General features: G+C 47.5%; 53 protein-coding genes, 1 riboswitch and 1 other annotated feature (1 of these 55 running past the window's edge). Of the genes, 34 read left to right on the top strand and 19 right to left on the bottom strand.

Translation table 11 applies throughout. The features are described from left to right. The 12 genes from rpoE to ACK5NH_RS14760 all read left to right on the top strand — a co-directional run. Positions 1 to 523, top strand: the 3' portion of a protein-coding gene (gene rpoE / locus ACK5NH_RS14815; protein ID WP_011623604.1) for an RNA polymerase sigma factor RpoE. The gene continues 56 nt to the left of window position 1, outside the view; only the last 523 of its 579 coding nucleotides appear in the window; its start codon lies off the left edge, out of view; its stop codon occupies positions 521 to 523. A gap of 26 nt (positions 524 to 549) precedes the next feature. After that, the gene (locus ACK5NH_RS14810) at positions 550 to 1170 is read left to right on the top strand and encodes a sigma-E factor negative regulatory protein (protein ID WP_416921258.1); all 621 of its coding nucleotides are present in this window, start codon (positions 550 to 552) and stop codon (positions 1168 to 1170) included. 12 nt (positions 1171 to 1182) lie between these two features. Continuing rightward, positions 1183 to 2115 (top strand): MucB/RseB C-terminal domain-containing protein, encoded by a 933-nt coding sequence (locus ACK5NH_RS14805; protein ID WP_416921256.1) that lies wholly within the window; start codon positions 1183 to 1185, stop codon positions 2113 to 2115. 11 nt (positions 2116 to 2126) lie between these two features. After that, positions 2127 to 2600, top strand: coding sequence for a SoxR reducing system RseC family protein (locus tag ACK5NH_RS14800; protein WP_416921254.1), 474 nt, complete (start codon positions 2127 to 2129; stop codon positions 2598 to 2600). A 167-nt stretch (positions 2601 to 2767) separates the two neighbouring features. Further along, a complete protein-coding gene (gene lepA / locus ACK5NH_RS14795) occupies positions 2768 to 4558 on the top strand; it encodes a translation elongation factor 4 (RefSeq protein ID WP_416921252.1) in 1791 nt (596 codons plus the stop codon). Positions 4559 to 4737: 179 nt separating this feature from the next. Beyond that, entirely contained in the window at positions 4738 to 5655 is a 918-nt protein-coding gene (lepB, locus tag ACK5NH_RS14790; RefSeq protein ID WP_416921250.1) for a signal peptidase I, read from the top strand. A 1-nt stretch (position 5656) separates the two neighbouring features. Further along, complete coding sequence (rnc, locus tag ACK5NH_RS14785; protein ID WP_011717872.1) at positions 5657 to 6337, top strand: ribonuclease III; 681 nt, start codon at positions 5657 to 5659, stop codon at positions 6335 to 6337. Then, positions 6334 to 7365 carry a GTPase Era gene (gene era / locus ACK5NH_RS14780; protein ID WP_416921247.1) on the top strand — a complete coding sequence of 344 codons (1032 nt, stop codon included), beginning with the start codon at positions 6334 to 6336 and terminating at the stop codon, positions 7363 to 7365. The genes rnc and era overlap by 4 nt, the downstream gene beginning before the upstream one ends. A gap of 49 nt (positions 7366 to 7414) precedes the next feature. Then, entirely contained in the window at positions 7415 to 8116 is a 702-nt protein-coding gene (recO, locus tag ACK5NH_RS14775; RefSeq protein ID WP_416921245.1) for a DNA repair protein RecO, read from the top strand. Positions 8117 to 8205: 89 nt separating this feature from the next. After that, entirely contained in the window at positions 8206 to 8943 is a 738-nt protein-coding gene (gene pdxJ, locus ACK5NH_RS14770; RefSeq protein WP_133178708.1) for a pyridoxine 5'-phosphate synthase, read from the top strand. Then, positions 8943 to 9326 carry a holo-ACP synthase gene (gene acpS, locus ACK5NH_RS14765; RefSeq protein WP_416921243.1) on the top strand — a complete coding sequence of 128 codons (384 nt, stop codon included), beginning with the start codon at positions 8943 to 8945 and terminating at the stop codon, positions 9324 to 9326. The genes pdxJ and acpS overlap by 1 nt, the downstream gene beginning before the upstream one ends. A 170-nt stretch (positions 9327 to 9496) precedes the next feature. Further along, positions 9497 to 10018, top strand: coding sequence for a DUF962 domain-containing protein (locus ACK5NH_RS14760; protein WP_249555985.1), 522 nt, complete (start codon positions 9497 to 9499; stop codon positions 10016 to 10018). A 47-nt stretch (positions 10019 to 10065) separates the two neighbouring features. Here the strand turns inward: ACK5NH_RS14760 and ACK5NH_RS14755 are convergent, their stop codons facing one another. From ACK5NH_RS14755 to ACK5NH_RS14745, 3 genes are all read right to left on the bottom strand, one after another. After that, entirely contained in the window at positions 10066 to 11484 is a 1419-nt protein-coding gene (locus ACK5NH_RS14755; RefSeq protein ID WP_416921241.1) for a hypothetical protein, read from the bottom strand. A 363-nt stretch (positions 11485 to 11847) separates the two neighbouring features. Next, on the bottom strand, positions 11848 to 13119 hold the full coding sequence (locus ACK5NH_RS14750) for an HlyC/CorC family transporter (protein ID WP_416921239.1): 1272 nt from the start codon (positions 13117 to 13119) through the stop codon (positions 11848 to 11850). 101 nt (positions 13120 to 13220) lie between these two features. Beyond that, complete coding sequence (locus ACK5NH_RS14745) at positions 13221 to 14009, bottom strand: cytochrome C assembly family protein (protein ID WP_416921237.1); 789 nt, start codon at positions 14007 to 14009, stop codon at positions 13221 to 13223. Between the two features lie 289 nt (positions 14010 to 14298). On the opposite strand from ACK5NH_RS14745, the gene ffh reads away from it, so the two are divergent. The 11 genes from ffh to ACK5NH_RS14690 all read left to right on the top strand — a co-directional run bounded on the left by ffh (position 14299) and on the right by ACK5NH_RS14690 (position 25344). After that, positions 14299 to 15672 carry a signal recognition particle protein gene (gene ffh / locus ACK5NH_RS14740; protein WP_416921235.1) on the top strand — a complete coding sequence of 458 codons (1374 nt, stop codon included), beginning with the start codon at positions 14299 to 14301 and terminating at the stop codon, positions 15670 to 15672. A gap of 218 nt (positions 15673 to 15890) precedes the next feature. Continuing rightward, positions 15891 to 16139, top strand: a complete 249-nt coding sequence (rpsP, locus tag ACK5NH_RS14735; protein ID WP_011071566.1) for a 30S ribosomal protein S16 — start codon at positions 15891 to 15893, stop codon at positions 16137 to 16139. Between the two features lie 20 nt (positions 16140 to 16159). After that, entirely contained in the window at positions 16160 to 16690 is a 531-nt protein-coding gene (gene rimM / locus ACK5NH_RS14730) for a ribosome maturation factor RimM (protein WP_011717865.1), read from the top strand. Positions 16691 to 16705: 15 nt separating this feature from the next. Then, the gene (gene trmD / locus ACK5NH_RS14725) at positions 16706 to 17452 is read left to right on the top strand and encodes a tRNA (guanosine(37)-N1)-methyltransferase TrmD (RefSeq protein WP_416921232.1); all 747 of its coding nucleotides are present in this window, start codon (positions 16706 to 16708) and stop codon (positions 17450 to 17452) included. A gap of 34 nt (positions 17453 to 17486) precedes the next feature. Further along, positions 17487 to 17840 (top strand): 50S ribosomal protein L19, encoded by a 354-nt coding sequence (gene rplS / locus ACK5NH_RS14720; RefSeq protein ID WP_006080791.1) that lies wholly within the window; start codon positions 17487 to 17489, stop codon positions 17838 to 17840. A 298-nt stretch (positions 17841 to 18138) separates the two neighbouring features. Further along, positions 18139 to 19230, top strand: a complete 1092-nt coding sequence (locus ACK5NH_RS14715) for a 3-deoxy-7-phosphoheptulonate synthase (RefSeq protein ID WP_416921229.1) — start codon at positions 18139 to 18141, stop codon at positions 19228 to 19230. Positions 19231 to 19291: 61 nt separating this feature from the next. Then, positions 19292 to 20431, top strand: a complete 1140-nt coding sequence (gene tyrA / locus ACK5NH_RS14710) for a bifunctional chorismate mutase/prephenate dehydrogenase (protein WP_416921227.1) — start codon at positions 19292 to 19294, stop codon at positions 20429 to 20431. A gap of 216 nt (positions 20432 to 20647) precedes the next feature. After that, complete coding sequence (gene hcp / locus ACK5NH_RS14705) at positions 20648 to 22312, top strand: hydroxylamine reductase (protein ID WP_416921225.1); 1665 nt, start codon at positions 20648 to 20650, stop codon at positions 22310 to 22312. 66 nt (positions 22313 to 22378) lie between these two features. Then, positions 22379 to 23494, top strand: a complete 1116-nt coding sequence (locus tag ACK5NH_RS14700; protein WP_416921222.1) for an FAD-binding oxidoreductase — start codon at positions 22379 to 22381, stop codon at positions 23492 to 23494. A 164-nt stretch (positions 23495 to 23658) separates the two neighbouring features. Further along, a complete protein-coding gene (locus ACK5NH_RS14695; protein ID WP_416921220.1) occupies positions 23659 to 23994 on the top strand; it encodes a hypothetical protein in 336 nt (111 codons plus the stop codon). Positions 23995 to 24039: 45 nt separating this feature from the next. Further along, positions 24040 to 25344, top strand: a complete 1305-nt coding sequence (locus ACK5NH_RS14690; RefSeq protein WP_416921218.1) for a cation:proton antiporter — start codon at positions 24040 to 24042, stop codon at positions 25342 to 25344. A 99-nt stretch (positions 25345 to 25443) separates the two neighbouring features. Here the strand turns inward: ACK5NH_RS14690 and ACK5NH_RS14685 are convergent, their stop codons facing one another. Together ACK5NH_RS14685 and pepA are read right to left on the bottom strand one after the other, a co-directional pair. Next, entirely contained in the window at positions 25444 to 27447 is a 2004-nt protein-coding gene (locus ACK5NH_RS14685) for a chorismate mutase (RefSeq protein WP_416921216.1), read from the bottom strand. A gap of 37 nt (positions 27448 to 27484) precedes the next feature. After that, positions 27485 to 27603: a sequence feature (Phe leader region), on the bottom strand. Between the two features lie 176 nt (positions 27604 to 27779). Next, a complete protein-coding gene (gene pepA / locus ACK5NH_RS14680) occupies positions 27780 to 29288 on the bottom strand; it encodes a leucyl aminopeptidase (RefSeq protein ID WP_416921214.1) in 1509 nt (502 codons plus the stop codon). Positions 29289 to 29543: 255 nt separating this feature from the next. Between pepA and lptF the strand changes: the two genes are divergently transcribed. Then, positions 29544 to 30656 (top strand): LPS export ABC transporter permease LptF, encoded by a 1113-nt coding sequence (lptF, locus tag ACK5NH_RS14675; protein WP_416921212.1) that lies wholly within the window; start codon positions 29544 to 29546, stop codon positions 30654 to 30656. After that, the gene (gene lptG / locus ACK5NH_RS14670) at positions 30653 to 31711 is read left to right on the top strand and encodes an LPS export ABC transporter permease LptG (RefSeq protein WP_011626866.1); all 1059 of its coding nucleotides are present in this window, start codon (positions 30653 to 30655) and stop codon (positions 31709 to 31711) included. The genes lptF and lptG overlap by 4 nt, the downstream gene beginning before the upstream one ends. Positions 31712 to 31802: 91 nt before the next feature. On the opposite strand, the gene ACK5NH_RS14665 is transcribed toward lptG, so the two are convergent. The 5 genes from ACK5NH_RS14665 to ACK5NH_RS14645 all read right to left on the bottom strand — a co-directional run bounded on the left by ACK5NH_RS14665 (position 31803) and on the right by ACK5NH_RS14645 (position 35104). After that, positions 31803 to 32312 (bottom strand): RDD family protein, encoded by a 510-nt coding sequence (locus ACK5NH_RS14665; RefSeq protein ID WP_416921210.1) that lies wholly within the window; start codon positions 32310 to 32312, stop codon positions 31803 to 31805. A 39-nt stretch (positions 32313 to 32351) separates the two neighbouring features. After that, entirely contained in the window at positions 32352 to 32609 is a 258-nt protein-coding gene (locus tag ACK5NH_RS14660; RefSeq protein WP_416921208.1) for a DUF2960 domain-containing protein, read from the bottom strand. A gap of 38 nt (positions 32610 to 32647) precedes the next feature. Next, positions 32648 to 32998 carry a DMT family protein gene (locus ACK5NH_RS14655; RefSeq protein ID WP_416921290.1) on the bottom strand — a complete coding sequence of 117 codons (351 nt, stop codon included), beginning with the start codon at positions 32996 to 32998 and terminating at the stop codon, positions 32648 to 32650. Continuing rightward, positions 32998 to 33492, bottom strand: coding sequence for a GNAT family N-acetyltransferase (locus tag ACK5NH_RS14650; protein WP_416921206.1), 495 nt, complete (start codon positions 33490 to 33492; stop codon positions 32998 to 33000). Before ACK5NH_RS14650 ends, ACK5NH_RS14655 begins: the two co-directional genes overlap by 1 nt. A 118-nt stretch (positions 33493 to 33610) precedes the next feature. After that, a complete protein-coding gene (locus ACK5NH_RS14645; protein WP_416921204.1) occupies positions 33611 to 35104 on the bottom strand; it encodes a carboxypeptidase M32 in 1494 nt (497 codons plus the stop codon). 81 nt (positions 35105 to 35185) lie between these two features. On the opposite strand from ACK5NH_RS14645, the gene ACK5NH_RS14640 reads away from it, so the two are divergent. From ACK5NH_RS14640 to ACK5NH_RS14630, 3 genes are all read left to right on the top strand, one after another. Beyond that, a complete protein-coding gene (locus tag ACK5NH_RS14640; RefSeq protein ID WP_416921202.1) occupies positions 35186 to 35752 on the top strand; it encodes a DsrE family protein in 567 nt (188 codons plus the stop codon). A gap of 106 nt (positions 35753 to 35858) precedes the next feature. Continuing rightward, positions 35859 to 36494, top strand: a complete 636-nt coding sequence (locus ACK5NH_RS14635; protein ID WP_416921200.1) for a YqiJ family protein — start codon at positions 35859 to 35861, stop codon at positions 36492 to 36494. Between the two features lie 33 nt (positions 36495 to 36527). Beyond that, positions 36528 to 38294: a flotillin family protein gene (locus tag ACK5NH_RS14630; RefSeq protein WP_416921198.1), complete on the top strand. Its 1767-nt coding sequence runs from the start codon at positions 36528 to 36530 to the stop codon at positions 38292 to 38294. A gap of 185 nt (positions 38295 to 38479) precedes the next feature. On the opposite strand, the gene ACK5NH_RS14625 is transcribed toward ACK5NH_RS14630, so the two are convergent. Continuing rightward, complete coding sequence (locus ACK5NH_RS14625) at positions 38480 to 39520, bottom strand: IS481 family transposase (RefSeq protein ID WP_416921196.1); 1041 nt, start codon at positions 39518 to 39520, stop codon at positions 38480 to 38482. A 393-nt stretch (positions 39521 to 39913) separates the two neighbouring features. Here ACK5NH_RS14625 and ACK5NH_RS14620 point away from each other — a divergent pair, with 393 nt between their 5' ends. Then, a complete protein-coding gene (locus tag ACK5NH_RS14620) occupies positions 39914 to 40846 on the top strand; it encodes a diguanylate cyclase (RefSeq protein WP_416921194.1) in 933 nt (310 codons plus the stop codon). Positions 40847 to 40967: 121 nt separating this feature from the next. Here ACK5NH_RS14620 and ACK5NH_RS14615 read toward each other — a convergent pair whose 3' ends face one another. Together ACK5NH_RS14615 and ACK5NH_RS14610 are read right to left on the bottom strand one after the other, a co-directional pair. After that, positions 40968 to 41603 carry a DUF2913 family protein gene (locus ACK5NH_RS14615; protein ID WP_416921192.1) on the bottom strand — a complete coding sequence of 212 codons (636 nt, stop codon included), beginning with the start codon at positions 41601 to 41603 and terminating at the stop codon, positions 40968 to 40970. 128 nt (positions 41604 to 41731) lie between these two features. Next, entirely contained in the window at positions 41732 to 42379 is a 648-nt protein-coding gene (locus ACK5NH_RS14610; RefSeq protein ID WP_416921190.1) for a peroxiredoxin-like family protein, read from the bottom strand. A gap of 310 nt (positions 42380 to 42689) precedes the next feature. On the opposite strand from ACK5NH_RS14610, the gene ACK5NH_RS14605 reads away from it, so the two are divergent. Next, on the top strand, positions 42690 to 43580 hold the full coding sequence (locus ACK5NH_RS14605; protein ID WP_416921188.1) for a hypothetical protein: 891 nt from the start codon (positions 42690 to 42692) through the stop codon (positions 43578 to 43580). 113 nt (positions 43581 to 43693) lie between these two features. On the opposite strand, the gene ACK5NH_RS14600 is transcribed toward ACK5NH_RS14605, so the two are convergent. The 3 genes from ACK5NH_RS14600 to ACK5NH_RS14590 all read right to left on the bottom strand — a co-directional run bounded on the left by ACK5NH_RS14600 (position 43694) and on the right by ACK5NH_RS14590 (position 49182). Then, a complete protein-coding gene (locus ACK5NH_RS14600) occupies positions 43694 to 44995 on the bottom strand; it encodes a DEAD/DEAH box helicase (RefSeq protein ID WP_416921186.1) in 1302 nt (433 codons plus the stop codon). 324 nt (positions 44996 to 45319) lie between these two features. Continuing rightward, on the bottom strand, positions 45320 to 46888 hold the full coding sequence (locus ACK5NH_RS14595; protein ID WP_416921184.1) for a methyl-accepting chemotaxis protein: 1569 nt from the start codon (positions 46886 to 46888) through the stop codon (positions 45320 to 45322). 476 nt (positions 46889 to 47364) lie between these two features. Then, a complete protein-coding gene (locus ACK5NH_RS14590; RefSeq protein ID WP_416921182.1) occupies positions 47365 to 49182 on the bottom strand; it encodes an aminopeptidase P family protein in 1818 nt (605 codons plus the stop codon). Positions 49183 to 49543: 361 nt separating this feature from the next. Between ACK5NH_RS14590 and ACK5NH_RS14585 the strand changes: the two genes are divergently transcribed. Continuing rightward, on the top strand, positions 49544 to 50344 hold the full coding sequence (locus tag ACK5NH_RS14585) for an ROK family protein (RefSeq protein ID WP_416921180.1): 801 nt from the start codon (positions 49544 to 49546) through the stop codon (positions 50342 to 50344). Between the two features lie 462 nt (positions 50345 to 50806). Beyond that, a riboswitch (cyclic di-GMP riboswitch) is annotated at positions 50807 to 50895 on the top strand. A 108-nt stretch (positions 50896 to 51003) separates the two neighbouring features. Then, positions 51004 to 53610: a glycosyl hydrolase family 18 protein gene (locus ACK5NH_RS14580; RefSeq protein WP_416921178.1), complete on the top strand. Its 2607-nt coding sequence runs from the start codon at positions 51004 to 51006 to the stop codon at positions 53608 to 53610. Positions 53611 to 53680: 70 nt separating this feature from the next. On the opposite strand, the gene ACK5NH_RS14575 is transcribed toward ACK5NH_RS14580, so the two are convergent. Then, positions 53681 to 54151 (bottom strand): FKBP-type peptidyl-prolyl cis-trans isomerase, encoded by a 471-nt coding sequence (locus ACK5NH_RS14575; protein WP_374896848.1) that lies wholly within the window; start codon positions 54149 to 54151, stop codon positions 53681 to 53683. 221 nt (positions 54152 to 54372) lie between these two features. Here ACK5NH_RS14575 and ACK5NH_RS14570 point away from each other — a divergent pair, with 221 nt between their 5' ends. Beyond that, positions 54373 to 55701, top strand: a complete 1329-nt coding sequence (locus ACK5NH_RS14570) for a short-chain fatty acid transporter (RefSeq protein ID WP_416921175.1) — start codon at positions 54373 to 54375, stop codon at positions 55699 to 55701. Between the two features lie 119 nt (positions 55702 to 55820). Here ACK5NH_RS14570 and ACK5NH_RS14565 read toward each other — a convergent pair whose 3' ends face one another. After that, positions 55821 to 56300: an HPP family protein gene (locus ACK5NH_RS14565; protein WP_416921173.1), complete on the bottom strand. Its 480-nt coding sequence runs from the start codon at positions 56298 to 56300 to the stop codon at positions 55821 to 55823. Positions 56301 to 56548: 248 nt separating this feature from the next. On the opposite strand from ACK5NH_RS14565, the gene ACK5NH_RS14560 reads away from it, so the two are divergent. Next, positions 56549 to 57157: a TetR/AcrR family transcriptional regulator gene (locus tag ACK5NH_RS14560; protein ID WP_416921171.1), complete on the top strand. Its 609-nt coding sequence runs from the start codon at positions 56549 to 56551 to the stop codon at positions 57155 to 57157. Between the two features lie 8 nt (positions 57158 to 57165). Here the strand turns inward: ACK5NH_RS14560 and ACK5NH_RS14555 are convergent. Further along, a partial coding sequence (locus tag ACK5NH_RS14555) for a DUF1294 domain-containing protein (RefSeq protein WP_416921169.1) occupies positions 57166 to 57671 on the bottom strand: 506 nt, incomplete at its 5' end.

The following is a 57671-nucleotide window of genomic DNA, read 5'->3' as shown; positions in this document are numbered from 1 at the left end:
AAACGCTTTTAACCTGTTGGTGCTTAAATATCAGAGTAAAGTAGTGAGCTTGATTTCACGCTATGTGCGTAACCAAGCCGACGTTACCGATGTGGCACAGGAAGCGTTTATCAAAGCTTATCGAGCTTTGCCAAACTTTCGCGGAGAAAGTGCGTTTTATACCTGGTTGTACCGCATAGCCGTAAACACGGCTAAGAATTACCTCGTGTCACAGGGGCGCAGAGCGCCTGCAAATGATGTGGATGCAGAGGATGCCGAATACTATGAAGGTAGTGACGCGCTAAAGGAGTTTGCCTCCCCAGAGCGACTAATGTTATCTGACGAAATCAAAAAAGTGGTTTTCGAGACATTAGAGACCTTGCCAGAAGAATTACGTATGGCGATTTCGTTGCGTGAACTCGATGGGATGAGTTACGAAGATATTGCCATCATCATGGATTGCCCTGTGGGTACCGTTAGATCTCGTATCTTTCGTGCCCGTGAAGCAATTGATAAAAAACTTCAGCCATTGCTGGAAGAGTAACACCCTTAAATTTAGACAGGTGAACAATGGATAAATTAGGTCAAGAATGGGTATCTGCCGCTGTCGATGGAGAGACAGATTTGCAGACTATGGCAGAACTTGCTGCCGATACGCATTCACATAATAAGTGGCGTAACTATCATTTGATAGGCGATGCTATGCGGGGCGAGTTACCCCAGACTATGGCGTTAGACCTTTCCGCCAGTATTGCGGCTGCAATAGAACTTGAGCCTGCCATTGTCTCGCCTCAAGTTACCGCGCCTGAAGTCACAACAGCGCCGCAGCAAGTGGTTAACGCTGAAAAAAGCCGTGTTGTGCCTTTATTCAAGCAGTTTGGTCAGTACGCGATTGCAGCGACTGTAGCAATGTTCGCCATCGTAGGCGTACAGAACTTCAACCAAACCGTCGATGATGCCGCGTCGCCATCGCCAGTACTCATTACTCGTCCACTGATTGGTAGTGCTTCTCCGGTGAGCTTACAGACTGGCCCTGTGCAGCAAAATCAGAGCTACACTAATGATCAAATGAACGAGCAACGTCGTCGAATTAATACATATATTCAGGATCATATGTTGCAACAACGATTGAATACGGGTGCCGTTGTAGAAGACAATAGCGAGGTTATCCCCGTTCCTGTCAATCAGTAGTAAGGAGTTAGCTTGCGTCTAATCCTGTTGGCTTTATTAGCCTTGGTATTCCCTGCAGTGGCGCAGGAAGATATGCCTGCCAAAGTCTGGCTTGAGAAAATGAGCCAGGCTTTAAAAGAAAAAGAATTTAAAGCATCTATTATACAACTTCAGGCCGATCACATTCGGCCTTTGGTTTATCTTCACGGTAAGGTAAATAATCAGGAAGTTGCCTTTCTTGAGTACCTCAATGGCCCACCGAAAAATGCGGTCAGAGTGGGAAACAGAGTCACCTTTATCGAGCACGATCAACCTGCCTACAGCATCTTTTCTAATCATATTCAGGGCGTTTGGCCTGCGGCTTTCTCGTCAAAGATGAGTGATTTAGAAGTGGGTTATCAGTTTGTACTCGGTGGTCGTACGCGCATTGCGGGTCGTCCAGGGCAAATGATCCGTTTACTGCCCAATGACGAATACCGTTATGGTTTCCAAATTTGGCTGGATATGGACACCTATCTGCCGCTGAGATACGACATGCTGACTCAAGATAAACAATTACTTGAACAGCTGATGGTGATTGAGCTGATTGAGTTAAATGAGCCGCCATCGATTCTGCAGGAAGCCTACAAGCAGGAATGGCCAGCTGTCATCGATCAGGCTGAGCGCCAGGATGGGCAGAATTGGCAATTTTCTTGGCTGCCGGCAGGATTTAGCGTGGTAGTGCGTGATCACCACCGCTTAATTGGCAGCCATGAAGCGGTTGAATATATTGCGTTAACCGACGGCTTAGCCAATATTTCTGTCTATGTCGCACGAGCAGGCTCGGCTCCACTTCCTGAGGAGTTAATCACTCGCAATGGCCTGTCTTTGGTGGCTGAAAAAGTCGGTAATGCCGAAGTAGTTGCTGTGGGTAAAGTGCCGACAGAAACTTTAGCCCGTATCGCCAAAAGTCTGATGTTAGAATAAGGCCTCTTATCATGATGGAAGAAGTGGCGCGGGTTGTCGCCTGCGATAATCAAGGTTGGCTGACCGTTGAGGTAGAGCTTAAAAGTACCTGTAAGAGCTGCAGTAGCAGCGAGTCTTGCGGTACTTCGGCGGTTGCTCAGGCTTTTTCGGCAAAGACACAACAATTCTCTATTCAAAGTGAACGCGCCTGCGAGGTTGGTGAACTGCTAAAACTCGGTCTGCCAGAGAGTGTGGTCCTTAAAGCGGCAGCATTGGTTTATTTGATGCCGCTCCTCGGATTATTTGCGGGCGCCGTATTCGGTCAGTTTTTCGCAGGTTTGTTGGAAATTAATTCGGATCTCAGTGTGATAGCGTTTGCCGCTTTAGGGGCGATAGTTGCTTGGTTGTTTGGAAAACACAAGGCAAAACAACTCGAAGTAGATTCCCAACCTGTGATTTTGGCTTATTTAGGTTCAGAGATCAGTTTAGAAAAATTACCCGTTTAATTTCATGTTGTTATTGATTTTAATCTGGCAAAAAACTCTCGCTGAAGGCTGCATTTTTCGACTTAAAGAGAACTATGAGTGAATCTGATTGGTATTGAAACCGCAATCAGGTACAATTTCGCACCTTTGAACCGTATCCATTTTTCAGTATTAGTCATAGCAGCATAATGAAACACATTAGAAACTTCTCAATTATTGCCCATATCGACCATGGTAAATCGACGCTATCAGATCGTCTTATTCAGGTTTGCGGCGGGTTAAGCGATCGTGAAATGGATGCGCAAGTTCTTGATTCTATGGATCTAGAGCGTGAGCGCGGTATCACGATCAAGGCGCAGAGCGTGACGTTGGAATACAAAGCCAAAAATGGCGAAACCTACCAACTTAACTTTATTGATACCCCAGGTCACGTTGACTTTTCCTATGAAGTATCTCGTTCATTAGCCGCCTGTGAGGGCGCGCTGCTCGTGGTTGATGCGGGTCAAGGCGTTGAAGCTCAGACGCTCGCTAACTGTTACACCGCGTTGGATATGAATCTGGACGTAGTGCCTATCCTGAACAAAATCGATTTACCCCAAGCCGATCCTGAGCGCGTAGCCGCTGAGATTGAAGACATAGTGGGTATTGATGCAATGAACGCAGTGCGTTGTTCGGCAAAAACAGGTGTGGGCATTGACGATGTATTAGAAGTCATCGTTGAGCAAATTCCGCCGCCAGAGGGCGATCCAGACGCGCCACTGCAGGCGCTGATTATCGACTCTTGGTTTGACAGCTACTTAGGCGTTGTTTCTTTAGTGCGTATCAAAAATGGCGTGTTGAAGAAAGGCGACAAGTTCAAGGTAATGTCTACCGGCCAAAACCACACTGCAGACCGCGTCGGTATCTTCACGCCAAAACAAACCGATAAAACTGAGCTGAAAACCGGTGAAGTAGGTTTCGTTATCGCGGGTATTAAAGAAATTCACGGTGCACCAGTGGGTGATACCTTGACGCTAGCTAAGCATGGCGCTGAAAAGCCATTACCTGGCTTTAAGAAAGTGAAGCCTCAGGTTTACGCTGGTGTGTTCCCGATTTCGACCGACGAATATGAAAACTTCCGTGATGCGCTGAACAAACTCAGCCTCAACGATGCGTCATTGTTCTTCGAACCTGAAAGTTCATCAGCCCTGGGTTTTGGTTTCCGTATTGGCTATTTAGGCCTGCTCCACATGGAAATCATTCAAGAGCGTTTAGAGCGTGAATACGATCTTGACCTTATCACGACGGCACCAACCGTAGTGTATGAGGTGCTGTTGACCAGTGGTGAAACCGTCTATGTTGATAACCCAGCAGACTTGCCGGCGATTAACAACATCGAAGAGAAGCGTGAGCCAATCGTTGAAGCTAACATTCTGGTGCCAAAAGAATACTTAGGTAACGTGATTACATTGTGTATCGAAAAACGTGGTACCCAAGTGAACATGGTTTACCACGGTAATCAAGTGGCCGTGACTTACCATCTGCCGATGGCTGAAGTGGTAATGGACTTCTTCGACCGCTTAAAATCGACCAGCCGTGGTTATGCATCGTTAGAATATAACTTCATCCGCTTCGATCCTGCGGACATGGTGCGCTTAGACATTCTGATCAACGGCGACCGCGTAGACGCATTGGCGATGATTATTCACCGTTCAAACATTCGTCACCGTGGTTTAGCGCTGGTTGAGAAGATGAAAGAACTGATCCCACGTCAGATGTTTGATATCGCGATTCAAGCCGCTGTCGGCAGCCAAATTATTGCCCGTTCTACCGTAAAAGCCCTACGTAAAGACGTAACGGCTAAATGTTACGGTGGTGACGTTTCCCGTAAGAAGAAACTCTTGAATAAACAAAAAGAGGGTAAGAAACGGATGAAACAAGTGGGTAACGTTGAGGTGCCGCAAGAGGCGTTCTTAGCGGTACTTAAGTTAAACGAGTAACACTCGAGATAACACAATTTAGCTATTATTGCGCCGCAGTTTGCGGCGCTTTACTTAGCTTATCGTATGTTTTGTGGTGTTTTTTTAGAAATACGGTAAGTTAACTAAAGTTCGCGAGTCGAAATACAATAGTCGCTGAGTTTGGATCTTTACATTTCAAGGCAGGAGTTCAATAAGCAATGGCAGCCTATTTTTCCATTATTTTAGTGCTAGTCACCCTGATTTCAGGGTTGATCTGGTTAATCGATGTGCTGGTATTTGCGCCTAAACGCCGCGAAAGCTTAGCCTTAGCCAAGGCTTCGCAGGCTAATTTAACTGAGGAAGCTGAATACAACATCATCCGCGAGCCCACTGTGGTTGAAACCGCGCATTCTATCTTCCCTGTGATAGCCTTCGTGTTGATCCTGCGCTCGTTTATTTATGAGCCATTCCAAATTCCCTCAGGCTCTATGATGCCAACCCTGTTAGTGGGTGACTTTATTCTGGTGGAAAAGTTTAGCTATGGCCTAAAAGATCCCGTATGGCGCACTAAACTGATTGAAACGGGCGAGCCAAAACGTGGCGATGTGATTGTGTTTAAATACCCTGAGAACCCTCAGATTGACTACATCAAGCGCGTTGTGGGTTTACCTGGCGATCGGATTATCTACCGTAACAAGCAGTTAATGATCCAAAAAGCCTGTGGCGTAGAGCAAACCAATTGCCTTGAGCCAGAACTGGTGGCGCGTACCGAAATCAGCCGCGGTGATTTCAGCCAAGATGGTGTGCCATTAATCCGTTTTAAAGAGCAACTTGGTGAAGTTGCCCACGATATTTTAATCAATCCAAGCCGCCCCGATATGCTGGGATACTTCAAGCGTGAAGGGAATTTACCAGCGGGTGAGTTCCTGGTGCCAGAAGGCCATTATTTTGCGATGGGTGACAACCGCGATAACAGTACCGACAGCCGTTTCTGGGGCTTTGTCCCTGAAGAGAATCTTGTGGGTAAAGCGGTCGCTATCTGGATCAGTTTTGAGTTTGACCGTTCTAAAGCCGACTTCCTGCCAACTTGGGTGCCAAGTGGAGTACGTTTTGAACGAGTAGGTGGAATTCACTAGTATGGAACCGATTAAAAATTTGCCACGTTTGTGTCGTACTTTGGGCTATGAGTTCAAGAATATTGATCTCCTCACCCAAGCATTGACCCACAGAAGTGCGGCAAATAAGCACAACGAGCGTTTAGAGTTTTTAGGCGATTCGATTTTATCGATTGTGATTTCTGACGCCTTATACCATCAGTTTCCTAAGGCGACTGAGGGTGACCTGAGCCGGATGCGCGCCACCTTAGTGCGTGGTGATACGCTCACCTTGATTGCTAAGGCTTTCAAGCTTGGGGATTATTTATTCTTAGGCCCTGGTGAGTTAAAGAGCGGTGGTTTTAGACGTGAATCCATCTTGGCCGATGCGGTCGAGGCGATTATCGGCGCAATCTACTTAGATTCCGATCTCGAAGTGTGCCGTAAGTTATTACTGCATTGGTACGCCGAGCGTTTGGCCGAGATCCAACCCGGTGTGAATCAAAAAGACGCTAAAACCTTACTGCAAGAATATTTACAAGGGTTAAAGAAGCCGCTACCCGATTACCAAGTAATCAACATAGAAGGCGATGCTCACGATCAAACATTCACTGTTGAATGTCGTATAGATGACTTGAGCGAAAGCGTGATTGGCGTAGCGAGTTCGCGCCGCAAAGCCGAACAGATTGCTGCGGCTCAAGTATTGGAGTTACTGAAGAAATGACCAAAAAAACAGACTTGCCAGCTGTCGATGCCGCTAACGCTAACGCTAACGCGAGCAATGAGCCGAGCTTAGATGAATTACTGGCAAGGATGAATGCAGCGAGCGCGGCGGCGCCGTCTGTTCACTATGATGTGACCTACTGTGGCATGGTGGCCATTATTGGCCGCCCTAACGTGGGTAAATCGACTCTGCTGAACCGATTGCTTGGGCAAAAGATCAGTATTACCTCGAAAAAGCCGCAAACGACGCGTCATCGCATCATGGGTATCCATACCGATGGTCCACGCCAAATCGTGTTTATCGACACGCCTGGCCTGCATATTGAAGAGCAGCGCGCGATTAACCGTTTGATGAACCGCGCGGCGGCGAGTTCGCTTGCCGATGTGTCTATGGTGATTTTTGTGGTCGATGGTATGACATGGACCGCCGATGATGAGATGGTATTAAGTAAACTTCGCCGTGGCGGTGAAGAGCGTAAAACCGTTTTAGCCATCAACAAAGTCGATAATATCAAAGACAAAGAAGCCCTTTTCCCTTATCTGGAAGAAGTGGCCAAGAAGTACCCCTTCGATGAAATTCTGCCGATTTCGGCCAGCAAAGGCACCAACGTTAAGCGCATTTTAGATATGGCGGCAGAGTCGCTGCCCGAGAATCCGTTCTTCTTTCCTGAAGATTATGTGACCGACCGTTCGCAGCGTTTTATGGCATCTGAAATTGTCCGTGAAAAACTGATGCGCTTTTTAGGTGATGAATTACCCTACGATGCGACGGTTGAAATCGAGCAGTTTAAGATGATGGAAAACGGCGTTTATCAAATCAACGCCCTGATCTTGGTTGAGCGCGAAGGCCAAAAGCGGATGGTGATTGGTAGCAAAGGTGAGCGCATTCGTACCATCGCCACGCAAGCGCGCCTCGATATGGAAACCTTGTTTGATAACAAAGTGTTCCTCGAAGTGTGGGTGAAGGTCAAATCCGGTTGGGCCGATGATGAACGCGCCCTGCGAAGCTTAGGCTACGGTGACGATTAATCGTTACTGATGATAGGCCGAGCCTGATTATGAACGAGCGCGCTGACCGATGAAACGGGGGTATGTTTTGCATCATCGGCCTTACCGGGAGTCTAGCGCGCTGGTCAATCTCTTGGTTGACGGTATTGGTCGTGTCGATGCCGTCGCGCGAGTCGGGAGCGGTAAACGCTCCATCAAAAGTATTCTCCAACCCTTTCAGCCGCTGATTTTTGAATTTAGCGGCAAGTCTGAACTCAAAAACATCAGCCAAATTGAAGCGGCCGCGCCAGCCGTGCCTTTATCGGGTTATAGCCTGTATGCCGGCATGTATATCAATGAGTTGCTGATGCGCACTCTGTCGGTTCACCATAATGCCGAGGCGTTATTCCTCATCTACCATCAAGCCTTGGTCGGGCTCGCGGCGCAGTTTTGTGAGTCGAAGCTGCGCTACCTTGAGCTGGCGCTCTTGCGGGAACTCGGGGCTATGCCATCCCTTATCCGCGATACTCAGGGCGAACCGCTGATCCCTGAACATTACTATCAGCTTGTGCCAGAACTTGGCTTTCAATTTGTGTTGAACAGCAGGGCAAAGCATACCTATCAAGGCGCGATGTTAACCGCACTTAACGATAATCAATTGTTACAAGAGCAGTTTTTAGAGGCCAAACGATTGATGCGCTCTATGCTGCAACCCTTGCTCGGAAACAAGCCGCTGGTGAGTCGGCAGCTATTTATTCAAGCGAGAGCCTCTAACAGAGATGGGAATAATTAGCCCTAGCTCCTGTTTTTTACTGTCTGTCCCAGTACAATAGGGCGCAAATCAGCGTTAATTCTAGCCTTACAAACATAAAGGAGTTCCCGATGAGCCGTATCTTATTGGGTGTTAATATCGACCATATTGCGACCCTGCGTCAGGCTCGCGGCACCAGTTATCCCGATCCTGTCCATGCAGCGGCGGTTGCCGAGCATGCGGGTGCCGACGGTATCACGATTCATTTACGGGAAGACAGACGTCATATTATCGACCGCGATGTGTATCTGCTGGCAAAAACCTTAAAGACGCGGATGAACTTTGAGTGTGCCGTGACAGAAGAAATGCTCAACATCGCCTGCGAAGTCAAACCGACCTACGTTTGCTTAGTCCCTGAAAAACGTCAAGAAGTGACGACCGAAGGTGGTTTAGATGTGGCTGGTCAACTAGATAAAATCACTGCCGCGGTAAGCCGTTTAGCCGCCAATGGTATCCAAGTGTCACTGTTTATCGATGCCGATAAGACGCAAATCGATGCCGCCGTCGCCTCTGGCGCGCCACTTATCGAAATCCATACCGGTTGCTATGCCGACGCTAAAACAGCTGAGGAAGAGGCCAAAGAGCTTGCGCGTATCAGCGAAATGGCGAAATACGCCCATGGCAAAGGCTTAGTCGTGAATGCGGGCCACGGGCTGCATTATCACAATGTTAAGCCGATTGCGGCGATCCCAGAGCTGTATGAACTCAACATTGGCCATGCCATTGTCGCGCGTGCGGCCATTGATGGCTTAGCGACAGCGGTTAAAGACATGAAAGCGCTGATGTTAGAAGGTCGTCGAGGCGAATAATGGCAATCGTTGGGCTTGGCACTGACATAGTTGAAATCGAGCGTATCACCGCCCATGTGGCACGTTCCGGCGATAAGCTGGCAAAACGTGTACTGACAGAGGCTGAGTTCGATATATATCAACAGCATAGCCAACCGAGCCGCTATTTGGCTAAACGCTTTGCCGCTAAAGAGGCCGCAGCTAAAGCCTTGGGGACGGGGATTGGTCGAGGGGTATCTTTTCAGCATATCCACATTGGGAATACGCCCGATGGTGCGCCGACGATTGATTTTGCGGAAGGAGCGCAGCAGCGTTTAGCTTTGCTCAACGGCGTGGTCGGGCACATATCAATCGCGGATGAAAAATCCTACGCTATTGCGACGGTTATCCTCGAATCTCGCTAGTTTCTAACCTTGTACGATATAAGGGAGCCTTAGCTCCCTTTTTTATTGCTTAAAATACCTAGCAACATTTTTGTTACTTTTTACTGTTCAGTCTCGCATTTTTGGGCTAGGTTAGGTCAAAAGTGGTATCTAGACACTAATTTGCAGGGACACAGCAAAAGGAGCCCCAGATGAAATCCGCCGTAGAGCAGCTATCAACCTATAAGAGTGTGCATTTAAATCAGCGCAATATACTTACCCATTTCGTAGGTATTCCATTGATTATATGGTCTGCTTTCCTATTGCTGGCGACTATCCGTATTCCACTTGGCAGCGCGGGTGATGTGAGTTTAGGTGTGATTTTAGGGGCAGGAGTGCTGGTTTATTACTTTCGCTTACACGCAAAGTTAGCGATTGGCCTAGCTTTATTTATCGCCCCCGTCGTTTATACCACAGAGCTAATGGCTGACTCTCCCAACGCCTTCTGGTTGGCTATATCGGTATTTATCGTGGGATGGATTTTTCAGTTGATTGGCCATCAATACGAGAAGGCTAAACCCGCTTTTGTGGACGATTTAAACCAACTGCTAATTGGTCCGTTCTTCTTAATGGCCGAAGTGTATTTTATCTTGGGTTTAGAAAAGGAGTTAGATGCTGAGATTACACCTATTGCTATCGAGAAGCGCCGAGCACTCGATAGCAAAAAAGTGTAGTTTCTAGTTTTATAGCCTTTTGTCATGGGAGCTGCACGGCTAATCATTTACAACTCAATAAGTAAATCTATTAGCTGTGCATTCATATCTTCTGACTCGAATGTTGCTGTGAGTGAGACATTGCCTTTTCGGTAAAATACTTGTTCAAAATTATCTTCCGACTCTTGGTTTTTTGATAAGAAATCAGATTTAGTGATAGGAACGTTGTAGTTTTTCAACGTTTTCATAAATTCGTCTTTGTTTTGGTTTCTCGTTAGTGACTCTGTAAATCGAATTTTACTGACTTTTCTTGCCTCAATATCATTAATGCCGAGGAGAATATTTTCAGTGGCGATGACCCATTGCTCACTGCGTGAGGAGTCAACCTGATTGGGTATTTTTATAATGTTGGCAAGTTGAGAGGGGCTTAGGATAAATTCATCCTCGTTTTTATTTGAGATGATTTGTTTTATTTTATTGTCATCAAATTCATTGAAATTTATCGAAGTACGCTTGGCGCTGTTTTCTCGTGGAACAAACGAAAATCCAGTTAACATCTCTGCTGTTTCATGTTTATTGTTTAAACTGAAGGTTTCGAAGTGCAATATTAGCTTATTGTTTTTTCCATCGAGGCGATAATCGTTGCCTTCTTGTTCTATTTTCTCTAGCGACAGTATTTGCGCTAGCTTATCTTTAAATTGTATCTTGCCATCGATAATCCAGTTGTCTTGGTCATAATTATCACTAGGCTCAATCATATTATTACCATGATTATTTAGAATGCTCTGGTTTTTATCGATCCTAACAATCTGGCTGTTTTTTGCATAAATCCATAGCGTCCTGCCGTAAACATACGCTGTTGAACCGTCCAGCATAGACAATTTTACGCTCTCTGGCCCCATCAGTTGGTTTATAGATGATTCAGGCTCACCAGAACTTAAGCCATAAGCACGATTTAATGTAACATTCGCAGCTGGAGCAAGGTGGTTTTCTGCTTGTTTATATTGACTGACGTTGCTTGCAAATTCTACATTAACCTCTTCGGTCTTTTGTATAATCTGCTGACCTCTACTGTTATACGGCGTAGGTTTCGTTGTTAAACTTCGATCTTGGCATAGCTTGATATTTTTCACGGTGGTGAGAATTTTAAATTTCTTAACATATACTTTATTCTTAATGGGTTTACTCTCAAAAATACCAAGGTTAATTTTTTCAATAATAATAGCGTCGGAGCCTTGTAATCTCGCATCTTGTTGAATGCTTGATAGCATCTTTTCTAGATATCTTCCATCAAATGACGTTATGTTAGCGTCTTTACTTTCTAAGAGTTCATTTTCATCTAGTTCATATGTGTAGTTGTTATTTTTTGTAATTATTACTTTGTATTCACAGTCTGGATAATAATCCAGAATTAGAGGAAGACCGTCTGCTGCCAAAGTAAAGGAGGACGAAAATAGAATGAATGAGAAAACTGAGTATTTAAACATGTTTCATCCTTGAGAGTTTAATCGTATCGTGGGAGCAGCATTAAAACTATGCAGTTAAGTTTATTTACTATCAAAGATTTAATCTTGTTGCAAGCTTGTTATTCCCTATGGGGCATTCCTACGATTAGGCGAAGGTGGCGTTTAGAGAAAATTGACGCGTAAACAAAAGACAAATTAAAAAGTGAATAGAAGGTAGTTAGAGTTTTCTCTTTAAAATCTCTAACATATTGAAAAGATATTAAAAACTGTTTAGACGGCCTAGATACCATTATAACTGATGGTATTTAGGCCGTAAGTGGTATTGCGAGCTATTTGCTAAGGATTAAATCCCCCCCCCGCATTTGGCGTTGAGAGGTAATCTGGTTACTTTTGAGACTGATAATGCTGTGGAATGATACGTACAGTTTTGACCATATTGTCAGCAACTTCAATCACTTCTAATGGATAACCCGCTAGGCGAAGGCTAGTGTTTTCGGCGGGGATATCCTCTAAATATTCTAAGATCAGGCCATTGAGGGTTTTGGGGCCATCGGTTGGGAAGTCCCATTTCATTTCTTTATTCAAATCACGGACAGTGATACTGGCATCCACTAAATAGCTCCCATCCTGCTGGGCGGTGATATCTTCACTCGGCGTGGCCAGCATTGAGGTGGTGAAGTCACCGACAATTTCTTCGAGAATATCTTCGAGTGTGACCAACCCTTGTATATCACCGTATTCATCGACCACTAGGCCGATGCGCTCTTTATTGTGCTGGAAGTTGGCTAATTGCACATTGAGCGGTGTTCCTTCGGGAATAAAGTAGAGTTCTTTTACCGCACGTAGCAATGAGGATTTACTGAACTGTTCTTTTGATTGCAGGCGCAGTGCATCACGCAGATGAATAAAGCCGACGGCATCGTCAATGGTATCGCGGTAAACCAGCACACGAGTATGTGGACTTTGGATCACTTGGCGATTGATATATTTAAAGTCATCGTTGACGTTAATCGCGTAAATATCAGAGCGCGGCACCATGATGTCTTCTACGGTGACTTTTTCTAAGTCCAATATAGATAACAACATTTCTTGGTGGCGCTGGGGGATCAAGGCGCCAGCCTCATGGACGACCGTCCTTAACTCTTCTTGGCTAAGTGCATCGCTGCTGCTGATGGTTTTGATGCCGAAGAGGCGCAGTATGCCTGTGGTTATCCAGTTAACGCTGGTGACGACATAGGCAAAAATCGTTGATAGACCAATAAGTAAAATACTCGATGGGAAGGCAATGCGTTCAGGGTTCAAGGCGGCGATAGTTTTGGGGGTGACCTCGGCAAAGACCAAAACGACTAAGGTCAGCACTCCTGTGGCGACTGCGACACCTAAATCGCCCCAAAGGCGCATCCCGATAATGGTTGCAATGGCGGAGGCGAGAATATTAACCAGGTTATTACCTATCAGAATCAAGCCAATTAAGCGGTCAGGACGTTCGAGTAGCTTAAGGGCGCGTATCGCACCTTTATGGCCGTTTGAGGCGAGATGTCTTAACCGATAGCGATTAAGAGTCATCATGGCGGTTTCAGAACCTGAAAAGTAGGCAGAACAAAGGATAAGCACTAGTAAGAAAATGAGGAGTGCGCTTGTCGATATAGCGTCCAAAAATAGGCTCCAATCAGGCCGATAAGCTTAAGTTGATACCGAGAAATACACGGAGTGTCAAGTCAGCTCAGGGAATAAGCGCCTAAGCTGACTTGAAATTATTAACTAAGAATTAACTCTTTGACAATCCGAGCGCCAAAATAAGCTAAGGATAACAAGGTCGCGCCCGTTAAGGTGTAAATGACCGCGGTGCGAATTCTACAGCCGACCCAATACTGTTGCCACAGCATGGCGATGTACACAAACCACGCGATGATAGACAGAATCGCCTTATGGCCTTTGCCATCGGCAAACATATCATCGAGGAAGATAAATCCGGTGGAGAGGGATAAACTCAGTAAAATGACCCCAATAATCACAAGATGATAGAGCTGCTTTTCTACCGTCATCAGCGGTGGAATGCCAGGGCTTAACATCAATTGTTTCTTCTTGAGTTTATTTTGGATCATCGCCAGCTGAATTGCGTACAGGGCGGCGATCATCAAGGCGCTGTAGGCCATAAGTGATAGCACTACGTGGGCTAAGACTTCAGGATAAAGCTCAAAGTGAGTGATAAATTTAGGAGGTAATAACCATAGCAGGGCTACAGAGAGCACCGAACAGGCGTAAACCACGGGCACGACGACAATCACCTTTAACCTAAACATCATCACAGTAAAGGTGAAGGCGATAATCCAGTTCACTAACGAGATCACATTGGTCAGACTGAAGTTTTGTCCGTCGGTCGTAAATATCGCCTGAGAAAGGGCGGCAGCGTGTAAAATCACAGCGATGGCGGCTACACCGGCAACGGCCTTACGATTAGGACCTTCAGGATGAAACAGTCGACTTGTCACTAATACCAATGCGATGCAATAAAAAAACATGGCTGAGGCAGAAAAAATGACCATGGGTAATTAACCTATTCGTGTTGTTAGTGGTGCCTTGAAAATGGGGCATACAGATCAATATTTTGCCTAGAATAACATGAGCCGTCGGCAAATGGGCAGTGACATAAGTTGCAAAATTTAGCAGATTCTTATTGTTAGACGTAAATATGTCGTAGGCGAATCGCAAAATATGACCTAAAGCAGGTTAGTTGCCGAAGTTAACGCAAGTAGGGCATAGCAGTAGCATAATGCGTCCGCATCGTTATAATACAACTCATTAATCGAGATCCTAAAGGTATAGAGCTGGACGATGTTTGAGAATCTAACCGACAGACTGTCACGCACGCTGAAAAATATCAGTGGCCGTGGTCGCTTAACCGAAGAAAACGTTAAGGAAACCCTGCGCGAAGTGCGTATGGCGCTGCTGGAGGCCGATGTTGCCCTGCCTGTGGTGCGTGAATTCGTTAACAATGTAAAAGAACGTGCCGTTGGTCAGGAAGTGGCGAAGAGCTTAAGTCCTGGTCAAGCCTTCATTAAGATTGTTCAAAATGAACTTGAAAAATCCATGGGCGAAGCAAACCAAGCTCTGGATTTAGCCACTCAGCCGCCAGCTGTGGTGATGATGGCGGGTCTTCAAGGTGCGGGTAAAACTACCAGCGTTGCCAAATTAGGTAAGCTGCTGCGTACGCGCCATAAAAAATCGGTATTAGTAGTCAGTGCTGACGTTTACCGTCCTGCGGCGATTAAACAGCTTGAAACCTTAGCGACCGAAGTCGATGTGGAGTTCTTCCCATCGGATGTGAGCCAAAAGCCAATCGATATCGCCAAGGCGGCCATTGCCCATGCCAAACTTAAATTTATCGATGTGGTGATCCTCGATACCGCAGGTCGTCTGCACGTCGATGAAGCCATGATGGATGAGATCAAGGCGCTGCACGCGGCGGTTAAACCGATTGAGACACTGTTTGTGGTCGATGCCATGACAGGTCAAGACGCGGCAAACACGGCCAAAGCCTTTAACGAAGCGCTGCCGCTCACCGGTGTGATTTTAACTAAGGTCGACGGTGATGCGCGCGGCGGTGCGGCATTATCAATTCGTCACATTACCGGCAAACCGATTAAATTCCTCGGTGTTGGCGAGAAGACCGATGCCCTAGAGCCTTTCCATCCAGACCGTATCGCCTCACGTATTCTCGGCATGGGCGACGTATTGTCGCTTATCGAAGAAGTTGAGCGCGGTGTCGATAAAGACAAGGCGATGAAGCTGGCTTCCAAAGTGAAGCAGGGCGGAAGTTTTGATCTCGAAGATTTCCGCGAGCAGCTACAGCAGATGAAAAACATGGGCGGCATGATGAGCATGATTGAAAAGCTGCCCGGTGTGGGTCAATTGCCACCGGATGCCCTAGCGCAAATCCAAGACGGTAAAATGACCCGTCAAATGGAAGCCATCATTAACTCAATGACGGCGAAAGAGCGCAAAAACCCCGATTTAATCAAGGGTTCACGTAAGCGCCGGATCGCTGCGGGTTCTGGTACGCAAATTCAAGACGTGAACCGTTTATTGAAACAGTTTACCCAAATGCAAAAGATGATGAAAAAGATGTCGGCCAAGGGCGGCATCCAGAAGATGATGCGCGGAATGCGTGGCATGATGCCTGGCGGCATGAAATTTCCTGGCCGTTAATTCTGGCGATTTTCATCAAAGTTGATGTTTTATCAGTTGGTTGATTCTATTTGAAATGAGGCGTGCAATCACTGGGCAGGTTTAATAATCGCCAGATTTGGTTGCATTCGTTGAAAAGTCAGGTAAAATCTTCCGGCTTTCTATCTGGGACTCTTCGCGAACACGGGGTTCCAGTTTTTATTTTTGCTTCAAGCAAATCATTAGAGGATTGAAAACGCATGGTTACCATTCGTTTAGCTCGTGGTGGCGCTAAAAAGCGTCCATTTTACAACATCGTTGTTGCTGACAGCCGTAACGCTCGTGACGGTCGTTTCATTGAGCGTGTTGGTTTCTTCAACCCATTGGCTCGTGGCCAAGAAGAAACTTTACGTTTAGACCTAGCTCGCGTTGAGCACTGGGTTGCGAACGGCGCTGCGACAACTGATCGCGTAGCAAAATTGATCAAAGACGCTAAAGCAGCTGCTTAATAGCGTTAAGGTATAGATTGATGAGCAGTAACCAACAGCCAGTCGTACTGGGGAAATTAGGCTCCTGTCATGGCATTAAAGGTTGGCTGAAAATCACCGCCTATACCGATTCTGTTGAAGGTATCTTTGACTATTCACCTTGGCTTATTAAAGAAAATGGTGAATGGCGTGAAGTAAAAGTCATTCAGTGGCGTTACCAAGGCAAGGCGGTTGTCGCCGAGCTTGAAGGTGTCACCACGCGGGAGCGAGCACAAATGCTCACCAATTGCGAAATTGGGATCCTGCCAGAGCAGATGAACGATTTGCCAGAAGACGAGTTCTATTGGCGTGACCTCATCGGTTGTGAAGTGATTAATACCAATGGCTATAACATGGGCGTTGTCGACCAAATCGTGGAAACCGGTTCGAACGACGTGCTCTTAGTGAAAGCCAATGCGAAAGATAGCTTCGGCAAAGTGGAACGTATGCTTCCCTTTGTCCCAGGGCAATTCATCCTAAAGGTGGATGTCCAAGGTAAACAGATTTTAGTGGATTGGGATCCTGACTTTTAAGTCGAGGTACAACATATGTGGTTAGGGGTAATAACCCTGTTCCCAGAAATGTTTCGTGCCGTAACAGACTTTGGGGTTACGGGTCGTGCCGTGAAGAACGGTCTGCTTGAGTTGCACACGTGGAATCCTCGCGATTTCACCCATGATAAACACAGTACGGTAGATGACAGGCCTTACGGCGGTGGTCCCGGAATGTTGATGATGGTGCAACCCTTACGCGATGCCATCCATGCTGCGAAAGCGGCGGCAGGCGAAGAGGCAAAGGTGATTTACTTGTCACCTCAAGGACGCAAGCTGGATCAGCAAGGCGTCACTGAGTTGGCTAAATCATCCCGGTTGATTCTGGTGTGTGGTCGGTACGAAGGTATTGATGAACGCATCATTCAAACGGAAGTGGATGAAGAATGGTCGGTTGGGGATTACGTGCTTTCGGGCGGCGAATTACCTGCTATGACCTTGATAGATGCAGTATCGAGATTGGTTCCTGGCGTGCTAGGAAAACAAGCTTCGGCGGAGCAAGATTCTTTCTCCGACGGTTTACTGGACTGTCCTCATTACACGCGCCCTGAAAGTCTGGATGGACTCGATGTACCCGCAGTACTGCTAAGTGGCAACCACGAACAAATTAGACTCTGGCGTTTGCAGCAAAGCCTTGGTAGGACTTTTCTAAGACGGCCAGAATTATTTGAAAATCTAGCTCTGACTGACGAACAATCGACTCTTTTAGCGCAGTTCGTTGAAGCAATGGACAAGAATGCTTAGTCGTAGCTCAGTTAATTCTAGAACGGAGTAAGTTATGAACAACATCATTAAAATGCTCAACGATGAGCAAATGAAACAAGACGTACCTGCGTTTGGTGCTGGTGATACAGTAGTAGTTCAGGTTCGTGTTAAAGAAGGTGATAAAGAGCGTTTACAGGCTTTCGAAGGCGTTGTAATTGCTAAACGTAACCGTGGTCTGCACTCTGCATTCACAGTACGTAAAATCTCTAATGGCGAAGGTGTTGAGCGTGCATTCCAAACGCACAGCCCTCTGATCGCTAGCATTGAAGTTAAGCGTCGTGGCCGCGTTCGTCGCGCCAAACTGTACTACTTACGTGATCGTTCAGGTAAATCTGCACGTATCCGTGAAAAGCTGGCTACTAAGTAATAGTACCCGCTACAGAAAACAAGACGTAGTGTTCGCACAGAAAACCGCCCTCGTGGCGGTTTTTTGTTGCCTGAAGTTTGTGTTTTTAGCCATTTTGAGTGCGTTTCGGGCTAAATGCCGAATTTGTTAAATTCTTCCTTGATCTTCTGTCAATTAATAGGCATATTGGTCTCTTATTGTAATGGTGTATCATTACGATATTACATTCTGGCCTCGGCTATTTATTCTTCCCCGCAGCGGTTTGAGACTCAGGCTCCTGATTAAAGTGGGTATATGACTTAAGTTTTAGGTGGTAAGCATGCAACAGGATACGATCAATAACGTACACATTAGTTCAGAGAAAGTGTTAATTACACCGCAGGAGCTAAAAGCGACTCTGCCACTCTCTGAGCACGCGTATCGTTATATCCTCAATGCACGCAAAACCGTGGCGGATATTGTTCATAAGCGCGATAACCGCGTGCTTATCGTCACTGGACCTTGTTCTATCCACGATATCGATGCCGCCAAGGAATATGCCTTAAAGCTTAAAAAATTACACGATGAACTCAGCGATGAGTTTTACATCCTAATGCGGGTGTACTTTGAAAAGCCACGCACCACAGTGGGTTGGAAGGGCATGATTAACGATCCCGATATGGACGAGTCCTTCGATGTCGAGAAGGGCTTAAAGATGGCTCGTGAGCTGATGATTTGGTTGGCCGAACTCGAACTGCCAGTCGCAACCGAAGCGCTCGATCCTATCAGCCCACAGTACATCTCAGAGTTAGTAACTTGGTCGGCCATTGGTGCTCGCACTACTGAGTCGCAAACACACAGGGAAATGGCGTCGGGCTTATCTATGCCCGTTGGTTTTAAAAATGGTACCGACGGAAAGCTTGATGTGGCAATTAATGCGCTTAAATCGGCGGCCAGCAGCCACCGATTTATGGGGATTAACCAACAGGGTCAAGTAGCGTTATTGCAAACTGCGGGAAATCCCGATGGGCATGTGATCCTCCGTGGCGGCGCAGTGCCTAACTACGATGCGGCTAGCGTCGCCGAATGTGAGGAGCAGCTACATAAGGCTAAACTCAATGCTCGCCTTATCATTGATTGCAGCCATGGCAATTCCTCTAAGGATTACACCAGGCAAGTCCCTGTGTGTGAAGATGTTTTTTCACAAATCTACAACGGCAATAAGTCCATTATTGGCGTAATGCTAGAAAGTCATTTAAACGAAGGTAATCAAAGTTGTGATAAACCATTAAGCGAACTGGCCTACGGGGTTTCTGTGACAGACTCCTGTATTAATTGGGAAAAAACCGAAAGCGTTTTACGTGCGGGCGCATCGAAGTTATCTTCGGTATTACCAACGCGTTTCGATATGCTCAAAGTGGCCAATGCTTAAGAGCAATCTTAAGAGCCGAATGTTTAAAAACCTAACTTTAGGTGTGTAGTGGACTGATAAGATGAACGAAAAAACCACAACTGAATTAGAACACCTTCGCGGCCTCATCGATGGTGTCGACCAGCAATTGCTGCATTTACTGCGCAAACGCTTAGATTTAGTCGCACAGGTGGGGACAGTTAAACACGCCGCAGGACTGCCGATTTATGCGCCGCAACGTGAAGCAGCAATGCTCGCAAAACGCCGCGAAGAAGCGAAAACCATGGGCATAGCGCCGCAATTGATTGAAGATATTTTGCGCCGCTTGATGCGTGAATCCTACCTCAACGAGAAGGATGTCGGTTTTAAGCAAGTGAAAAATGATCTCGGTTTGGTCGTGATTGTCGGTGGTAAGGGCCAACTTGGCGGACTGTTTCAACAAATGCTGACGCTCTCGGGTTATCAGGTCAAAGTGCTTGATAAAGACGATTGGCAGCAGGCGGAAACCTTATTTGCCGACGCAGGATTGGTATTGGTGACTGTGCCTATCGCCATTACCTGCGACCTTATCCGTGAAAAACTCACCCAATTACCGCAGGAATGTATTTTAGCCGACTTAACCTCAATCAAGACAGAACCGATGAATGCCATGTTGGCCGCTCACAAGGGGCCTGTCGTTGGCTTTCATCCCATGTTTGGCCCAGATGTCGGCAGTTTGGCTAAGCAGGTCGTGGTGGTGTGTCACGGACGCGAAGCCGATAAATACCAATGGTTGCTCGAGCAAATTGGGATTTGGGGGGCCCGGATTGTCGAGGCGGAGCCTGAGCGCCACGATAGTGCGATGCAATTGGTACAGGCGATGCGCCACTTCTCAACCTTTGTCTATGGGTTGAATCTTTGCAAAGAAGAGGCGGATATTGAAACCCTGCTGCAATTTAGCTCGCCTATCTATCGTTTAGAACTTGCCATGGTGGGGCGCTTATTCGCCCAAAGCCCAGAGCTTTATGCCGATATTATTTTTGCCCAGCAGGATAGCCAGCATGCGATTGGCGATTATTTGGATAACTATCGCGAAGCATTAGAGCTGTTAAAACGGGGCGATAGGGACGCGTTTATCAGCCAGTTCCAAACGGTTGCTAAGTGGTTTGGTGATTTTGCGCCACAGTTTCAGCGCGAAAGCCGCATGATGCTGCAATCGGTAAATGATATGAAAACCAACTGATAATAAATGAGTTAGTAACAAAAATGCCCATCTTCGATGGGCATTTTTTTTAGGATTTCAGGCACCTTTTATTATGTGAATTAGCAATTGCTTAAGGTGATCTCCCTCGAAGATTTGGCATTCAAGGTGAGAAAACACTGTCGCTTATTTTCGGTTTAGGTAGACTAATTTTAAACATGCATAAATAAAGCATGAATTTAAATTAGGAGTCTATCCATGTTTTGTATTCAGTGTGAGCAAACTATTCGTACCCCCGCCGGCAACGGTTGTAGCTATGCCCAAGGTATGTGCGGCAAATTGGCTGCGACCTCGGATCTGCAAGACTTGTTAATCTACATGTTGCAGGGTGTTTCAGTGTATGCGACTAAGGCGCGTGAGCTGGGCGTCATTAACCCTGAGGTGGATACCTTTGTTCCTAAAGCTTTTTTCTCAACCCTAACTAACGTCAACTTCGACGACGAGCGTATCATTGCCTATGCCAAGCAGGCGGCTCAGTACCGTGAAAGTTTAAAAAATGCCTATGAAGCTGCGTGTGAAATTGCGGGTAAACGGGTTGAATCGCTCCCACCTGTGGCGCAATTCGCGTTGGGTACCAGCAAACCTGAAATGTTGTCTCAAGCGCCTGTCGCTTTACTCAATAAAGATAAAAATGATGTCCATGAAGATATTCTTGGACTGAGATTACTCTGCTTATACGGTCTTAAAGGTGCGGCGGCTTATATGGAGCATGCCCGTGTATTAGGGAAAACCGATGCGGAGATTGCCGGGCAGTTCCATGAGATCATGGCGTTTCTCGGAGAACCCTGTGTCGATGCCGACAAATTGTTCACCACAGCCATGGACATTGGTCAACTGAACTACCGTATCATGGCCATGCTCGATGCTGGCGAGACCGAAGCCTTCGGTCATCCAGAACCCACAGTGGTCAACACAAAACCCGTTAAAGGCAAAGCGATTCTGGTTTCTGGTCATGATATGAAGGACTTGGAGCTTATCCTTGAGCAAACGGCGGGTAAAGGCATTAATGTTTATACCCACGGCGAAATGCTCCCAGCGCTTGCGTATCCCGCCTTTAAAAAATATTCACACTTAGTCGGTAATTACGGTAGTGCATGGCAGAACCAGCAGAAAGAATTCGCCAATTTCCCCGGTGCCGTGGTGATGACCTCAAACTGTATTATCGACCCGAATGTCGGTCAATACAGCGACCGTATCTTTACCCGCAGTATCGTAGGTTGGCCCGGCGTGAGCCATGTAGTGGGGGATGATTTCTCTGTCGTGATTGAGAAGGCGCTCGCGCTCGAAGGTTTCCAATACGATGAAATTCCACACAATATCACTATCGGTTTTGCCCGTAATGCCTTAATGGCCGCGGCACCGACTGTGGTTGAAAACGTTAAAAACGGTTCTATTAAACACTTCTTCCTAGTCGGAGGTTGTGATGGTGATAAGTCTGAACGCAGTTATTTCACGGATTTAGCGAAATCAGCGCCAAAGGATTCCGTTATTCTGACCTTAGGTTGCGGTAAGTATAAATTCAACAAGCTGGAGTTTGGCGATATCAATGGTATTCCGCGCTTGCTCGATATCGGCCAATGTAACGATGCCTATTCTGCTATCCAGTTGGCTATCGCGTTATCACAAATATTTGAATGCGATATCAATGAATTACCATTGAACCTAGTGCTTTCATGGTTTGAACAAAAAGCCATTGTCGTGCTGCTGACCCTATTATCGCTTGGGGTGAAGAACATCCGTACTGGTCCAACGCCACCGGCATTTTTAACGGCCAACCTCGCTAAAATTTTGGAAGAGAAATTTGGCCTGCGTAACACCACAACCGTTGAAGCCGATCTTAAGACCATGCTGAACGTGGCTTAGGCCGGTTTACACATGGGGTCACTGCGGCTTTCGTTGTAAAGCCGCAGTGTTATGGATACAAAGACTATGAATATCAGTACTATGCCAAATATCGCTTTAGCTTCTGCACCTGCGAGTCTTGCGGGATTTAGTCAACTAGTGTGTGTGGAGCGTTGGAACGAAACCGCTGATGTGGTGAGTTTTCGTTTTCAAGCCGGTGAGCCGATGAAGTTTGATTATAAGCCGGGACAGTTTATGACCTTAGTGCTAGAGATCGACGGCGAGCAGGCTTGTCGCAGTTATACCTTATCCTCGACGCCCTCTAGACCTTACTCCTTGATGGTGACCATTAAGCGAGTCGAGGGTGGGCTAGTGTCTAACTACTTGATTGATCATTTACAGCCTGGACAAACGGTAAGAGTTCTACCGCCAACGGGACAGTTTAATCTGTTTGATATTCCAGCCAAAAAATACCTATTCTTAAGTGCTGGCTGTGGGATTACGCCCATGTATTCGATGTCGCGTTATTTAACCGACAGCCAAATGAATGCCGACATCGCTTTTGTACACAGTGCTCGCACTCAGGCCGATATTATTTTTAAAACCACATTGGAGACCATGGCCGCGCGCCATCGGGATTTTAAGCTGGGTTATATCGTGGAGGATGTCACTGCTGACACGGCTTGGCATCCCGAGGCGGTATCGCATGATGTTGGCCGTTTAAGCGTCGATAACTTGCGCCGCTTAGTGCCAGATTTTGCCGAGCGAACCGTGTTTTTATGTGGGCCAGAACCCTATATGCAGGCGGTCAAAACGATTCTGACCGAGCTTAACTTTGATATGGCTCAGTTATATCACGAGAGCTTTGCCACAGCGGTGAAAGAGGCACAAAGCCGAGTTAAGCAGGCCGAAATCCAGTCTGAAGCCCCAGATAGTGGCTGTTCAAGCTTTATGTTATCCATTGGCGATAGAAAACGGGCTCTAACGGCAGAGCAAACCTTGCTTGAGGGTATCGAAGCCGAAGGTTTACCTATTATTGCGGCTTGCCGCTCGGGTATATGCGGTGCGTGCAAGTGCCAAGTGCTTGAAGGGGAGACTGAGTCCACGAGTAGTATGACCTTAACACCTGCCGATATCGAAGCCGGATACGTGTTAGCCTGCTCGACTAAACTCAAGTCGGATGTGACGTTGTCATTGACCTGACATTGGTCTTTGGAGGGCATTGGTTGATTAGAAATATTGGTGATTTAAAGAGGTCTCGCGCGGAAATATTTTTACGCCTTAGTTGCGATTATGTCTGCGAGAACGTAAGGTTAAAGACGAGGGCGGAGTAACGCCCAGTCCCATCGTCTGGCTGGAGTCTCTCAATGACAACGACAACTACATATGCCGCAAAAATTGAAGATCGCAGCTTAGGCCATTTGCTTTACGCCTTAATGTCAGGCTTTCCTCTGTTACTGCTGCCTGTATTGTTGAGCCTATTTATCAACCTGTCTCAACGACATACCCAAAGTAATGCTTTGCTTGCATCACATCTACGCTGGCAACGTCACTCCAATGTGATATTTCTTGGTCTGTTGGTGTTGGGATATTGCCTACCCATCACTTGGCTAAGTCTTTCGATTTATCTCTTTGGTATCATTTGGTTTTGCCATCGGATTATCAAAGGCTGGCTAAGTCTGTTGGATGGTTTAGAAGTCTAAAACTTGTGCTAGAGTCTCTTCATCTTAGGGTGATTAGAGACTCTTATGACTAGTTATCAAATTCTCTGTATTCTCTGTGCGTTAGCCTTAGTCACGTCTGTGGCATCTTCGCGTTTACATAAGCTGCAAGAAACCGTTGCCATCACCGCATTGGCGTTGGGCATGAGTCTGTTGTTATTGCTGGGTGGTAAAGCGCTTGGTGGCCATGTTTATGGTTACTTTGTGGCGGGGCTGGAAAAGCTCGACTTTCAGGCCCTATTACTCAACGGCATGTTGGGTTTTCTCTTATTTGCCGGGGCATTGCAGATCCGCTTAAAAATCCTCCGGCATCAGAAATGGGAAATCCTCATTCTTGCCTTTGTCAGTACTTTACTCTCAACCTTTATCGTCGGTGGTTTGTTGTATTACTTAGCACCCATGTTGGGATTACCTTTGGCTCTAAGTCATTGTTTACTCTTTGGCGCCTTGATTTCCCCTACAGATCCTATTGCCGTATTGGCGATCCTGAAGAAAATGGGCGCGCCCGAAGATATTGCCATTCAGGTGGAAGGGGAGTCGCTCTTTAACGATGGCATTGGATTGGTGATTTTTGTGGCCATCTCCCATCTGGCCTTTTCAACTGAGCCGCTGACCTTCACGCAAATCTCGCTATTGTTTGTCCAAGAGGCGCTCGGTGGCGTCGTTTATGGCGCCGTGCTCGGCGTATTGTTGCACCATTTCTTTCGCTACTGTGAGGAAGAAACCCAGTTGATGCTGGTCACTTTGCTGATCCCGACGGCGGGTTATGTCATAGCCGAAGTGTTAGGGGTATCGGGGCCACTGGCGATGGTCAGTGCAGGGATGATTATCGGTAACTACAGCGTGCCTAAGTATTTTGTGCGCCATGAGCGGGTGAAACTCTACACTTTTTGGTCGCTGATTGAATCCTTCTTCAATGCGTTGTTGTTCCTCCTGCTCGGATTATTACTCTTGCTCGTCACCTTTAAGGCGCCATTATGGTGGTTTATGTTAGTGGCTATTCCACTGGTTTTAACGGCGCGGGCGGTGAGTGTATTTTTGCCCTATATCGGATTTAGGTTGGTGAAGTCTTACAATCCCTATGCCGAGTCGATACTCATCTGGGGCGGGCTCAGGGGCGGGTTAGCCTTGGCCATGGCGATGAGCCTACCCGAGGGTGTTATTATCGATTCGCAAAGCGGTGTCGAGCTGCGTGAGCTGGTATTGGTGATGACCTATGCCGTGGTGGTGTTTTCAATCCTAGTGCAAGGCTCGAGTATGACTGGGTTAATCGGCCGCAGTAATGCGGTAGTGACAGATGCCAATCATCAGATTGCACCTGAGCGGACTTAGATCTGCTGCGCTTAAAGTCGAGGAGCTAAACACAAGCCCTAAACAATACAGCCACGATATTCGTGGCTGTATGTTCTTCAGTATCGTTATACACGCAAATTAGCGATATAGCTCTCTTACGACCTTGCTCATCAGTGCCAATGAATCATGTTCCTTATCTTCTTCGAGGGTGCAATTAAGCACTAGGCCATCGGCTTTTAGCTGCTTAATTCCTTGAGTTTGCATAAGGAGTGCATCTTCATTGATGGCATAACAAGGGTTAATCACTATGGGTAGATGACTGTTGGCCTTAATTTGGATGAGGCTTGCTAAATCCAAGGTGGGTAAGTTGGCATTGTTATAGGTACGAATGCCAGAGTCACATAGGATAAGCTGTTGGTTACCTTGACTTAAAATCGTCTCCGTGGCTGCCATAAATTCCTCATAACTTGCCATATCGTTACGTTCGAGGAATAGCGGAATCGGCAAAGTGCCTGCCTGAGTCAGCAAGGCCTGATTAAACATTTGTTTGCCCGTTAAGAACAACATGTCTGCATGACCTGTCGCCAACGGCATATCCGTCGCCTGTTCGATGGCGATGACACAAAGCAAATCATACTGATGCAAGGTTTGGCGCAGCTTAGGGATGATGACTTCGGCCGAGGCGAGTGAGTGGCATCCGTCTAAAATCACCGCTTGGAAACCCGCTTCTTTTAACTGCTTCACTCTGCGCTCAAAGGCGGATATGGCTGCCTGTGACGACTCTTGCTGCAGCAGGCTTTTGCTTAGCGTGATTTTGGCAATGGCACCAATATGGCCTGCGCCAATGGTAAAGGGGCCGCAGTGAATTTCACTCGCCTGCGCCTTGTACGCCTTACTGAAGCGATAGGGCGACGGGTCAAGGCTCACCGTGCTTATCACCTCAGCTTTTGAGGTGTTCGGCTCGATGAGTAATTGGCTATTACTGAGTTGTGTCGGTTTGACGGTTTCGCAGGGGTAACATCCCAATACTTTGATAAAGCGCGTGATCCTCTCGAGCTGCTTGAGCCCTTGCTGCATGGCTTCGCTGGAGATATTGGCATCGATATCCAGATAGAACATTTCTTCCCACGGCGTGCCAGGAATGGGGCGAGATTCGAGTTTGCTCATATTGAGCTGATGCGCCTTGAGCACCAACAAGGCTTCAACTAACGCACCCGCCTTTTGGCCAGTGGCCATAATTAGGGTGGTTTTAGCTGGCAATTGCTCGGGTACGGCCACGGCTTTTCGAGCCACCACGATAAAGCGGCTCTGGTTAATCTTTTGGTTTGCAAGGCCAGACTCAATCGACTCGAGTTGGTACAGCGCGCCACCTTCGGTGCTACCAATCGCAGCGGCGCTATTGTCGGCAGATTGGTTGACCTTCTCCATCGCTTCGGCGCTGCTTGAGCAATATTCCAGTCTTAAGTCCTTGTGCTGACTCAGATAGCGGCTGCACTGACTGATTGGCTGCGGGTGGGCATAGACGGTTTTGATATCGCTCAGTTTGCAACCTGGTTTGCCCAAGAGACAATGGCTTACTTCGATAGTGGTTTCGCCAACGATCGACAGACTCGTGTGTTGCAATACGTCATAGACTTCGTTGATCGAGCCCGACGAAGTGTTTTCAATCGGCAAAAAGCCATAGTCGGCGTGGCCTGACTCAACGGCTTGGACAATCTCATCGAAACTTTGGCAGCCTAAGTCGAGCATCTCAACCTGACGACGTTGGCAATAGCGAGAGGCGGCAAGGTAAGAGTAGGAGCCGCGGGCGCCGAGGTAAGCGATACAGTACTGCTGTTTTTGCGTTTCTGGATTGGCACGGCCGTGGAGATAAGCCTGTTGATTAAGGACTGAGTCTTCGATAATGCTTTGATACAGTGAGATTACGTAATGGGCATCTAAGCCTTTTTCTCGGCCAGCTGTGACTAATCTTGCCAGCAGTTCTTTTTCCCTTTGGGTGTCGCGAATGGGTCTCACATCCACTTCTTTACTGCGTGCTACTTCTAGGCTTAGTCGACGACGTTCGGCGAGTAACGAGAGAAGCTCATTGTCGAGGTGAGTAATTTGTTCTCGCGTTTGATTTAAAGGCTGTGGTTTTTGCATTCTGACCTCATTTGCCACCGTATTATCGAGCGTTTAAGACGAAAAAGCCTCCCAGTGGGAGGCTTTGGATTTTTACTTTCGTTTTTACACAGTAAATCCGCCTCCTAGAGTGGGGGTGTAAAAAAGAAAGTAAAAAAAGCTGCGGTATTTGTTTTCATAGAGAGTAAAACTAAAGGGCGAGGGCGTGGCTGTCAATCAAAAATTATTCAATCGCGATTTTCTTTGTTCTTTGCGTTGTCATGCTGCAATTATTCCTGAGCCAATCGTCATTTAGCTTTTGATCCAAATAAAAAAGGCGAAGAAATTCTTCGCCTTTTCAGTGTTATTAGCGATTACTCGCCTAATTCTACGCCTGCACGATTGATCAGGAACTGAGTCAAAATTGGCACAGGGCGACCGGTTGAACCTTTATTCGCACCGCTGTTCCACGCTGTACCGGCCACATCTAAGTGAGCCCAGTTGTACTTTTTGGTGAAACGCGACAGGAAACAAGCTGCGGTAATCGCACCCGCAGGACGACCACCTAAGTTGGTCATGTCTGCAAATGGGCTATCGAGCATATCTTGGTATTCATCCCACAGTGGCATACGCCATGCACGGTCACCACTTTGCTCACCCGCATTGAGTAGTTCGTGGGCAAGAGGATTGTGTGATGAGAACAGACCCGATGCATGCTTACCTAAGGCAATCACACAGGCGCCGGTCAGAGTGGCAGTATCGATCACCAGCTCTGGGTCGAAACGCTCAACATAGGTTAATACGTCACACAGTACCAGACGGCCTTCGGCGTCGGTGTTGAGGACTTCAACAGTCTGACCCGACATTGTGGTTAAAATGTCACCTGGGCGATAAGCATTGCCCGATGGCATGTTTTCACAGCCCGCGAGAATACCAACCACGTTGATGGGCAGCTTCATCTCACAAATGGCTTTCATGGTGCCGATAACACCTGCAGCGCCGCCCATGTCGTATTTCATTTCGTCCATGGCTTCGCCTGGCTTTAGTGAAATACCACCAGAGTCGAAGGTTAAGCCTTTACCAATCAATACGATAGGTTTCTCAGTGCTGTCAACGGCACCCTTGTATTCCATTACGGTCATAATGGATTCATTGGCACTGGCGCGGCCGACGGCAAGGTAAGAGTTCATGCCGAGTTTTGCCATTTGCTCTTCGCCCACAGTCGTGACATGCAGGTTTTCGTGAACTTCGGCCAATTGGCGAGCTTGAGAGGCTAAATAGGCAGGATTACAGATATTTGGCGGCATGTTAGCCACATCACGACATAAATGCATACCGGCAGAAACGGCCATGCCGTGCTCAATCGCACGCTCACCTAAGGTCAGTTCACGGCGAGTTGGCACATTAAATACCAGCTTGCGCAGCGGACGACGGGTCTCACCTTTACGGGTTTTGAGCGCATCGAAGCTATATAAACTGCTATTGGTCGTTTCAACCGCTTGGCGAACTTTCCAATAGGTATCGCGACCTTTTACGTGTAACTCGGTCAAGAAGCACACGGCTTCCATTGAACCTGTTTCATTTAAGGTGTTGATGGTTTTAGTGATGATCTGCTTGTACTGGCGTTCGTCTAGTTCTCGTTCTTTGCCGCAACCGACTAACAGCACTCGTTCACTCAATACGTTAGGAACGTGGTGCAGTAATAACATTTGGCCTGGCTTACCTTCTAAATCGCCGCGACGCAGTAGATTACTGATATAACCTTCGCTAATCTTGTCTAATTGCTCGGCGATGCCGGATAGACGGCGGGGTTCATAAACACCGACAACGATGCAGGCTGAGCGTTGTTTTTCGGGGCTACCGCTCTTTACGCTAAACTCCATGAGCACTCCTAGATTCTTAAAGACAAATTTTTATATTTATTGGATAATGTCTGCTTGTCCCGAAAAGGGCCTAAGTTATTACTCCAAAGGTGATTTATTCTCGGCACTTGAGTCACGTTTTTGTGAAAAATCCGTGACATTTATCGTTTGCCAGGAACCCCTGAAGCTGGTCAGAAAACTATCAAAAGTAAACAGTTTACATGAAAGTTAGTCTGTTACCAGCAAAAAGATAAGTTTAGAGACCGGATCCTACCTGTGATTGTATTTAGATACCTTATTCGAGAAGTTTTAAAGGCGCAAATTGCAGTACTTTTCGTACTGTTAACTATTTTTATTAGCCAGCATTTCGTGCGCATATTGGCCGACGCCTCAGACGGTGAATTTCCTGCTTCTCTTATCGCCACCTTGATAGGCCTCAACTTACCCTATCTCGTTGTTCTCGTTTTACCTTTAAGTTTGTTCCTTGGGATTTTGATGGCCCACGGCCGCATGTATGCCGAGAATGAAATGGTCATTCTCCACGGTGTTGGCGTAAGTGAATGGTATGTTACCCGAGTGACACTCATTCTTGCCGTGATTAACATGTTGTTTACTGGCTATTTATCCCTCTATGTCGCGCCTTGGGCGGAAGAGCAACAAAACCAAGTGCTCGAGAAGGCCCAATCAGAGGCGGGACTTGCCGCATTAGTGCAGGGACGTTTTCAGGCCAGTCCTAACGGTCGTGCAGTGTTATTTGTTGAGCGCATTGGTAAAGACAATGAACTCGATAAAGTGTTTGTGGCCCAGTTACCCGATCCGAATGACGAAATTGGCTTAACCAATGTGGTCGTGGCGAAAGGGGGCCGCGTGATAGAAGATCAGAACGGCTCGCAGCAGTTACAACTCAATGATGGGGTGCGTTATCAGGGCAGCCCACAACAGAAAGACTACCAAATGATTGAATTTGGTGGCTATAAGATGCAAATCAAAGAGCAACAGGTCGATGAGCGTCGCCGTAAGCTCTCTGCCTTGTCTCTGGCGGACTTGATGAAAGTCGAAGGACCCGAAGCCGTGGCCGAGTTCCATTGGCGTCTGGCTATCCCGCTGGCTATTCCGATTATGACACTAATTGCCGTGCCGCTGGCACGGGTCAATGTGCGCCAAGGTAAGTTTGCCAAAATGCTACCCGCCGTTCTGTTATACCTCGGCTATTTTGGCCTGATGGTCGCAGGGCGCAAGGCGCTGCAGGATGGGGTTATTCCACAGTATTTAGGCATGTGGTGGATCCATCTGTCGGCGCTCATTATGGGGATTTTACTCCTAGGTAAAGACAGACCCTTATTTGCTCGTTTATCAACGGTAATGGCGCGTAAAAAGGTGGCTGCATGAAGATTTTAGACCTTTATATCGCCAGAGTTTTATTAAGCACTTCGGCGCTGTGTTTGCTGGTACTGACGGGCTTGTCGGGCATTATTAAGTGGGTTGACCAACTGCGCTTAGTGGGACGCGGTTCGTACACTATGATGGACGCTGGCATTTATGTGCTATTCCTCGTGCCTCGCGATATTGAAATGTTTTTCCCTATGGCTGTGCTCTTAGGCGCCCTGATCGGCATGGGGATGCTAGCCTCAAACTCTGAGCTAGTGGTGATGCAAGCCTCGGGAATGTCGAGGTTGCAGATCACACTGTCTGCGATGAAAACCGCGGTGCCACTGATGTTGATGGTGATGGCATTGGGTGAGTGGGGCGCGCCTGTGGCTGAGCAAAAGGCCAATGAACTCCAAGCCATTAAGCTCTCCGGCGGCAGTTTGATTAAATCCCACCGGGGCATTTGGGCTAAGGATGGCGATTTGTTCGTGAATATTGGTGAAGTGGCAGACATCGATAAGCTGAATAATATTACTTTGTATAAATTTAACAGTGAGTTAAAGCTTACCAATGTCGTTCATGCCAAGAGCGCCTTGTTCAGTAACGACAGCTGGCATCTTATGGATGTAAAGCGCACCGACCTAAGCTATGACGAAGTGAAGCTTGAACACTTAGACGAAGACATTTGGCGCTCAAGCCTCACGCCCGACAAACTCAGTGTGGTATCGGTTAAGCCCGAGGCCTTATCTATCCGCGGGTTAATGGGTTACTTAGACTACCTTAAAAATAACAGCCAAGATCCAAGCCGTTACGAATTGGCCCTCTGGCGTAAGGTGATGCAACCTGTCACCGTTGGGGTGATGATGCTGGTGGCCTTGTCCTTTGTGTTCGGTCCGCTGCGAACTGTAACTATGGGCGCGAGGGTGTTGCTCGGCGTTGTCGCGGGTTTTAGCTTCTATATCAGCAATGAGATCTTTGGCCCCATGAGCATAGTGTATGAGCTGCCAGCCTACGTGGGAGCTATCGCGCCGAGTCTGCTATTTACTGGAATTGCCTTCTACTTTATCCGGCGGTGATAAGACGCCGATAATAAAAAACGACGCCATGGCGTCGTTTTTTATTGGGGCACTTAAGCTTAATCACGGTTGTGAGGCTCAGATGCTAGGTTTAAGCGCCATGCCAGTTACGCATTTGGTTGGCTTCCTTCGATAACACTACGACTTCTGAGCGGGTCATCATATCCTGTAGTGCGAGTTTATCGTCGTTGATAAGTACCCATAGATTACCAATCCCAAGTAATGACCAGACGATGCGTGCATAGGCGGTGATAAGGCTTAAGTTTTGACCATTCGGATGTTGGATCTTAAGGCGCCAGGCGCGCATCCCGAGGGTTTGACCGCCCTTACTCCAAAATAGCGCATAGAAAGTACCTACACAGAGCACTAACCAGAGTTGATAAATCCCATGGTAAATCGGTGTGCCATTGAGGGCATCGGACACATGCTCAAATCCATTCATGCCAATGAGGCCTGAGGCCGTGAGTCCGTAAAAAATACCAAAGCCGATGGCACCAGCAAACATATACACAGCCACCGCGAGCAGTAGGTCATAGATCATTGCCCCTAGGCGGCGGAAGAACCCGGCACGGGGGAAGTTGGCATGTTCAGCATTTAACATCTGCGATCCTAATTCTAAATGGATAAATGACGATAAGGCTTAGGCCTCGGGTTCTTCATCACGTACAAAGTGGATATTGCTAAACCCAAAGCGCGCAAACTCGACTTTGCGATAGTCTTTTTCAGCCTTGGCACCTTTACGAGAGGTCATGGCAATTTGTTGTTCCATCGCGAGAAACTTGGTTAGGTCTATGCCTTCGGCCTCGGCCACAGCTTCGTATAAATCGCGATGTTTATCATACGTAAAGGCGATAGTTTTCGTCTCACCCTTGAAGGTGTAAGTCACTTGACGCGCCATGGATATCTCCTGAAAAAAGTCTTGAAATGGTTCTGAAATTAATTGAATTCGCTTCTAAAAATAAAATACACAGCACCGAGAATACACAGACCAGCCCAGAGATAGTCGAGTTTGAGTGGTTCCTTCATATAGAAGTAGGCGAAGGGTACAAACAAACTTAAGGTGATGACTTCCTGCAGGATTTTTAATTGCCCGACATTCATCACTGTGTAGCCGATACGGTTAGCAGGCACTTGCAGCAGGTATTCAAATAGAGCTATACCCCAACTGACTAGGGCAGCAATAATCCAAGGTTTTGAGCCTAAGGACTTTAAATGCCCGTACCAGGCAAAGGTCATAAAAATATTACTAAGACAGAGTAAACCGATTGTTGTCAGTGTAGGATGCATCATTTTTCTCGATGATTAAGTTTATAAATCATGTACATGGCATCGTCAGTGTAGCTGCCAAGACATTTCTCTATGGTCTTAGGTTTAAAACCCATTTTGCGCCAATAGCTGTCTGCACCTTGTACCGCCACTAAGGAGAGGGAGCTTAAATTAAAATGATCTGCGAGCTGCTTTAGGCGCATCAAGGCCTTGGAGCCAGCACCTAAACCTTGGGCTTTTACCGAGATCGCAATATCGTGTAGATACAAGGTATCGGCCTTAGGTAACTGAGTAATGGGCTCATACAGTGCGGGAGGCATATTGGTGGTCCAAGGGTGGGCGAGGCAATAGCCCACCACAGCTTCATTGACCTCAAACACAAAACAGGATTGAGGTGAGACGTGCCATTTGCTTTGCAATACATGCAGGGGTTCAGGATCCAGTTGGGAGTAACATTCTTCCTGGATCTGTAAAATAGCATCCCAATCCTCTGGGGTGATTGCACGCAGTAACATGGTCGACCTTTTTCCGCCCAAAACAGTGTGAATAAATAAGTTGGGGATTATATACCCAAATCGCAGCAAAAGCTTTGAAACTCGGCAGTGCTGCGATTATCTAGACAGCTCACCTCGTTTATCCCAAATAACGTTGCTTCAAGTGTTTGGCAAGATATTGGCTATTTAGCGGTTCGCCTGTGGCTTGAATGATGAGCTCATCCGTTGTCAGTAATGAGCCTTTGGACCAAATATGGCTGCCAAGCCAGTCAAATACTTGGGATAACTGCCCATTATCGATAAGGTTTTCAATCGGGCCTAAGCTTCGCTCCATCGCAAAACGGCATTGGGCAGCATACATGGCACCTAAGGTATAACTTGGGAAATAACCCAGTTCACCCACGGCCCAATGGATATCCTGCATACAACCATCGCGATAGTTACCATCGGTATTGATACCGAGCAGTTGTTGCATCTGGCTTGACCAAAAATCGGGGAGGTCATCCACGCTCAGACTGCCGTCGATAAAGGCTTTTTCGGCCTCAAAGCGCAGTAGAATATGGCAAGGGTAAGTGACTTCATCGGCATCGACACGGATAAGCCCCGGATTGACGCGGGTATAGTGTCTTGCCAAGTCTTGGGCGCTGAACTCGCATCCTAAATGCTGTTTAATCAGTGGTTGCAGTTGGCGTAAAAACGCGGGATTGGCACCGAGCTGCATTTCACAAAATAAGCTTTGGCTCTCATGGATGCCCATGGAGCGAGCCAATCCTGCAGGCTGTCCGCGCCATTGTTTCGGTAAGCCCTGTTCATAACGGGCGTGGCCAGTTTCATGCACTATGCCCATGATAGCACTGCTAAAATCGGCTTCATTATAACGCGTCGTGATGCGTACATCGCTGGGCACTCCACCACAAAATGGGTGGCTGCTGATATCGAGCCTGCCATGGTTAAAATCAAACCCTAAATAGGCCATCACAGCTTGGCCGAGAGCCTGCTGTGCCTTGATATCAAAGGGGCCGTTAAGGATAAGCTTGGGTTCACTGGCTTGTTTTGCCAGCACATCTTGAATAAGAGAGGGTAACCAAATCTTCAGGTCGCCAAAGGTTTGTTCGAGCTTTGCCGTGGTCATGCCGGGCTCAAATTTATCGAGCAGGGCATCGTAGGGGGAGATGTTAAGCGCCTGGGCGCGAATTAAGGCTTCTTCCCTCGCGAGGGAAATCACCGCTTTTAGATTCGGTTTAAAACCTTGCCAATCATTGTTTTTGCGTTGTTCGCGCCAAGCATTTTCACACTGGTAGGCCATTTTCGTTTTGGCCTGTACCAACTCACCCGGCACTAAGGTCGCCTGTTGATACTGATATTGCATTTCCCTCAGATTGGCCTGTTGCTCTGGGCTCAGCGCCTCTTGTGAGGCTCGAGCGAGGTTATCGCCAAGCTCTGGCGCCGTTTTAAGGCTATGGATATGTAATGCCAGTTCTGCCATGGCATCACCACGTTCACTGCCGCCACCGAGGGGCATCATGGCGGCCTGATCCCAATCACCTAGCGCACTAACATGTTCAAAATGTGAAATTTTCTGGAAATGGGCCGTGAGTTTATCGTAACTTGGCGTAGGTTCTTTGCTGTTCATAGCGGTATCCATAGACTCAATCTTAAGGTGCTGTCGTTATCTATTAGCACGAAAAAATAACAATAACAGGATGATAATATCATGCAGCCAAAATCACATCACACTAAAACCCTAAAAGTCATAAGCATGGCGCTGTTGGTCGGCTTATCCAGTGCCGTACACGCCGGAGCCGAGAGCTTTGCGCCGGGCAGTGCCATCCCCGAATTTGGTCAAGTGGCTAAGGTCGAAAGCACCCTTGCGATCCCTGCGGGGATGAAGTTTAAGGTAGCGTTCGACATGAGTAAGGCGGCCGATGTTGGTCAAGTGAATCGTCAGCTCGACAGCCTTGCCCGTTTTATTAATATGCACGTGGTTGCTGGCGTTAAAGAAAGCGATATTGAGCTCGCTATGGTGGTGCATGGCAGTGCCGTTGGCGATTTAGCCGATGATAGCTTTTATGCCAAGCAGCACAAAGGGGAGCAAAACCCCAATAAAGCCTTAGTTAAAGCCTTAGTGGCTTATGGGGTAAAGTTTTATATCTGTGGTCAGAGCGCGGCCTATTTTGACCTACACAACTCTTCTTTATTACCGGGTGTCGATATGGCGCTCTCGGCAATGACGGCCCATGCGATTCTGGCGCAGCAAGGATTTAGTCAAAATCCGTTTTAGGGTAAATTTTTTGTTTGGAAACTAGGCTCGCCTTGCTATTCTGTCACTCGTAAGTTGATAATTACAGTGAAATAAATGGAATGCTGTATCGTTCAAGGAGATGACTATGTGGGCGTTTTTAGTTGAACAGCCTAACCTACCTTACACTATTGCCTTCGCCTGCGTGCTTGTCCTTGGTGTGTTTGAAGCCTTAGCCCTAGTGATAGGGTTAAGCATGATGAGTGCGCTCGACCAGTGGGTGCCCGCCGATGTGGATTATGATGCCGAGATCGGTGGGACAGGCCTTACGGGGATCGCAGGCTGGCTATGTCTGAATCGATTACCCTTACTTATCTGGTTTGTACTGGCACTGACCAGCTTTGCCATCGTCGGTTATCTCGTTAATTACCTGAGCCTGACATTGACGGGCGTCTTGTTACCCCAACTCTTTACTCTACCTATTGCCGTGGTCGGGAGTGCTTTTTCCTGTCGCTATCTGGGGCGAGTATTGGCCGATCTGCTCCCCAAGAATGAGTCCACGGCTATATCCCTCGATGATTTAAGCGGTTATGTCGGCACTATCACCTTAGGCTGTGCCATAAAGGGCATGCCGTCAGAGGCGGTTGTACGCGATAAACATCAACAAAAACATTATGTATTAGTCGAACCCGAAACCTCGGGTATCGAGTTTGCCAGTGGCACGCAAGTGGTGCTGCTGAAACGAGAAGGAAGAGTCTGGTCTGCGACTCGCTTTGATAATTAATTTTCCAAAGCCATTAACGAAAAAGGAAAGCAAATGGATGTGTTAAATGATGTAACCAGTTCAAGCAACTTCGTGTTGTTAGTTGCCGGAATGGTATTGATTGGCCTGATTGTGATTGGTCTGATTTTCGCCAAGTTATATAAACGTGCGACGAAGGAAATGGCTTTTGTACGTACGGGGTTTGGTGGTGAAAAAATTATTAAGGATGGCGGCGCAATCGTCTTACCCGTTCTGCATGAAACCATAGCCGTAAATATGAATACCCTGCGTATCGAAGTGGAGAAAACCCAAAAAGATGCGCTGATCACTAAGGATAGAATGCGCGTCGATGTGAAGGCTGACTTCTATCTGCGTGTGGCGCCTAATGCCGAAGGCATTTCGATGGCGGCACAAACCTTAGGTACCCGTACCACACGAGTAGAAGAGCTTAAAAAGCTGATGGAATCTAAGTTTGTTGATGTGTTACGTGCCGTTGCGGCCGAAATGACCATGACAGAAATGCACGAGCAGCGCGCCGATTTTGTGCAGCGGGTACAGAATAACGTCGCCAACGATCTCGAGAAAAACGGGCTAGAGCTCGAATCCGTTTCGTTGACGGGTTTTGACCAAACTGATCTGCAATTCTTCAATGAGAACAACGCATTCGACGCCGAAGGTCGTGCACGTTTAGCCAAGATCATCGAAGAAAAACGTAAAGAGACCAACGATATCCAGCAGGAGAACCGCATCAAGATCGAGCAGCGTAACTTAGAGGCGGAAAAAGAGTCGCTGGAGATTGAAAAGTCCGAAGAAGAGGCCCGTCTTATCCAGCAGCAGTCGCTCGAATTTAAGCGTGCCGAGCAAAAAGCGGAAATTATTAAGCAAAAAGAAAACAAGGCCCGTGAAGAACGCGAGGCCGAGATTGCCAAAGAGCGCGCAATCGAAACCGCGGAAATCGAAAAAACCAAGGATATCGAAACCCGCGAAATTGAAAAACGCAAATCTATCGAACAGGCTCGTATTCAGCAGCAACGTGATATCGAAGTCGCCGAGCAAGAAAAACACATCGCAGTAGCTGCGAAGTCGGAAGAAGAGTCTGCCGCCCGTGCCCGCGCCGCAGAAGCAGAAAAAACCAAGGTTGAGAAAGAAGAAGCGGTTATTACGGTGCGTCAGGTGGCGGAAGCGAATCGTCGTAAAGAGATTGAAGTGATCGATGCTCGCAAAGAAGCGGAACGCGATGCGGTAGGTGTGACAGTGCAAGCCGAGGCGGAAAAACGTGCTGCCGAAGACAGATCTAGCGCAATTCTGATTGAAGCCCGCGCCAGTGCCGATGCCAAGAAACTGCAAGCTGAGGCTGACGAGAAGGTCTATGCGGTCGAAGCTGCGGGTAAACAAGCCCTGTACGAAGCCGAAAACGTGCTGCGTGATGAGCAGATTGCGCTGCAAAAATCCCTCGCTATCTTAAAAGCGCTGCCTGAGATTGTCGCGCAGGCGGTTAAACCGTTGGAAAACATTGAAGGCATTAAGATCCTTCAGGGTTATGGTGCAGGTAATCAGTTTGCCTCGGGCGTTGATGGAGCAAGTGTTAGTCAAGGTGGAATTGCCGAGCAGGTGACGAGCGCCGCGTTAAACTACCGTGCCAATGCACCCGTGGTGGATGCTATGTTGCGGGAGTTAGGCTTAGTGCAATCGGAATCTGGCACCTTAAACGATCTGCTCAATGGTAATAATACCCTGACGACAGAGGCCTTAGATGTGGTTAAGTCGGCGAATGCAGGGCTTAATGGGCATGTGCATAAAACCGATGGTCATTTAAGTTAACGATCATTGGTTTAAATTGCTGTCGATCCTGAATGATGGCCTAGGGCTTAAATCATAATCTTGATTGACATTCTCAGCATTGAATATAAAAGCGCCTTCGGGCGCATTTTTTATTTAGGCTGATTGATTTGTACTAGCTCAGACCTGATCTGACAGTTGCCCATTTTTAGGGTGTCACTGTCAGATTAGATTTGAGCTAAATTCTTTTCAGCCCAAACCCGTTTCCCATCGATTAATGTGGCCAGTGGTGTTCTACCGCAGCAAATTTTACCTTGATGGGTTCGTTCATTGTTGTAATAAGCCAGCCATTCGTCCAGATCTTTCTGTAGTTCCTCCATGTTGCCGTACAGTTTTTTGCAGAAAGTAACCTGATAAAACTCATTCAAAATGGTTTTATGGAACCGTTCGCAGATCCCATTAGTTTGCGGGTGTCTCGCCTTCGTCTTAGTGTGCTCTATATCGTTAATCGCTAAATACAGCTGATAGTCGTGCTGTTCCACTTTGCCACAGTATTCGGTTCCTCTGTCTGTCAAGATGCGCAACATGGGCAGTGCCTGTGCCTCAAAGAACGGTAAAACTCGGTCGTTGAGTAAATCGGCCGAGGTGATTGGGGTTTTCGTGGTATACAGTTTCGCGAAAGCAACTTTGCTGTAGGTATCGACAAAGGTTTGCTGATATATCCGGCCTACGCCCTTAAGATTGCCAACGTAAAAGGTATCTTGCGAGCCGAGATAACCTGGATGATGCGTTTCAATTTCACCGCAGGCTTCATCGTCTTGCTGCTTACACTCAAGGGCGGCAACTTGTTCATCCGACAGAATTATCCCTTCTCGCTCGACTTTGGCTTCGAGGGCTTTTAATCGCTTTTTGAAGTTCTCTAAACCGTGCCGTAACCAAATGGAGCGCACGCCACTGGCGGAGACAAATATCCCTTGTTTTCGAAGCTCATTACTCGTGCGAGACTGCCCATGAGCTGGAAATGCGATAGCATGCGTTAAGACGGCATTTTCAGTAGGATCATCGACACGATTCTTGAGATTAGGTGTTCTTCTGGACCGATTTATTAACGACTCAACGCCGCCGTTTTCAACCAGCTCTTGATAGCGATAGAAAGTATCACGGAAAAGCCCCATGACTTTACAAGCTTTAGACACGTTTCCCAATTCTTCAGCGAGATTGAGTAAACCAGCTTTGTGTTTAATGATGGGATTGTTAGTATGAAGCATGAGAGTTACCTTTTTGCTTTGATTGAAGTTTCGACACCTTTATCAAAGTGGGTAACTCTCATCTTTTCAAGATGATGTGTCAGATCTAGTCTGAACTAATACAATTGATTCAATTAAGCGATTTGGCGCAATTAATCTCTTTTTTAGGGCTGCTTTCTTCTCGAGTGACGAGCCGAACCATATCTCTTATACTGGATAACTTACTGACACTTTTATAAAAGACACGGGATAATCTTTTCCTTTAAAAGGCGCTTTGGCTCGTACCACTGGTTTAATTTCGTGTTGTAAGCCACTTCGTTATGGGGTACGGCTATCATACTTGCTAGTCATCGCCGCTAAGACACTTAACTTAGTATCGGGCCAACTTTTGGATAACAGTATTAGGATGGCAGGATGAAGGTAAATTCCATTAAAAATGTAGGTAAACCTCGCTACAGTTTTTCACCTAAGGAAGCTGAAAGTGCATTGGCAGCTTTGGATTTTGCCATTGAAAGCCACCGAAATTGGTATATCCATTTGCATGAAGGTTTACTTTGCAATCAAGAGTTTAGCGAAATTGTCACTGATGTCGCTGCCCATACTAAATGTAAATTAGGCTGCTGGTATTACAATGTGGCGAGCGAAACCATAACCTCGCATACGGATTTTCAAGTACTTGCTAAGGCTCATCGGTCTCTGCATGACCAAGCTCGTAAATTAGTGACTGAGTTTAAATCGGTAGGCGTAGTCGACATCAATGAATACCGATTACTTACCCAAAATCAAATTGAAGTCATGAACCTTCTGGTAAATATGCGCGATTGCATTATTGATCAGCAACATTGCTTTGACCCGCTCACAGGATTGATCAATCGCAAGTCAATGGGATTACTTATCGACAAAAATCATACTCAATTTTTACGTCACAATGCACCCTATGTGATTGCAATGTTGGATATTGATTTTTTTAAATCGGTGAATGATACCTACGGACATTTAGGTGGAGACGAAGTATTAAAATCCGTTTCAAATTATCTCTCGGCGGCGCTAAGGGATTCCGATTGCATTGGTCGTTATGGTGGTGAAGAGTTTCAATTGTTGTTGCCAAATACCACATTAGAAGTGGCAGAAAGGGTGTTGGAAAGACTGCGCAAAGGGATAGCTAATTTAAGTGTCCGCTTTGAGTCCGCGGATATTAAAGTCACTATTTCAATTGGTTATTCTCTATCTAAGCCTGATATTGGCATTAGCGCCTTGGTCAATCAAGCAGATATCGCCCTCTATCAGGCAAAGGCCTCTGGTCGTAATCGAGTCGTGCAATACGATCCGGCCATCGAAGATAAGTGAGTGGGTTTGATGATGTCTTTGTTTAATACTTTTTTTGTTCGCTTGTTCTATAGGCATCCTAAGGTGTTGTGATACCACTTAAGCACCTTAGGATTTAATGCATTTAAACCAAGTCCTGCTATTAAACTAACAGTAAACACAGTGCAGGTAGCTGATTATGCGGGTAAATTTGATAGGTTTTATGGTGCTTGATCAGGCTGGTTTTTTTATTACCTTGGCTGATAAGCAAACCATGAGAGAGAGCAATTTGGGTCAACAACTGCTCATCGGCGCGAACATATAAGTTAATGGGCTTGATGAGCTGATTATCTTGGATATGTTGAGTAAACTCTTTTACATCAATGACTAAGCTCGATTGTCCATCGGCATCCAGCTTGAGTTTGGTGTTGATTTCGGTGTCTGTGAACACTAGCCATTCGAGCTGAGTTAACTCGGCAATCATAGCGTTTAACGCCGTACCTAACTCCACGTGCGAGTTTTCAACGCTCTGATATTGATGAACAATTCTCTCCAATAACCGCTTAAGTTCGGCGCCAGCACCTTGGCTGCGAGCCATACGGATCCACGCCGTGAGATCATCGGCCACCAGTTTTGAGAAGCGTTTTTCTTTGAGCGCCTCAACCATCCAGTTACACAGAAAATGACTCTCCTGCGCAGGCGTGCGTTGGGCTTTTTTAGCTTGGGCCGAGGTGGTTAAATCGGCAAGACCCGCGCGGGCGAGTTCGAGTACGGCTTGGTTATAGGTTTGAGAATTCATTGTGGCTCCGCCGCGGGCTAAAGGATTGATCTAATAGAACGTGTGGTATCGATTGCGGCCAAGCTAGTTTAGCAAAGCAGCCGCTAAATCGATAACGATTCTTAGCGGCTGCTTGAGCGAGAGATGGATTATTCTGGCGAGCTGACGAGGCTGGCGGCTGTCAGAATCAGCTTAGGCGCAGGTCTAACCTTGTAGTTGGGATTCACATATTGGAAATGGATTAACCCTTTTGTGTCAGCGATATAGATTGCTGGCACAGGTAGCACTAATCGCTTATCGCCCTCGGGTGTGATCCAAAGCGGGTTATCCAACTTTAAACGGCTCAAGTAAGTCTCTGTGACTTGTTTGCTGGTGTAAAAGGCGAGTCCAAAGGCTTGCGATGCCAACATTTTTTCATCGGAAAGCAGCTGATATTTAAGCTCGTTTTTAGCCGCGGAGGCCTTTAACTGCGCTCGCGTATCAGGGGAAATACCCACTAGTTGAAAACCCATTTCGATCAGTTTAGGTTCGATGGCTTTGAGCTGGCCCATTTGGTTATTGCAAAATGGGCACCAGCCGCCGCGATAAAAGAAGAAAATCGTCGGCTTTTGTGCTGTTAATTTCGCTAAATCAACACTTTGGCCATTCATATCCTGTAAGGTAATCGTGGGTATTTGCTCGCCATTGAGCAATGGACTTACTGAATATTCATCCTTGGCGATAGGCTGAGCTAATGTGGTAAAACTGCCGAGCAGTAGGCTGGTTGTTAGTAAAAAGCGCTGTAGTAGGGACCGCATAGATAATCTCTCCATGTTATGGTTTTTTTGTAAATTCAAGCGATTGCCTCTAGCTTGCACGCTTGTTGAGCCGGATATGGTTGTGGTGACAGATATAAGAACGACTAACGGGTAAATTTATTGCAGTGTTAATCGCGATTTAGCGACGTTTTTCCAAGGTATGTGGAGCAATTGCCCGCGTGATGGTTTTGTGCCTAGTGTGAGTCTAGAGTGAGCCAATGGTGGGTAGTGACCCCTGAAGTGATACTATGACTCGCACAGTGAGGAATGCAGAGAAATTTTATTAATTTTTTCAATAGGAAAGTGGTAAATGGATAAGGGATTATTTAAAGCGTTAAAGAAAGTCTATTATAAAAAGTCCTACCGAAAAGATGAAAATGGCTATCAACAAAGAATAGATAATGGAGATGTGTTTGATATCGAAACGGGAACCTATACCTATTCTTATCAAGGCTTGTCCAGCGCCGAAGTCGCATTGATTGAACAGAGCGGCTATTCGGTCAACGACAGGGTTAAGCTGAGCCATGATGATGCTGTGAGCGGTTATAAAGCCATACTGGCGCAGCCCAATCTGTCTCTTGAAAATTTATTGGCGGCCTATTTATGTGGCTTTTCGAGTTTTCCCCGCGGCCGCCAGCCAATACTCAGCTATCTCTTTGCCAAAGCTTTGCCTGAGCATGTTATGACAATAGATGGTGAGATTTGCCCCGTGTGTTCCATTAAACGTGTTAACTGGATTGCAAAGGGACAAAAAATCTATAGCTGTTATACGGGCAGTGTATGGAACGAGCATTGGGCGCATAACCTTGTAGAATTGCAAGAGTTTTGCACGCTATCGCCTTGTAAACCAAGTGCTGAGGATGTGGCCATCTTCAGTGCTTTAATTGAGGCTATCCGTCAGGCACCTTTGGATGAAACACTTGGAAAACTCGAGCAAAGGGTGAAGAAAGCCAAGATTATCCCCCAATTTAATCAGTACAGTTTCCGTGGCCAACTGATGGTGTTAGCTGAGCTTGGGGTCATGCCAAATCCCTATGTTGCGCCGCTTTATGAGGCATTTACGCCATTTGAAGAGATCTGCAAGATCAAATATCCCGGCAGTATTCGCTCTGATATTATCTTACCGCTAGCAGGTTGGCGCGGCGAAAATCCCATTGATGAGCAAAGGCTTAAACAGTTATTTGGTGGGTTTACCTGCTAAGTACTTAGTATTGGGAAGGGTTAAAGGCAAAGAAAAAAGCGTCCGATGGGACGCTTTTTTATTGCCAGGCCGATATTAGCTAGACCGATACAGCTTTGGCTGTTGTCTTTTGCTTATTTCAGCTTTTTCGCCTTACTTGGAGCTTGGCCAACTTTCATTTTCACGCGGCGGCCTTGCATGCTTTTCTCGGCGACAATCTGCTCGCTGACGTTGTCGAGTCGCTGTTGCTTTTTGGCGAAGCTGCGGCGGGTTTGTAGTTGCTTTAACAGCAAATCGCGGCTACCGACTTCGTATCCGGGAACCGTAATTCGACGAATTTTTTGGCCGATAAGCTTTTCAATATCAGCGAGTGTGCGCTCTTCCTCACGGCTCACAAATGAAATCGCAACCCCTGATTTACCCGCACGGCCTGTACGGCCAATACGGTGTACATAGTCTTCGGCAAGGAAAGGTAAGTCGAAGTTGACCACATACTCAAGGCTTGGAATATCCAAACCGCGGGCGGCGACTTCGGTGGCGACTAAGACGCGCACTTTACCTGAGACAAACTCACGTAGCGCGCGGCGACGGCTGCCTTGTGCCTTTTCACCATGCACCACTTCAGAGGGAATACCATCTAAATTCAATTCTTTAACTAAGGTGTCGGCTGCATCGCGCGTCGCGGTAAAGACCAGCACTTGTTGCCAGTTTTTTTTACCAATCAGCTCGGATAAGAGTTCGCGCTTACGGCGCTGCTCTACTGGATACACCACTTGGCTCACGGTTGCGGCGGTGGTGTTTTGCTTATCGGCACTGATCACTTGCGGTTTGACCATCATGTCGTTAGCCAGTTTTTTCACCGCGCTGGAGAAAGTCGCCGAGAACAACAGGTTCTGACGTTTCTTATTCACCGCTTGGAGGATTTTTTGTATGTCCGCATTAAAGCCCATGTCCAGCATACGGTCGGCTTCATCGAGCACTAAAAAGTCGACACTGGAAAGGCTTAAATTACAGGCGGTAAGATGCTCGAGCAAACGTCCTGGGGTCGCGACAATTATATCAGCACCGCGTTTAAGTTTTTGCGCCTGAGTCTCAACCTTGACGCCACCGTAAATGGTTAATACGCTGAAATTTAAATATTTGCTGTAGGCTTCAACATTGTCAGCAACTTGAGCGGCGAGCTCGCGAGTGGGAGTTAGGATTAATACCCGCGCGTTCGATTTTAGGGTCTCGCTGGGGTTTTCTACCATCTTTTGCAGTATTGGCAGGGCGAAGGCCGCCGTTTTACCTGTGCCTGTTTGCGCGCTGGCGAGCACATCTTGTCCGCGGCGGATGGCGGGGATCGCTTGCTGCTGAATAGGTGTCATTTTTTGATAACCGCAATCTGAGATAGCGCGTAAAATCTCGGGGCAAAAACTAAAAGATTCAAATCTCATTTTGGATTCCTTTGTTCACTTATTCAATCACTCAAGCGCATTGTGCGCAGTAGAAAGGCGATTTAGCTAGCTGTTCACTGAGTCAGTCACAGGCTATGCACTTAGTTACGCATTTCTCCTGCCTGTATTTTACCTGCATGGTGAGCAGAAAAATGGCGGGCGCGGAGTATAGCAAAATTTTCGGTTAAAACCTGTACTTTTTAACCCTTTGAGATTTTAAGACAAAGCTTAAATGGGTTTTGAGTGGATAAAACGGTTTGAAGAGCTGACGTAGGCAGAGAGCCTTGCGCCATTGTCCATATAGACAATGGCGCGACTGGCGTATTAGCCAAAGGCGCGGCGCAGGCCGAGCGCTTTTTCGGCGTTTTGCTTGAGGTGATTCGCGGCATCACCAATTTGATGAGTTGCCGCGAGGTTTTCGCCGCTGGTTTGGGTGATGGAGTGAATATTGTTAGTGATTTCATGCACCACTTGGCGCTGCTGATCTGCCGCCACCGCATTCTGCTGAGCAAAGGTGTGGATTTCACTCACTTCCTGGTAAATGGTGTTCACATTCTCGGCGGAGGTTTGAATGTCGTTAGCACATACCTCGGCATGTTGACGGCTCTGCTCCATCTCCTTCGCCCAGGCATTTAACATGCTGAACATCTTGTCGACGCTCTGGGAAATACTGTTGGTCGATAACTGGGTACGGCTCGACAGGGCGCGCACTTCGTCGGCGACGACGGCAAAGCCGCGTCCTTGTTCGCCTGCGCGGGCGGCCTCAATCGCAGCATTGAGGGCGAGCAGGTTAGTCTGTTCGGCAATAGAGTCAATCTCGCCCATGGCACTGGCCACCCGCTCGGCTTCCTTATTGAGTTGATGGGCATTATTGGCGGCATCGGCCACGGATTTTGCCAAGAGTTCGACCTTTTGGGTGTTGGCCTTCATATTGGCGCTGCTTTTTAGGCAGAGATCGTAGGCTGTGTTGATACTGGTCGAGGTCAGTTGGGTATTTTGTGCAACCTCGGCAATGGTTGAGCTCATTTCTTCCATCGCACTGGCCAGCTGTTCTAACTGGTTTTTCTCTTGATCTAGGCTGACATAGGTTTGTTCTGTGGTGACCACCAGTTGATCGGCAATTGCATGTAACTGATGGGCCTGATCTTGGGTACGGCCAAGCACGCCATTCATCTTGGCTTGCAATAGGATCAATTGGAAATCGAGAATCGATGAGGTATCTGCGCCCGAGTAGATATAGCGGCTGATAGAGTCATACTTCTCTTGCATTTCAATCAATTTGGCCGGAATGCGGAAGGCTTCATCGTAGAAAATCGCCAGATTGAGGCTCATTAAAATCGCCCCAGCCAAAATTACTCCCCAGCCCCAAAAGTAACCCGCGATCAGTAAACCTGTGGTGGCGACGACGGCAGAGACAAAACGTTTTTGCATCAAACTCAGAGGTTTAGGTATGGGTTTGTTTTGTATTAGTCTGCGGTAAATATCTGTTGCTTTACTGACATAGGCAGCCTGCGGCTGGATACGTACTGACTGATAGCCGACGATAGTCCCATTCTCAAATAGGGGGGAGACAAAGGCATCGACCCAATAACAACCGCCATTCTTGCAGCGGTTTTTGACTATGCCTCGCCAAGATTGGCCGGATTTCAGCTTATCCCACATCTCTTTGAATGCGGCACTGGGCATATCCGGGTGACGTACCTTGTTGTGAGGCTGACCTATCAATTCCTCGGCACTATAGCCCGAGACTTCAGCAAAGCGTTGATTAACGTAGGTAATAATCCCACGGGTATCAGTGGTGGAAATCAATTCGTCTTGTTGTGTGAGGCGGATTTCTTGCGCGTTACTCTGGATATGGCTGGTTTTACTGCGGCTAGGGTTACTCTGGCTCATTTAGTGTGTCCATTCAGGGCCGATACGACTTTTTGGGTAAATGTAACTGGTAAATCGGGTGCCAGCTCTCATTGGAGTCGGCTTATTATGTGATAATGGTATCATTTTTGTGTGGGTATTGGAGAGCGGTTTTTAGCTTTACCCGTAACTAAAGTAATGATTTTTAAATTTTGTAAGTTTCTGCAAATATTGCATTTTTAATTCGCTTTCAAACGAGTGTTTATCCTGTTTAAAAGCAAATTTCAGAGTTTTGTATAAGGTCTGTTTTTAGCTTATGACGGGCTAAAGCTGTTATAGTTTCATTTGCCTAAATAGTGATAGAAGCTTAGGTGAAAAACACAAGCCTGACTATTGGACTAATGTCGTGATTAAGCTTGTCAGAACAGTAAAATCATCGGTGGGAACTAGCTTTGAAGCTGCTCTTAATAAAAAGCCCAAGCATTGGCTTGGGCTTTAGTGTTAATTGCCACTTAACGTTAGATGGCTTTCGTTGCTTGTTTGAGCCACTCAAGCTCACTGCCCGACATTAAGGGCGATAAGGTGTTAAACACTTTCTGATGGTAAGCATTAAACCAGTCGATTTCGCCTTGGGTTAACAGGCTCTTATCGATAAGGCGAGCATCCATTGGGATAAGCGTTAGGGCATCGAATTCATACATTTCACGCTCTGCGCCCTTCAGGGCTTCGCAGTGTTGCACTACCACTAGGTTTTCTAAACGGATCCCGAAACTGTCGGCGCGGTAATAACCTGGTTCGTTGGATAACACCATGCCTGGCATTAAGGCGATGGCATTGAGGTTTTTACCGATGCGCTGCGGGCCTTCGTGCACGCTGAGGAAATGGCCAACGCCGTGGCCTGTGCCGTGGTCGTAATCAAACCCATGTTGCCACAGATATTGACGGGCGAAGGCATCGAGTTGTTGCCCTGTCGTACCTTTCGGATAGCGGGCCTGATCTAAGGCGATATGGCCTTTTAATACCAAGGTGACCATTTTCTTCTGTTCATCGGTCACTTTACCTATGGCGATGGTACGAGTGACATCCGTGGTGCCGTCCAGATACTGGGCGCCAGAATCCACAAGGTAAATGCTGTCCATCGTCATCATGGCTGGCGTGCCATTGTTATGGTTGTAGTGGCACATGGCCGCATTGGCACCTGCGGCGGAAATGGTATCGAAACTGGGCTCGCGATATTGTGGATCTTCGAGGCGGAAGCTTTCTAACTTGTCGGCGAGGGTTGCTTCATCGTGCAGACGATGGGCAGCGACCTCGGCATCGAGCCAAGCGAGGAAACGACTCACGGCCACACCATCACGGATATGGCTGGCGCGCATGCCGGCTAATTCGGCGGCATTTTTCTGTGCCTTAGGCAGTGATACGGGATCGATACCGGCGATTAACTTAGCGCCTGCATCGCGGGCGATATTTTGTGCCCAAGCGTTGGCAGAGTTCGGATCGGCGAGCAGTTTCACGCCCTGTAAGCTTGCCAAGGTATCGGCAAGTGCAGCTTCGCTCTTAAAGCTCACACCCGCTCCAACGTGTTCCTCAATGCCTTCAGGGAGTTTGTTCAAATCGGTAAATAGCTGCATATCGCCATTGGCGTGAAGTAACGCGCAGCCGAGTACGACCGGCAGACGCGGCACGTCATTACCACGGATATTGAGCAGCCAGCAGAAGGAGTCTAAAGCGGCGATCAGCGCGACATCGGCGCCGGCTTTTTTGACTAGTGCGCCAATCTCGGTTCGTTTTTGTAGGCTAGTTTTACCCGCACTCTCATTACTAAATAAAATAATAGGTGCGCTCGATGGCGCGGGTCGATTTTGCCAGTGCTTATCAATCGGATTTTGTTCTACGGCAACCAGTTCAATTTGGGCTTTCGCTAACGTGGCTTTGGCGTTTTCAAACCAAGCTAAGGTGTGTAAACGGGCATCGAAGCCCACACGTGAACCTGCGGCAAGCGTATCGCATAGCCATTCGATTTGCGGTGTGTCGGTCAGGCTTTCATAACTAAAGAGATTTGCATCCACCTGTAGACGCACTTGTACCGTATAACGACCATCGGTAAAGATGGCGGCTTTGTCTTTTAAGACAATGGCCATGCCCGCTGAGCCGGTAAAATCGGTTGCCCAGTACAGACGCTCGTTATGCTCTGGCACATATTCGCCCAAGTATTCATCCGCGCGCGGGATGATAAAGGCATCTAAATTGGTGTTGGCGAGTTCACTACGAATGGCGGCAAGACGGTTTGCAATCTTATTAGGCTTTAGGGATGGTGACGACGATTGTAACGACATAGGGGCTCCAAATATTGGCATTGGCTGCTTACGTAGGCGGCCAAATTATAATGCGTAATGCGGGCGAAAAGGATGCGGAATGGCGGCGATTATCGCAAGCTCAACGGTTAAGATGCAAGGGGATGGAATAAAGGATTTTGTATACAATTTTGTTTTTTAAGCATCACTTTGTGATAACAAGGGCTGTGATCTTTGACAAACTCTCAAATTGAAATGTTATCCTTATCACTCAATTTTCACGACTAATTCTTACAAATTAGCTACTTAAGTTTTATTCAATCGCTAATATTGGCCCATTATGCTAACATTCGTCATCTCCGCTCGGGGTCAGAGGGGAGCACATGTATCAGTGGAGTTGGCGATGCAAACATTAACAATAGACGTGGGCGGTAGCAAAGCCCTGTTCGAACTTCAACTCAAGGGGCATACAGAACAATATAAAATCCCCACGGGTGAAGGCTTTAAAATTGAAGATTTAAATGATCAAATCGCGGCGCTGGAACGGGATTATGATTTACAGAACTACCATTTAGCGATCGCTGTACCTGGACTCGTACAACAGAATCGTTTGGTGTCCTGTAAATCTTTGCCCGGTCTCAATGGGCTAAGCTTTGAAACCTTGAAAACCCAAGGCGAACTTAAGTTTATTTGCAATGATATCGACGCCGGTATGCAGGCAACCTGTGATGAAAAATATGCCTGTGAGTTGTTAGTCATGTGCGGCACTGGGATAGGCATGTCGATCGCGTTGAGTGGCAAGGCTTTTACGGGGGCAACGGGAATCGCGGGGGAGCTTGGGCATTGCCGGGTGATGACGGAGGCGGGGGAGTTTAGTCTTGAGCAGCTCGCCAGCGGCGATTCTATCCGCAGCCGTAAGATTGCTACCGCCGATGATTTATATCTCGCTGGTACTTATCTGGGGATGGGGCTCGCGTGGGCGGTCAATCTGTTTAATCCTAATCGGATCTGGTTAGCGGGCGGCATGATGAATAGCGCGCCGTACTACAAGGGTTGTCTGGATAGTTTAAGACGCATGGCCCTCAGTGCACCGTTAGCCGAAATGAAGATTAATCGTGTCGATGATATGGAGACCTTAGTCTGCCGTGGCTTATCGGTGATCTTGGCAAGGGATTACTCGGATAAACCTGATTCGAGCCATTAACCACTCAGGGAATAACGACTCAAATAGCGAAGCGATAAAACTTGAGTTCTTATGATTATCGAACGGTGTGAGTGACTCATATTCACATCGACGTTTAAAGTGATGCGGTCATTTGATCCTGTGCTTATTAACTTAAGCATCTTGATTAGATTGGCCGCATTTTTATTGTCAGTACAGTTTTCTGTGCTACATCTTATGCTCACCGTTCTTGATTAATACTTTCGATTTTTTTAAGTTTTGTATTTTTTGTCTCTTGATACTTCTGCTTGAGGTAATAAGAAAATTCGTATGCATTATTGGATTTAAATACAAATAATTACATATATTCTACTACTGAATAATGCGTATATTTACGAAGGGAATAGTGCGATAACAATCAGTACACCCCCCGATTGTTAATATTTGGTTGCAATTTAATCCAGTTGCGGCATATGCTAATTATCGCAATGACAACGTTGTCATTGGTGTAAAAGGCAAACCAATCGAAAGATTGGGACGCAAAGCCTCCGGTCTAAGGGTTCGTTTGTACCTATGATAGCGGGGATACCACAGGTTGTTTCTTCATGCTGCCGTTGTACGCACATGGTTTTAAGAGTGTTGTTTCCTGTCTACGCTTTGTTTGCCTTGTTGATGCATAACTTACTCAATAGGGAAATCTCATGTTTAAGACTCAAATCTCCACCTCGGCGATGTTGGTGGCCTCGGTGCTGGCATCCGCTGCCAGTTTTCAAGCCTTTGCTGCGCTCCCCGGTAAACCGACTTTAGGTTGGGGGGAAACCAAGTTTGCCATTATCGAGGTGAATCAAGCCGCCTCAGCCTATAACCAATTAGTGACGGTTAAAGATGCCGCCGATGTGTCGGTGACCTGGAACTTGTATAACGGCGATATCGGCAATAAGGCGCAGGTGTTACTCAACGGAAATGTGGCATGGGAAGGTCCATCGAGTGCGGCGGGTACGGCCAATTTCAAGGTCAATAAGGGCGGGCGCTATCAAATGCGCGTGCAGCTTTGTAATAACGAAGGTTGCAGTGCCAGTGATGCGAGGGAAATCTTAGTCGCCGATACCGATGGCAGTCATTTACTGCCACTCAATGCGCCTTTGAAGGAAAACAATCGTCCCTATGCGAATAAATCCGGCAAAGTGGTGGGAAGTTACTTTGTGGAGTGGGGTGTTTATGGGCGTAAGTTCCCCGTCGATAAGATCCCTGCACAAAACTTAACCCATATTTTATATGGCTTTACCCCGATTTGTGGTGGCAATGGCATCAACGACAGCTTAAAGGAAATCGAAGGCAGCTTTGAGGCATTGCAGCGCGCCTGTGCTGGCCGTGCCGATTTTAAAGTGGCGATTCATGACCCTTGGGCGGCGGTGCAAATGCCGCAGGCGGGGGTGAGTGAGTATTCCGATCCCTACAAAGGCAACTTCGGCCAATTGATGGCGTTAAAACAAGCCTATCCCGATCTGAAGATCCTCCCGTCCGTTGGTGGCTGGACACTCTCCGATCCCTTCTACTTCTTTGGCGATAAAGCCAAGCGCGACACTTTTGTGGCTTCAGTGAAAGAGTTTTTACAAACCTGGAAGTTCTTCGATGGTGTCGATATCGACTGGGAATTCCCCGGCGGCAGTGGTGCTAACCCAAGCTTAGGTAATGCCAATGACGGACAAACCTATGTCACCCTGATGCGTGAACTGCGGGCGATGCTCGATGAGCTCAGCGCCGAAACCGGACGCACCTATGAGCTGACGTCGGCCATCAGTGCGGGCGGCGATAAAATTGCTAAGGTCGATTATCAGGCGGCGCAGCAATATATGGATTACATCTTCCTGATGAGTTACGACTTTAACGGCGGCTGGACCAATACAGAGCTGGGACATCAAACCAATCTCTATGAGGCGAGCTGGGATCCAAATACCCGTTACACCACGGACAAAGGAGTAAAAGCCCTGCTCTCTCAAGGGGTGACTCCGAGTAAGATTGTGGTCGGCGCAGCGATGTACGGCCGCGGCTGGACTGGGGTCAATGGCTATAGCGGTAACAATCCTTTCACGGGCACTGCAACGGGCAAAGTGAAGGGCACTTGGGAAGCTGGCGTGGTGGATTATCGCCAGATCGCCAAGGATTATATGGGCGCAGGTTGGAGCTATGCCTATGATGAAACCGCCGAAGCACCATCTGTCTTTAATGCATCAACGGGTGATTTAATTACCTTCGACGATGCTCGCTCTGTTAAAGCCAAGGGCCAATACGTGCTGGCCAATCAGCTCGGTGGTCTGTTCGCCTGGGAAATTGATGCCGATAATGGCGACATTCTCAATGCCATGCACGAAGGCCTAGGCCATGGCGAGGGCACAACGCCACCAGCGAATAAAGCGCCGATTGCCAATGCGGGAGCAGATATCACGGTAACGGGCACTGCGGATGTCACGCTAAATGGCAGTGCGTCGCGGGATCCTGAAAACGGCACCTTGAGTTATCAATGGATCCAAGTCTCTGGCCCAAGCTTAAGTATCAGTAATGCGGATATGGCTAATGCTGTGGTGCAGTTGAGCGGGGCGGCGTCGAATGTAGTATATGTGTTTAGCCTGCGAGTCACAGATCCTGAAGGATTATCTTCAACCGACACTGTGACTCTCACCCATAAGGCCGAGACGGCAAACCAAGCTCCAGTGGTGACTGTGCCAGCAAATGCGACGGTTGAAGCGGGGCAATCGGTGAGCATCAATGCGACGGCGACCGACGCCGATGGTGATAGCCTCACCTACGCATGGACAGTGCCAAGCGGCGTAGCGGCGAGTGGACAAAACACTGCTACATTGGTGGTGACGGCGCCAGCTGTTACTCAATCGACCCAATACAGTTTGAGTGTATTGGTCTCCGATGGCGCCTTAGATGCTAGTGCTGCCTTGACCTTAACCGTGACGCCTAAGGCGACGGGCGGTCAATGTGACGCAACTGACCCTAATGCGGCCAGCTATCCTGCTTGGAATGCGACAAGCATTTACAACACGGGTGATACAGTGAGTTATAACCAACTGGTTTGGAAGGCGAAATACTGGACTCAAGGTAACACACCTTCAAGAACCGCCGACCAATGGCAATTGTTGAGTCAGGTCGAGTTAGGTTGGGATTCGGGCGTTGCCTACAACGGCGGTGCAACCACCAGCTATAACGGTCGTCAGTGGCAAGCCAAATACTGGACTAAGGGAGATGTCCCCGGTGTCGCGGCACTATGGGCGGATATCGGCGCGGCGTCTTGCCCTTAGTCGATAGGGATTAAAGACATTAAAAAAGCCCTGCAATGCGGGGCTTTTTATTAAGGATTACAGCGGCAGATTAATTAATCTTCAGCAGCTCAACATCAAAAATCAGTACCGAACCGCCGCCAATTTTGCCAGTGCTGCGGTTGCCATAGGCCAGTTCGCTTGGAATAAAGAAGCGGTACTTATCGCCTTCGACCATTAGTTGCACGCCTTCAGTCCAGCCTTTAATGACACGATTGAGTGGGAAGGCTATGGGTTCACCGCGCTCGACCGAGCTATCGAACACAGTGCCATCAATTAAGGTGCCGTGGTAATGCACAGTCACTGTATCACTCGCCTTAGGATGAACAGTGCCAGTGCCTTGCTGTAACACTTGATATTGCAACCCTGAGGCAGTGGTTTTCACCCCTTCTTGGGTTTTGTTTTGCGCTAAAAACTCATTACCTAAACGGATATTTTCTTGGGCCGCTTTTTGGTTATTCATCGAGGTAAAGAAGTAAAAAATCACCCCAGCAATCACAACAACGGCAAGTAACATTTTCATTTTAAGGAGCACCTCAGTTAATTTTGGCCATGTTATCAGTTTTTTAGCCGAAGTGGCTAGCGCCTCGGTTGGGCGCGGTACTGGATGATTCGCGTTACATTTTCTCACTTCTTTAAAATGGCTAAAGGCTTTATCCCGTTTTAGAGATCGCTTAACCTGTGACATTAGACTCTACAAAAACTCAATAAAAACAGATAAGAAGAATAAACAAGGACAGTCTTATGTTAACCAAAGCGGCAAAACCTCTGGTCAAGCTCGTCGACCGTTATTTACCCGACCCTTATATCTTTGTCTTGCTCTTAACCTTAGTGGTGCTGATTTCGGCGGTGGTGGCCGAGCAGAAAACCCCACTCGAAGTCATCAATTACTGGGGCGATGGCTTTTGGGCGCTGCTGAGTTTTTCGATGCAGATGCTATTAGTGCTGGTAGCGGGATTTATGCTCGCCAGCTCGCCACCGATTAAGAAATTACTCGATGGCATCGCTGGATTAGCTAAGTCGGCGCCACAGGCGATTATCTTAGTGACCTTGGTTTCCCTCGCCGCCAGTTGGATTAACTGGGGATTTGGTTTAGTGGTCGGTGCCTTATTCGCGAAGGCTTTAGCGCGTAAAGTGCGTGTGGATTACCGTTTATTGGTCGCCAGTGCTTACTCGGGATTTGTGGTTTGGCATGGCGGCTTAGCGGGCTCGATTCCGCTAACCATCGCTACGGCGGGGCATTTCTCAGAATCACAAATCGGTATTATCCCCACCAGCGAGACCATCTTCGCTAGCTTTAACCTGCTGTTAGTGCTGATTTTGTTTGTGGTGATGCCTCTGGTAAACCGCTTTATGCTGCCCGAAGAGAAAGACAGTATCTATGTCGACCCTAAGGCGCTTGAGGATGGGGGCGCAGACGATAAAGCGGCGCAGTTAACGGCCAATACGATTCGTCCTGCGGATAAATTAGAAAACAGTCGCTTGCTCGGTTGGAGTGTCGGCGGCGCTGGACTCGTTTACTTAGGCTATTACTTTGCCGCGCAGGGCGGCAGCTTAAACCTTAACCTAGTCAACTTCTTATTTTTATTCCTCGCCATAGTGCTACATCAAACGCCACGCAGTTTATTGCTGAGTCTCAACGAAGCCATTAAAGGCGGCGCGGGTATCGTTATCCAGTTTCCTTTTTACGCTGGCATTATGGCGGTGATGGTGCAATCGGGGTTAGCCCAGAGTATTTCCGAAGGTTTTGTGGCCATCGCCAGCGCCGAAAGCCTGCCATTTTGGAGCTTTATCAGTGCAGGGATTGTGAATATTTTCGTGCCTTCTGGGGGCGGACAATGGGCGGTGCAGGCGCCGATTATGTTGCCTGCCGCGCAGGCCTTGGGCGCCGATGTGGCACGTGTTGCCATGGCCGTGGCTTGGGGAGATGCGTGGACCAATCTTATCCAGCCTTTCTGGGCGCTGCCTGTGCTAGCCATCGCCGGGTTAAAGGCGCGGGATATCATGGGGTTCTGTTTAATGCAGTTGCTGATAACCGGGGTGATTATCAGTATCGCCCTAAGCTGGTTTTGAGCGAAAGCTTACGGTATTTGATAAAGGGCAATCTAACTTGCCCTTTATTTTTATCCTCTTCTTTATTCAGTTCATGCCCAAATGCGTAAAACGCTTAGGTTTTAATGTTTTGACGCAGCTTAAAACCATTTCTGCGGATAGGGGCGTCGACACAGCAAATTATGATACAGCCAGCCAAAGGACAGGATCAGCACTAGACCGCTGGCGACTGGCGAATATAAAAAGTCCCATCCTTGCGCGGTCAGCATAATAACCAGCGGGTTTGCTCCTGCAGGAGGATGCACTGTGTGAGTGAGCATCATCAATGCGATTCCCGCTCCAACGGCTAATCCTAAGCTCAGCGGCGAGACGCCCACACTGTGGAGGATGATAAGTCCCATCAGACTGGTCAGTAAGTGGCCCCAGACAATGTTCCTTGGCTGCGCTAATGGGCTATCGGGAAGGGCAAATAAAATCACCATAGTGGCGCCAAAGGGGGCCATCAGCCATAACAGTTGCGCACTCATTTGCTCCAAGCTTGCTAAGGCACTGATACATAACATTGCTCCTATGCCGGCGAGCAGTGCGGGTTTTAATTGTGGTTGGCGTCTCACTTTCATTGTGTGTCCTTTGAGCCCAACTTGGCTATCGCGCAAGGGCTGTGGTTTATATGGTTAATATCAATAACTGCGGCTTGGGATTTAGTGTTGGGTTTCCCCTTGGCGCCATCCCTGTGGCCGCGTTGCACTTATATTGTGTTGAATTCTTGCGGTAGACCGATTTGTCTACTTGTTATCATTACATGAGTAGACTGAGTTGTCTACCTGTGAGAAGATACGCTTATATCATAATTGCAGAGGAAGGCGATATGCCGCAACCCGAAGTCTTGTCAGATATGCCCTTAGATAAACGTCAACAGCTGATCACCACGGCATTTAAACTGTTTTATTTTCAGAGCGTACATGGGGTGGGTATTAACCAGATTTTGCAGGAGTCGGCGATTGCCAAAAAAACCTTGTACCATCATTTTGCCAGTAAGGATGAGCTGGTCGAAGCCGTGGTCCTGTACCGTGACCAAGTGTTTTATCAATGGTTAAGCGAGCGAGTGCTAGCAGTCGAGATAGGTAAGGCGGGGATCCGCGCGTTATTTATGGCGCTTGATGACTGGTTTAACCAAAGAGTGCCGCAGCTGTGTGAGTTTCGGGGCTGTTTTTTTATCAATGTGAGTGCCGAATTTACCGATGCTAGCCATCCAGTGCATCGTTTATGTGCCGAGCATAAACAGCGGGTGGCAGATTTAATTGCTCAGCAAGTGGCGGCCTTGGGCTTGTCCGAGGCCAAAACGGCTTATCTTGTCGATACCCTATGCCTATTGAAGGAAGGCGCCATAGTGTCGGCGCAGCTGCGCGGCGACACCGGTGCCGCTATGCAGGCGTTAAAAGTTGTCGAGCAATTGATTGAAATAGAAACGCATTAGCGTGACGCTTAAATCAATCTATCCATGATACCCGTTTGGATCCCATAACCCAGCAGGGCTAAGTTGGTCACGACCGTGAGCCAAAACAGTTGGCGAAAGGCGGCTTTGACCGATTTATGCCGCAGTAGCTGCTGGGCAAACAGTGCGCCGTGCCAACCTCCGAGTAGCGACATCAGATGCAGGGTGCTTTCCTTAGTGCGCCAGCGGCCTTTACGGGCCGCCGATTTGTCGAAGGCGTAGGTGATAAAGGTGCATAAACTCAGCAGCAGGTATAAACCCACAATCGCGAGGGGCAACATATGCCACCACGCGGCGCCGATTAACATCGCCAGAAATACCAGTGCTAACAACAAAGGCATTGAACTCTGACGCGAGCGCGCGGCTCTGGGTTTTGCCACTTTTGATTTCACGACTCTTGGTACTGTGGCTCTAGATTTAGTCACTCTTCGTTGATTGACTCTTTGTTGAGTCGCTCTTCGTTCATGTACTGGAGTGGATGGCGTTTTACTGGCTC

The sequence above is a fragment of the Shewanella sp. genome (assembly GCF_047975355.1).
In the GTDB taxonomy this organism is placed as follows: domain Bacteria; phylum Pseudomonadota; class Gammaproteobacteria; order Enterobacterales; family Shewanellaceae; genus Shewanella.
This window is presented reverse-complemented; position numbering and strand designations above follow the sequence as displayed.

Coding starts and splice junctions, on each gene's coding strand:
- ACK5NH_RS14645 (WP_416921204.1), bottom strand. CDS start 35,104: ATGAACAGCAAAGAACCTACGCCAAGTTACGATAAACTCACGGCCCAT.
- ACK5NH_RS14570 (WP_416921175.1), top strand. CDS start 54,373: ATGTTAACCAAAGCGGCAAAACCTCTGGTCAAGCTCGTCGACCGTTAT.
- ACK5NH_RS14585 (WP_416921180.1), top strand. CDS start 49,544: ATGCAAACATTAACAATAGACGTGGGCGGTAGCAAAGCCCTGTTCGAA.
- ACK5NH_RS14665 (WP_416921210.1), bottom strand. CDS start 32,312: ATGTTAAATGCTGAACATGCCAACTTCCCCCGTGCCGGGTTCTTCCGC.
- ACK5NH_RS14620 (WP_416921194.1), top strand. CDS start 39,914: ATGAAGGTAAATTCCATTAAAAATGTAGGTAAACCTCGCTACAGTTTT.
- ACK5NH_RS14700 (WP_416921222.1), top strand. CDS start 22,379: ATGAATATCAGTACTATGCCAAATATCGCTTTAGCTTCTGCACCTGCG.
- ACK5NH_RS14595 (WP_416921184.1), bottom strand. CDS start 46,888: ATGAGCCAGAGTAACCCTAGCCGCAGTAAAACCAGCCATATCCAGAGT.
- trmD (WP_416921232.1), top strand. CDS start 16,706: ATGTGGTTAGGGGTAATAACCCTGTTCCCAGAAATGTTTCGTGCCGTA.
- ACK5NH_RS14745 (WP_416921237.1), bottom strand. CDS start 14,009: ATGGTCATTTTTTCTGCCTCAGCCATGTTTTTTTATTGCATCGCATTG.
- ACK5NH_RS14755 (WP_416921241.1), bottom strand. CDS start 11,484: ATGTTTAAATACTCAGTTTTCTCATTCATTCTATTTTCGTCCTCCTTT.
- lepA (WP_416921252.1), top strand. CDS start 2,768: ATGAAACACATTAGAAACTTCTCAATTATTGCCCATATCGACCATGGT.
- ffh (WP_416921235.1), top strand. CDS start 14,299: ATGTTTGAGAATCTAACCGACAGACTGTCACGCACGCTGAAAAATATC.
- ACK5NH_RS14590 (WP_416921182.1), bottom strand. CDS start 49,182: ATGTCGTTACAATCGTCGTCACCATCCCTAAAGCCTAATAAGATTGCA.
- ACK5NH_RS14690 (WP_416921218.1), top strand. CDS start 24,040: ATGACTAGTTATCAAATTCTCTGTATTCTCTGTGCGTTAGCCTTAGTC.
- recO (WP_416921245.1), top strand. CDS start 7,415: ATGAAACGGGGGTATGTTTTGCATCATCGGCCTTACCGGGAGTCTAGC.
- ACK5NH_RS14575 (WP_374896848.1), bottom strand. CDS start 54,151: ATGAAAATGTTACTTGCCGTTGTTGTGATTGCTGGGGTGATTTTTTAC.
- rpsP (WP_011071566.1), top strand. CDS start 15,891: ATGGTTACCATTCGTTTAGCTCGTGGTGGCGCTAAAAAGCGTCCATTT.
- ACK5NH_RS14635 (WP_416921200.1), top strand. CDS start 35,859: ATGTGGGCGTTTTTAGTTGAACAGCCTAACCTACCTTACACTATTGCC.
- ACK5NH_RS14625 (WP_416921196.1), bottom strand. CDS start 39,520: ATGCTTCATACTAACAATCCCATCATTAAACACAAAGCTGGTTTACTC.
- rimM (WP_011717865.1), top strand. CDS start 16,160: ATGAGCAGTAACCAACAGCCAGTCGTACTGGGGAAATTAGGCTCCTGT.
- ACK5NH_RS14685 (WP_416921216.1), bottom strand. CDS start 27,447: ATGCAAAAACCACAGCCTTTAAATCAAACGCGAGAACAAATTACTCAC.
- ACK5NH_RS14660 (WP_416921208.1), bottom strand. CDS start 32,609: ATGGCGCGTCAAGTGACTTACACCTTCAAGGGTGAGACGAAAACTATC.
- ACK5NH_RS14800 (WP_416921254.1), top strand. CDS start 2,127: ATGATGGAAGAAGTGGCGCGGGTTGTCGCCTGCGATAATCAAGGTTGG.
- pepA (WP_416921214.1), bottom strand. CDS start 29,288: ATGGAGTTTAGCGTAAAGAGCGGTAGCCCCGAAAAACAACGCTCAGCC.
- ACK5NH_RS14760 (WP_249555985.1), top strand. CDS start 9,497: ATGAAATCCGCCGTAGAGCAGCTATCAACCTATAAGAGTGTGCATTTA.
- rplS (WP_006080791.1), top strand. CDS start 17,487: ATGAACAACATCATTAAAATGCTCAACGATGAGCAAATGAAACAAGAC.
- hcp (WP_416921225.1), top strand. CDS start 20,648: ATGTTTTGTATTCAGTGTGAGCAAACTATTCGTACCCCCGCCGGCAAC.
- lepB (WP_416921250.1), top strand. CDS start 4,738: ATGGCAGCCTATTTTTCCATTATTTTAGTGCTAGTCACCCTGATTTCA.
- acpS (WP_416921243.1), top strand. CDS start 8,943: ATGGCAATCGTTGGGCTTGGCACTGACATAGTTGAAATCGAGCGTATC.
- ACK5NH_RS14605 (WP_416921188.1), top strand. CDS start 42,690: ATGGATAAGGGATTATTTAAAGCGTTAAAGAAAGTCTATTATAAAAAG.
- ACK5NH_RS14610 (WP_416921190.1), bottom strand. CDS start 42,379: ATGCGGTCCCTACTACAGCGCTTTTTACTAACAACCAGCCTACTGCTC.
- ACK5NH_RS14565 (WP_416921173.1), bottom strand. CDS start 56,300: ATGAAAGTGAGACGCCAACCACAATTAAAACCCGCACTGCTCGCCGGC.
- ACK5NH_RS14715 (WP_416921229.1), top strand. CDS start 18,139: ATGCAACAGGATACGATCAATAACGTACACATTAGTTCAGAGAAAGTG.
- ACK5NH_RS14580 (WP_416921178.1), top strand. CDS start 51,004: ATGTTTAAGACTCAAATCTCCACCTCGGCGATGTTGGTGGCCTCGGTG.
- era (WP_416921247.1), top strand. CDS start 6,334: ATGACCAAAAAAACAGACTTGCCAGCTGTCGATGCCGCTAACGCTAAC.
- ACK5NH_RS14650 (WP_416921206.1), bottom strand. CDS start 33,492: ATGTTACTGCGTGCAATCACCCCAGAGGATTGGGATGCTATTTTACAG.
- ACK5NH_RS14695 (WP_416921220.1), top strand. CDS start 23,659: ATGACAACGACAACTACATATGCCGCAAAAATTGAAGATCGCAGCTTA.
- ACK5NH_RS14600 (WP_416921186.1), bottom strand. CDS start 44,995: ATGAGATTTGAATCTTTTAGTTTTTGCCCCGAGATTTTACGCGCTATC.
- ACK5NH_RS14630 (WP_416921198.1), top strand. CDS start 36,528: ATGGATGTGTTAAATGATGTAACCAGTTCAAGCAACTTCGTGTTGTTA.
- lptG (WP_011626866.1), top strand. CDS start 30,653: ATGAAGATTTTAGACCTTTATATCGCCAGAGTTTTATTAAGCACTTCG.
- pdxJ (WP_133178708.1), top strand. CDS start 8,206: ATGAGCCGTATCTTATTGGGTGTTAATATCGACCATATTGCGACCCTG.
- ACK5NH_RS14655 (WP_416921290.1), bottom strand. CDS start 32,998: ATGCATCCTACACTGACAACAATCGGTTTACTCTGTCTTAGTAATATT.
- ACK5NH_RS14560 (WP_416921171.1), top strand. CDS start 56,549: ATGCCGCAACCCGAAGTCTTGTCAGATATGCCCTTAGATAAACGTCAA.
- ACK5NH_RS14640 (WP_416921202.1), top strand. CDS start 35,186: ATGCAGCCAAAATCACATCACACTAAAACCCTAAAAGTCATAAGCATG.
- ACK5NH_RS14615 (WP_416921192.1), bottom strand. CDS start 41,603: ATGAATTCTCAAACCTATAACCAAGCCGTACTCGAACTCGCCCGCGCG.
- rnc (WP_011717872.1), top strand. CDS start 5,657: ATGGAACCGATTAAAAATTTGCCACGTTTGTGTCGTACTTTGGGCTAT.
- ACK5NH_RS14810 (WP_416921258.1), top strand. CDS start 550: ATGGATAAATTAGGTCAAGAATGGGTATCTGCCGCTGTCGATGGAGAG.
- tyrA (WP_416921227.1), top strand. CDS start 19,292: ATGAACGAAAAAACCACAACTGAATTAGAACACCTTCGCGGCCTCATC.